Source organism: Rhodanobacter geophilus, assembly GCF_040812275.1.
GTDB classification, from domain to species: domain Bacteria; phylum Pseudomonadota; class Gammaproteobacteria; order Xanthomonadales; family Rhodanobacteraceae; genus Rhodanobacter_A; species Rhodanobacter_A geophilus.
In genome coordinates, this window is record NZ_JBFOHL010000018.1 from 1 (window position 1) to 56,421 (window position 56,421).

At 70.1% G+C, this 56,421-nt stretch carries 46 protein-coding genes, 1 pseudogene and 1 riboswitch; of the genes and pseudogenes, 21 read left to right on the forward strand and 26 right to left on the reverse strand.

Translation table 11 applies throughout. The features are described from left to right. Nucleotides 1-134 precede the first annotated feature (134 nt). Nucleotides 135-380: pseudogene (locus ABQJ56_RS15795) on the forward strand (HepT-like ribonuclease domain-containing protein); the annotation flags it as partial. Between the two features lie 10 nt (nucleotides 381-390). On the opposite strand, the gene ABQJ56_RS15800 reads toward ABQJ56_RS15795, so the two are convergent. The 6 genes from ABQJ56_RS15800 to ppc form a co-directional block, all read right to left on the reverse strand. After that, nucleotides 391-2,799, reverse strand: coding sequence for an ADOP family duplicated permease (locus ABQJ56_RS15800; protein ID WP_367845980.1), 2,409 nt, complete (start codon nucleotides 2,797-2,799; stop codon nucleotides 391-393). A gap of 2 nt (nucleotides 2,800-2,801) precedes the next feature. After that, a complete protein-coding gene (locus tag ABQJ56_RS15805) occupies nucleotides 2,802-5,249 on the reverse strand; it encodes an ADOP family duplicated permease (RefSeq protein WP_367845981.1) in 2,448 nt (815 codons plus the stop codon). A gap of 24 nt (nucleotides 5,250-5,273) precedes the next feature. Next, a complete protein-coding gene (locus ABQJ56_RS15810) occupies nucleotides 5,274-7,745 on the reverse strand; it encodes an ABC transporter permease (protein WP_367845982.1) in 2,472 nt (823 codons plus the stop codon). After that, entirely contained in the window at nucleotides 7,742-8,506 is a 765-nt protein-coding gene (locus ABQJ56_RS15815; protein ID WP_367845983.1) for an ABC transporter ATP-binding protein, read from the reverse strand. The genes ABQJ56_RS15810 and ABQJ56_RS15815 overlap by 4 nt, the downstream gene beginning before the upstream one ends. Nucleotides 8,507-8,664: 158 nt before the next feature. Next, nucleotides 8,665-9,918 carry an efflux RND transporter periplasmic adaptor subunit gene (locus ABQJ56_RS15820; RefSeq protein WP_367845984.1) on the reverse strand — a complete coding sequence of 418 codons (1,254 nt, stop codon included), beginning with the start codon at nucleotides 9,916-9,918 and terminating at the stop codon, nucleotides 8,665-8,667. A 166-nt stretch (nucleotides 9,919-10,084) separates the two neighbouring features. Then, nucleotides 10,085-12,910, reverse strand: a complete 2,826-nt coding sequence (gene ppc, locus ABQJ56_RS15825; RefSeq protein ID WP_367845985.1) for a phosphoenolpyruvate carboxylase — start codon at nucleotides 12,908-12,910, stop codon at nucleotides 10,085-10,087. Between the two features lie 146 nt (nucleotides 12,911-13,056). Then, a riboswitch (S-adenosyl-L-homocysteine riboswitch) is annotated at nucleotides 13,057-13,134 on the forward strand. An 80-nt stretch (nucleotides 13,135-13,214) separates the two neighbouring features. On the opposite strand from ppc, the gene ahcY reads away from it, so the two are divergent. Beyond that, nucleotides 13,215-14,654 (forward strand): adenosylhomocysteinase, encoded by a 1,440-nt coding sequence (ahcY, locus tag ABQJ56_RS15830; protein WP_367845986.1) that lies wholly within the window; start codon nucleotides 13,215-13,217, stop codon nucleotides 14,652-14,654. 58 nt (nucleotides 14,655-14,712) lie between these two features. Here ahcY and ABQJ56_RS15835 read toward each other — a convergent pair whose 3' ends face one another. The 3 genes from ABQJ56_RS15835 to ABQJ56_RS15845 all read right to left on the reverse strand — a co-directional run bounded on the left by ABQJ56_RS15835 (nucleotide 14,713) and on the right by ABQJ56_RS15845 (nucleotide 15,982). Further along, nucleotides 14,713-15,102: a type II toxin-antitoxin system PemK/MazF family toxin gene (locus tag ABQJ56_RS15835; protein ID WP_367845987.1), complete on the reverse strand. Its 390-nt coding sequence runs from the start codon at nucleotides 15,100-15,102 to the stop codon at nucleotides 14,713-14,715. Further along, complete coding sequence (locus ABQJ56_RS15840; RefSeq protein ID WP_367845988.1) at nucleotides 15,099-15,353, reverse strand: AbrB/MazE/SpoVT family DNA-binding domain-containing protein; 255 nt, start codon at nucleotides 15,351-15,353, stop codon at nucleotides 15,099-15,101. The genes ABQJ56_RS15835 and ABQJ56_RS15840 overlap by 4 nt, the downstream gene beginning before the upstream one ends. 71 nt (nucleotides 15,354-15,424) lie before the next feature. Beyond that, nucleotides 15,425-15,982, reverse strand: a complete 558-nt coding sequence (locus ABQJ56_RS15845; protein ID WP_367845989.1) for a DUF3228 family protein — start codon at nucleotides 15,980-15,982, stop codon at nucleotides 15,425-15,427. A gap of 241 nt (nucleotides 15,983-16,223) precedes the next feature. Between ABQJ56_RS15845 and metF the strand changes: the two genes are divergently transcribed. From metF to ABQJ56_RS15870, 5 genes are all read left to right on the forward strand, one after another. Beyond that, on the forward strand, nucleotides 16,224-17,048 hold the full coding sequence (gene metF / locus ABQJ56_RS15850; protein ID WP_367845990.1) for a methylenetetrahydrofolate reductase [NAD(P)H]: 825 nt from the start codon (nucleotides 16,224-16,226) through the stop codon (nucleotides 17,046-17,048). 239 nt (nucleotides 17,049-17,287) lie between these two features. After that, entirely contained in the window at nucleotides 17,288-17,818 is a 531-nt protein-coding gene (locus ABQJ56_RS15855; RefSeq protein WP_367845991.1) for a DUF4124 domain-containing protein, read from the forward strand. Nucleotides 17,819-17,902: 84 nt separating this feature from the next. Next, nucleotides 17,903-18,820, forward strand: a complete 918-nt coding sequence (locus tag ABQJ56_RS15860; protein ID WP_367845992.1) for a branched-chain amino acid transaminase — start codon at nucleotides 17,903-17,905, stop codon at nucleotides 18,818-18,820. Nucleotides 18,821-18,878: 58 nt separating this feature from the next. Continuing rightward, on the forward strand, nucleotides 18,879-20,054 hold the full coding sequence (locus tag ABQJ56_RS15865) for a class I SAM-dependent rRNA methyltransferase (protein WP_367845993.1): 1,176 nt from the start codon (nucleotides 18,879-18,881) through the stop codon (nucleotides 20,052-20,054). A gap of 83 nt (nucleotides 20,055-20,137) precedes the next feature. Further along, nucleotides 20,138-21,199 (forward strand): DNA topoisomerase IB, encoded by a 1,062-nt coding sequence (locus ABQJ56_RS15870; RefSeq protein WP_437343445.1) that lies wholly within the window; start codon nucleotides 20,138-20,140, stop codon nucleotides 21,197-21,199. An 83-nt stretch (nucleotides 21,200-21,282) separates the two neighbouring features. Here ABQJ56_RS15870 and ABQJ56_RS15875 read toward each other — a convergent pair whose 3' ends face one another. Next, the gene (locus tag ABQJ56_RS15875; RefSeq protein ID WP_367845995.1) at nucleotides 21,283-22,476 is read right to left on the reverse strand and encodes an NAD(P)/FAD-dependent oxidoreductase; all 1,194 of its coding nucleotides are present in this window, start codon (nucleotides 22,474-22,476) and stop codon (nucleotides 21,283-21,285) included. Between the two features lie 133 nt (nucleotides 22,477-22,609). On the opposite strand from ABQJ56_RS15875, the gene ABQJ56_RS15880 reads away from it, so the two are divergent. The 7 genes from ABQJ56_RS15880 to ABQJ56_RS15910 all read left to right on the forward strand — a co-directional run bounded on the left by ABQJ56_RS15880 (nucleotide 22,610) and on the right by ABQJ56_RS15910 (nucleotide 30,522). Next, nucleotides 22,610-24,046 (forward strand): DNA recombination protein RmuC, encoded by a 1,437-nt coding sequence (locus ABQJ56_RS15880; RefSeq protein ID WP_367845996.1) that lies wholly within the window; start codon nucleotides 22,610-22,612, stop codon nucleotides 24,044-24,046. Between the two features lie 99 nt (nucleotides 24,047-24,145). Then, nucleotides 24,146-24,745, forward strand: a complete 600-nt coding sequence (gene folE / locus ABQJ56_RS15885) for a GTP cyclohydrolase I FolE (RefSeq protein WP_367845997.1) — start codon at nucleotides 24,146-24,148, stop codon at nucleotides 24,743-24,745. 83 nt (nucleotides 24,746-24,828) lie between these two features. Continuing rightward, nucleotides 24,829-26,055: a GGDEF domain-containing protein gene (locus ABQJ56_RS15890; protein ID WP_367845998.1), complete on the forward strand. Its 1,227-nt coding sequence runs from the start codon at nucleotides 24,829-24,831 to the stop codon at nucleotides 26,053-26,055. A gap of 138 nt (nucleotides 26,056-26,193) precedes the next feature. After that, nucleotides 26,194-26,547 (forward strand): EF-hand domain-containing protein, encoded by a 354-nt coding sequence (locus tag ABQJ56_RS15895; RefSeq protein WP_367845999.1) that lies wholly within the window; start codon nucleotides 26,194-26,196, stop codon nucleotides 26,545-26,547. Nucleotides 26,548-26,580: 33 nt separating this feature from the next. Continuing rightward, the gene (locus tag ABQJ56_RS15900; protein WP_367846000.1) at nucleotides 26,581-27,906 is read left to right on the forward strand and encodes a TCR/Tet family MFS transporter; all 1,326 of its coding nucleotides are present in this window, start codon (nucleotides 26,581-26,583) and stop codon (nucleotides 27,904-27,906) included. Then, nucleotides 27,903-28,409: a DUF1993 domain-containing protein gene (locus ABQJ56_RS15905; RefSeq protein ID WP_367846001.1), complete on the forward strand. Its 507-nt coding sequence runs from the start codon at nucleotides 27,903-27,905 to the stop codon at nucleotides 28,407-28,409. Before ABQJ56_RS15900 ends, ABQJ56_RS15905 begins: the two co-directional genes overlap by 4 nt. A gap of 475 nt (nucleotides 28,410-28,884) precedes the next feature. Next, on the forward strand, nucleotides 28,885-30,522 hold the full coding sequence (locus tag ABQJ56_RS15910; protein ID WP_367846002.1) for an NAD(P)/FAD-dependent oxidoreductase: 1,638 nt from the start codon (nucleotides 28,885-28,887) through the stop codon (nucleotides 30,520-30,522). 49 nt (nucleotides 30,523-30,571) lie between these two features. Here ABQJ56_RS15910 and ABQJ56_RS15915 read toward each other — a convergent pair whose 3' ends face one another. The 10 genes from ABQJ56_RS15915 to ABQJ56_RS15960 all read right to left on the reverse strand — a co-directional run bounded on the left by ABQJ56_RS15915 (nucleotide 30,572) and on the right by ABQJ56_RS15960 (nucleotide 41,281). Further along, nucleotides 30,572-31,255 carry an HAD family hydrolase gene (locus ABQJ56_RS15915; protein ID WP_367846003.1) on the reverse strand — a complete coding sequence of 228 codons (684 nt, stop codon included), beginning with the start codon at nucleotides 31,253-31,255 and terminating at the stop codon, nucleotides 30,572-30,574. A gap of 20 nt (nucleotides 31,256-31,275) precedes the next feature. Continuing rightward, nucleotides 31,276-32,070, reverse strand: coding sequence for an indole-3-glycerol phosphate synthase TrpC (gene trpC / locus ABQJ56_RS15920; RefSeq protein WP_367846004.1), 795 nt, complete (start codon nucleotides 32,068-32,070; stop codon nucleotides 31,276-31,278). Nucleotides 32,071-32,134: 64 nt separating this feature from the next. Next, the gene (gene trpD, locus ABQJ56_RS15925; RefSeq protein WP_367846005.1) at nucleotides 32,135-33,184 is read right to left on the reverse strand and encodes an anthranilate phosphoribosyltransferase; all 1,050 of its coding nucleotides are present in this window, start codon (nucleotides 33,182-33,184) and stop codon (nucleotides 32,135-32,137) included. Continuing rightward, the gene (locus tag ABQJ56_RS15930; RefSeq protein ID WP_367846006.1) at nucleotides 33,181-33,780 is read right to left on the reverse strand and encodes an anthranilate synthase component II; all 600 of its coding nucleotides are present in this window, start codon (nucleotides 33,778-33,780) and stop codon (nucleotides 33,181-33,183) included. Before ABQJ56_RS15930 ends, trpD begins: the two co-directional genes overlap by 4 nt. A gap of 93 nt (nucleotides 33,781-33,873) precedes the next feature. After that, complete coding sequence (locus tag ABQJ56_RS15935) at nucleotides 33,874-35,010, reverse strand: NAD(P)/FAD-dependent oxidoreductase (RefSeq protein WP_367846007.1); 1,137 nt, start codon at nucleotides 35,008-35,010, stop codon at nucleotides 33,874-33,876. A 2-nt stretch (nucleotides 35,011-35,012) separates the two neighbouring features. Continuing rightward, nucleotides 35,013-36,290 (reverse strand): dicarboxylate/amino acid:cation symporter, encoded by a 1,278-nt coding sequence (locus ABQJ56_RS15940; protein WP_367846008.1) that lies wholly within the window; start codon nucleotides 36,288-36,290, stop codon nucleotides 35,013-35,015. Then, on the reverse strand, nucleotides 36,287-37,057 hold the full coding sequence (locus ABQJ56_RS15945; RefSeq protein ID WP_367846009.1) for a L,D-transpeptidase family protein: 771 nt from the start codon (nucleotides 37,055-37,057) through the stop codon (nucleotides 36,287-36,289). Before ABQJ56_RS15945 ends, ABQJ56_RS15940 begins: the two co-directional genes overlap by 4 nt. A gap of 74 nt (nucleotides 37,058-37,131) precedes the next feature. Beyond that, nucleotides 37,132-37,989 (reverse strand): MurR/RpiR family transcriptional regulator, encoded by an 858-nt coding sequence (locus ABQJ56_RS15950; RefSeq protein WP_367846010.1) that lies wholly within the window; start codon nucleotides 37,987-37,989, stop codon nucleotides 37,132-37,134. Nucleotide 37,990: 1 nt separating this feature from the next. After that, entirely contained in the window at nucleotides 37,991-39,091 is a 1,101-nt protein-coding gene (locus tag ABQJ56_RS15955; protein WP_367846011.1) for a dipeptide epimerase, read from the reverse strand. Between the two features lie 780 nt (nucleotides 39,092-39,871). After that, the gene (locus tag ABQJ56_RS15960; protein ID WP_367846012.1) at nucleotides 39,872-41,281 is read right to left on the reverse strand and encodes a C40 family peptidase; all 1,410 of its coding nucleotides are present in this window, start codon (nucleotides 41,279-41,281) and stop codon (nucleotides 39,872-39,874) included. Between the two features lie 243 nt (nucleotides 41,282-41,524). Here ABQJ56_RS15960 and ABQJ56_RS15965 point away from each other — a divergent pair, with 243 nt between their 5' ends. From ABQJ56_RS15965 to ABQJ56_RS15990, 6 genes are all read left to right on the forward strand, one after another. Continuing rightward, nucleotides 41,525-42,925 carry a transglutaminase-like domain-containing protein gene (locus ABQJ56_RS15965; RefSeq protein WP_367846022.1) on the forward strand — a complete coding sequence of 467 codons (1,401 nt, stop codon included), beginning with the start codon at nucleotides 41,525-41,527 and terminating at the stop codon, nucleotides 42,923-42,925. 18 nt (nucleotides 42,926-42,943) lie between these two features. Then, a complete protein-coding gene (gene lysA, locus ABQJ56_RS15970; protein ID WP_367846013.1) occupies nucleotides 42,944-44,212 on the forward strand; it encodes a diaminopimelate decarboxylase in 1,269 nt (422 codons plus the stop codon). Between the two features lie 116 nt (nucleotides 44,213-44,328). Next, a complete protein-coding gene (locus ABQJ56_RS15975; protein WP_367846014.1) occupies nucleotides 44,329-45,870 on the forward strand; it encodes a serine hydrolase in 1,542 nt (513 codons plus the stop codon). Between the two features lie 20 nt (nucleotides 45,871-45,890). Next, nucleotides 45,891-46,580 carry a M15 family metallopeptidase gene (locus ABQJ56_RS15980; RefSeq protein ID WP_367846023.1) on the forward strand — a complete coding sequence of 230 codons (690 nt, stop codon included), beginning with the start codon at nucleotides 45,891-45,893 and terminating at the stop codon, nucleotides 46,578-46,580. Nucleotides 46,581-46,869: 289 nt separating this feature from the next. Further along, nucleotides 46,870-47,925, forward strand: a complete 1,056-nt coding sequence (locus ABQJ56_RS15985; RefSeq protein WP_367846015.1) for a serine hydrolase domain-containing protein — start codon at nucleotides 46,870-46,872, stop codon at nucleotides 47,923-47,925. Between the two features lie 207 nt (nucleotides 47,926-48,132). Further along, on the forward strand, nucleotides 48,133-48,936 hold the full coding sequence (locus ABQJ56_RS15990; protein ID WP_367846024.1) for an N-acetylmuramoyl-L-alanine amidase: 804 nt from the start codon (nucleotides 48,133-48,135) through the stop codon (nucleotides 48,934-48,936). Nucleotides 48,937-49,187: 251 nt separating this feature from the next. Here ABQJ56_RS15990 and ABQJ56_RS15995 read toward each other — a convergent pair whose 3' ends face one another. The 5 genes from ABQJ56_RS15995 to pdsR all read right to left on the reverse strand — a co-directional run bounded on the left by ABQJ56_RS15995 (nucleotide 49,188) and on the right by pdsR (nucleotide 54,694). Beyond that, nucleotides 49,188-49,820, reverse strand: a complete 633-nt coding sequence (locus ABQJ56_RS15995; protein WP_367846016.1) for a hypothetical protein — start codon at nucleotides 49,818-49,820, stop codon at nucleotides 49,188-49,190. 20 nt (nucleotides 49,821-49,840) lie between these two features. Continuing rightward, nucleotides 49,841-51,316 (reverse strand): anthranilate synthase component I, encoded by a 1,476-nt coding sequence (trpE, locus tag ABQJ56_RS16000; protein ID WP_367846017.1) that lies wholly within the window; start codon nucleotides 51,314-51,316, stop codon nucleotides 49,841-49,843. 81 nt (nucleotides 51,317-51,397) lie between these two features. Then, nucleotides 51,398-53,410, reverse strand: coding sequence for an ATP-binding protein (locus ABQJ56_RS16005; protein ID WP_367846018.1), 2,013 nt, complete (start codon nucleotides 53,408-53,410; stop codon nucleotides 51,398-51,400). A 7-nt stretch (nucleotides 53,411-53,417) separates the two neighbouring features. Next, nucleotides 53,418-54,002, reverse strand: a complete 585-nt coding sequence (locus tag ABQJ56_RS16010) for a hypothetical protein (RefSeq protein ID WP_437343446.1) — start codon at nucleotides 54,000-54,002, stop codon at nucleotides 53,418-53,420. 2 nt (nucleotides 54,003-54,004) lie between these two features. After that, entirely contained in the window at nucleotides 54,005-54,694 is a 690-nt protein-coding gene (gene pdsR / locus ABQJ56_RS16015; RefSeq protein ID WP_367846019.1) for a proteobacterial dedicated sortase system response regulator, read from the reverse strand. 482 nt (nucleotides 54,695-55,176) lie between these two features. Between pdsR and ABQJ56_RS16020 the strand changes: the two genes are divergently transcribed. Next, entirely contained in the window at nucleotides 55,177-55,347 is a 171-nt protein-coding gene (locus tag ABQJ56_RS16020) for a hypothetical protein (protein ID WP_367846020.1), read from the forward strand. Between the two features lie 242 nt (nucleotides 55,348-55,589). Here ABQJ56_RS16020 and rpe read toward each other — a convergent pair whose 3' ends face one another. Next, entirely contained in the window at nucleotides 55,590-56,258 is a 669-nt protein-coding gene (rpe, locus tag ABQJ56_RS16025; protein ID WP_367846021.1) for a ribulose-phosphate 3-epimerase, read from the reverse strand. Nucleotides 56,259-56,421 lie beyond the last annotated feature (163 nt).

Below are 56,421 nucleotides of genomic sequence, written 5' to 3' on the forward strand. Positions count from 1 at the left end.
TCGGGATGCTCCGTTTCGTGTGCTTGGCGGCTCACGTTCGGAGTTTCCCCGATGGACTCCTGCATACGTCAAACTTCTACAGCCTCCCCGGCAGAGCCGGGGGGACTCCCTTGCTGGTCTAGCGCACGCAGCAAGCCGTCATCCTCAACCTTATCGTCATGGGCGAAGCCGCCACGCGTTTGCTGCAAAACCACGCAGCGTTCGTCGAACGCCACCCGCACATTCCCTGGCGCAGCATGAAGGGCATGCGCAACCGCATCGCCCACGGCTACTTCGACATCAATCTCGACGTGGTCTGGGAAACGGTGCAAACGGAGCTGCCGGAACTGCGGGGGCACCTCCCAGCCATCAAAAGGGATGCCGCCGAAGGCGACGAATGAACTCCGGCGCCTACTCATAACGCAGCGCCACCGCCGGGTCGACGCGCAGCGCGCGCAACAGCGGCACCAGCGCGGCGAACGCGGAGACGCCGATCACCAGCAGCAGCACCGGCACGAAGACCATCGGGTCGTGCGCGCGGGTGCGCAGGTTCGGGTCGGCCAGCAGCTTCGACCACGGCATGGCCAGCACGAGACCCGCCAGCAAGCCGATGCCGAGCTGCCATGCCAGCTGCCGCGCCACCGTGCGCACGATGGCGCCGTGGCCCGCGCCGATCGCGCGGCGTATACCCAGTTCGCGCGTGCGCTGCGCCACGGCAAAGGACAGCACGCCGTACAGGCCGGCCGCCGCCAGCAGCAGCGCCACCAGGCCCAGCGCGCTGAACACGTCCGTCATTATCACGAATCCCGCGCGCACCATCGCCATGCTCCGGGCCTGGCTGCGCACCGCATACACGGCAGCCTGCGGATCGACGCCATGCACCGCATCGTTCAGCCGCGGCGTGAACGTCGCGGCATCGGCAGGCGTGCGCACGACCAGCCGCACCGCATGCAGCGGCACCATGGTGGCCGCCTGGTCGAGCGGCATCAGCAGGCCCGGCCGCGCACGTTCCAGCATGCTGTCCATCTGCAGCGTCTCGACCACACCCACCACTGTCGCCGTGCGTGCCCAGGCCTTGCCGGGATAGAGCACCAACGGGCGGTTCAGGGCGTCGGCGTGCGGCCACATCGCGGCGGCCATCTTGGCGTCGACCACCACCACCGGCGCGCTGTCCGCGGTATCGCGCGCGTCGAAGAAGCGGCCTTCCAGCAGCTTCACGCCGAACGTCGCCGGGAAGTGCGCATCGACGATGCCCATCTGCGCCCGCGGCCAGCCGTCCGCGGGTTGCGGCTGCCCCGGCAGGGAAAAGTCCTCGTGGCTGCCCAGCACCGCGCCGGGCACGGTGTTCGAGGCGCCGGCGTCGATCACGCCCGGCTGCTGCCGCAGGCGTTCCGCCACGCTGTCGAAGAAGCGGATGCGCTTCGCGTCGTCCGCGTACAGCTGCGCCGGCAAGGCCACTTGGGCGGTGAGCACCTGGGCGGCATGGCCGGCCCCCGCCACCGGCCGTGCCAGCAAGGCATCCAGCGCACGCACGAAGGTGCCAGCGCCCACCAGCAGCACCACGGTGAGCGCCACCTCGGCCACCACCAGCCACTTCGCCACGCGGGCGAAGCCGCTGCCGGACCCCTTGCTGCCGTCGCGCAAGGCGTCCTGCAGGTCGGGACGCGACGCACGCCAGGCGGGAATGCCGCCGGTGAGCAGGGTGCCAAGCACCGCCACCACCACGCCGAAGCCCACCACCCATGCATCGATGCCATGCGCGAACGGCACCGTGCCCGGGTGGCTGTCGATCCAGACCTGGTGCATCCAGCGGTCGCAGGCATGGGCGATCAGCAGGCCCAGTGCCAGCGCCACCGCCGCCAGCATCAGGCTCTCCACCAGCGCCCCGAACACCAGTCGCGCGCGGCTGCCGCCCAGCGCGCTGCGCAGCGCCAGCTCGTGCCGCCGCTGCAGGGTCTGCACCAGTTGCAGGTTGGCCACGTTGATGCCGGCCAGCAGCAGCACCAGCACGCCGGCACCGAACATCAGCCATACCCACTGGCGCAGGTCCAGCGGCGCATAGCTCACCGACATCGGGTAGATGGTCAGCCGCTCCATGCGCTGGTCCGGCGGCATCACGCGCTGCATGCGCCCCGCCCATGCATCCAGTTCCGCGCGCGCCTGTTCCAGGCGCACGCCGGGCGCCAGCCGCGCGGTCACATCCACGTCGCCATGCTCGCCGGGAGCGAGGCGCAGCGGCAGCCAGGCTTCCGTACCGCCGTCCGGGAAGCGGAAGCTCGATGGCAGCACGCCGGCCACGCTGGCCCACTCGCCGTTCACCCGCACGGCGCGACCGACGATGTGCGGATCGGCGGCGAACACATGCCGCCACATCGCCGCGGACAACACGATCACGCGCGGCGCGCCGGGCACGTCGTCGGCCGGCTGCAGGCCGCGGCCCAGCAGCGGCTTCGCGTCCAGCATGCGCATCATCGAAGCGGTCAGCTGGCAGCTGGCATGGAACGTCGCCCCGCCGCCGCCATCGAAGGTGATGCCCGCGTTCGTCCACGCGCCCATCGCATCCGCGCTGCGCAGCTTGTCGTGCAGCTCCAGATACTGCGCGCCGTCCATGCCGCCGATGCCGTTGCTCGTCGGCTCGCCTACCGCCACCAGCCGGTCGGCATGCGCAAACGGCAGCGGCTGCAGGATCACCGTGTTGACCAGCGTGAACAGGAACAGCGCCACGCCCAGCCCCACGCCCAGCACCGCCACCGACAGCAGCGCATAACCGGGCCGCCGCACCAGCCGTCGCCATGCCTCGCGGCATTCGCGCACGATCATCGTCACTCTCCCTTCAAGGCGCGCATCGGCGCCACGCGCGATGCGCGAAACGCAGGCAACAGGCAGGCCAGCAGGCCGGCTGCGGCAAGCAGCACGCAGACGCCAAGCACCACGGCCGGATCGAAGGCGTTGCCGCGCCCTAGCAGTGTCATCAACATCACGGCCATCGCGTGCGAGATGGCGAGTGCGATGGCCACGCCGATGGCCAGGCCTGCCACGATCTGGATCAGGCCGCCGCGCAGCACCAGGCCCAGCAAACGCCGCGGCGCGGCGCCAAGCGCCATGCGCACGCCGAACTCGCGCTCGCGCGCGGCCACCGCCACCGCCATCACCGCATACAGGCCTGCCGCCGCCAGCAGCAGCGCCAGCGCGCCGAACAGGCCGATCAGCCACAGGCTGAGTCGGGCGTTCTGCGTGGTCGCGCGCACGATGCTGTCCATCGGGCGCAGGTTGGCGATGGGCTGCTCGGGCGCGACTTCCGCCAAGGCTGCGCGCATGCCGGCCTGCCAAGCCATCGGGTTGCCGTGTCCGCGCAGTGCGAAGCGCAGCGGCTCCATATCTCGGATGACCTTCATCGTCGCATCCGGCACCTGCGACATCGGTATGTAGATCACTGGCTGCGATGGTTGCAGCGGCCCGTACTGATAGGTGGAACCCACCACACCGACGATGTGCAGCTTCCACATGCCGTTATCCACACGCGGCACATCGATCGCCTGGCCCAGAGCGTGACCGCCGTAGTACGTGTCCGCCAAGTCCTGACTGACGATGGCCACCCGTTCGCTGCCTGCCGTGTCATCGCGCGTGAAGTCGCGCCCTTCGCGCAGCGGTATGTCGAACAGCGCGAAGAAGCCGGGGCCGACGCCGTGGTACTGCGATCCGAACTCCTTGCCATCCTGTGTGCGTGGAGAAGTCTGGAGTTGGCCAAACATGCCGCTGCTCGCGGGAAGGTTGGTAGTCACCGCGGCATCCGTCACGCCCGGTATCGCCTGCATCCGCCGCACCAGTCGCTGCGACAGATTCCACACCGAGGCCATGTCCGGGTAATCGGCCCGCACGGGTGCCAGATCGAACGTGAGCATGTTGCCGTCGGCAAAGCCGAGCCGCAATTGCGATGCGTCGTAGAGCGCGTGCATGAACACGCCAGCCGCGCACAACAGCATCGTCGCCAAGGCCACCTGCGCCACCACCAGCACGCGGCCCAGGCGACCGCTGCGCGAGCCGATGCCGCTGCGGCCACCTTCGCGCAATTCGTCCACCGTAGCCGCGCTGCGGCTGCGCCATAGTGCCAGCGTTGCCGAGAGCAAGGCTCCCAGCAAGCCAGCGACCAAGGCCAATGCCCATGACGATGCGCCGATGCTCAAGCTGCCGCCCCACAGCCATTCGGCGGGGATGAAACCTTGCAGCAAAGCCAAGCCCACGGCGGCAAACGCCATCCCCAGCAAGGCACCGATGCCGCCCACCAGCACGCCTTCGGCCAATGCCGGCAGCATCAGGCGCGGCGTTGATGCGCCCAGCGCGCTGCGCACCGCGGCGTCGTGGCTGCGCGACAACGCGCGCAACAACATCAGGTTGGTTAGGTTGACCAGTGCGATCAGCAGCACCAGCAACGCGCTGGCGAGAAACAGCAGCAATAGCGGTCGCGCACCCTGCTGCATGGCCGTGGTGAAGTTTACGGCACCGAAACGCGGCTTCTTCCAGTTGCCGCCCATCGCCATGTCGCGGTACATCGCCCGCTCGCGCGCATCGACCTGGGCGGATACCGCGGCGATATCGGTGCCGGGTGCCAATCGCGCGACTGCGAAGGTGCCGTTGTTGCTGAAGTCGCGGCTCGCCCGCGGCAATGCGACCGGCAACATCACGTCGCCCGGCCCCAGCACGGTGTTGAAGGCCGCCGGCAGCACGCCCACGATGGTGTGCGGCACGCCTTCCACGCGCAGGCTGCGGCCAATCACATGCGTGTCGCCGCCGAAGCGGCGCAGCCAGAAGCCGTGACCGAGGATGACCACGGGCGGGCCGTTCGGGCGATCTTCCCGTGCATCGAAGTTGCGCCCCAACACGGGCTGCAGGCCTAGCGTGGGCAGCATGTTGCGGTCGAGGTAGTTCACCGGCACCTGCGCCGGTGCGCCCTCGCCGGAAATGTTCACCATCGAGCCGGGGCGTTCCAGCCCCAGCGACGTCACACCGTCGAGCTTGTCCAGAAACTGGTATTCGTGTGGCGAGATGCTGCCGAGGACGCCGTTGAAATTGACGTGCAGCTTGCCCAGCATGGCCAATCGTTCCGGCTGCGGCACCGGCAACGGCCGCCACAAGGTGTTCTGGATCAGCGTGGCCACCGCCACGCTGGCGCCGATGCCCAGCGCCAGCACGCTGCTCGCCAGCAGCAGGAAGCCGGGGCGGCGCAGGCTGGCGCGCCATGCGCGCCAGATTTCGGTGAGCCAGGTGTTCATGCACGAATTCCCCTTTCCATGGCTTCATTCCCCGCGCAAGGCATGCATCGGCGCCGTGCGCCCGGCACGCAGGGCCGGCGCCAGGCAAGCCAGCACCCCGGAACACGCCAGCACCGCGCAGGCGACGAGGATGGCCCACGGGTCGAATACGCTGCGCCCCAGTTGCGCCACCACGGCACGCAGCACGCTCGACCCCGCCGCGCCCAGCACCACGCCTGCCGCGAGGCCGAACACGATCTGCAACAGGCCGCCGCGCAGCACCAGCAGCAACAGGCGGCGCGGCGATGCGCCCAGCGCCGCGCGCACGCCGAACTCGCGTTCGCGCGCAGCGACCGCCACCGCCATCACCGCGTACATGCCTACGCCAGCCAGCAGCAGGGCCAGGCCACCGAGCAGGCCGACCAGCATGAGGTTGAATTCCGTGTCGGTGGTGGTGTCGTGCACCACCCAAGCCATGCTGCGCACGTGGCTGATCGGCTGGTCGGGCGCCACTTCGGCCACCGCCTGCTTCACTCCGTTGCGATAGCCGTCGGGATCACCCTGCACCTTGATGGCAAAGCGCAGCGGTTCATAGTTACGGAACATGCGCAGGCTGTCGTCGTCCACCTGCGCCAGCGGCAGGTAGAGGATGGGCAGCACCGAATCCGGGTCTTCCGGCCCGAACTGGTAGGTGTCGGCCACCACGCCGACGATGCGCGCCGAGAGCATGCCCGCACCCGAGCCCTGCTGGATGATCTGCCCCAGAGCATGGCCGCCGTAGTACGTGTCCGCGAACTTCCGGTTGACGATGGCCACCGCTTCGCCGCCGCGCACGTCGCTATCGGCGAACAGGCGCCCCTGGCGCAGGCGTATGCCGAACACCTCGAAGAAGGCCGGGGAAACGCCACGGAACTGCGCATTGAATGCTTCACCGCCCGGCACGTGCAGGTCACCCTCGTTCCACTGGCCGCTGGAGTCGCCCGCCGGCAGGTTGGTGCCTGCCTCGGCCTGGCGCACGCCGGGAATCCGGCGCAGGCGCTCGACCAGCCGCTGCGACAGGGCCTGCACGGAGGCCGCATCGGGATAGGTGGCCTTGACCGGCGCCAGCTCGAAGGTGAGCACGCCGCGTGCATCGAAGCCGAGATCGACCTTCGCGTTGTCGAGCAGGGTGCGCAGGAACACGCCCGCCGTGCACAACAGCAGCGAGGCCAGCGCCACCTGCGCGATCACCAGCACGCGGCCCAGCAGGCCGCTGCGCCGGCTGAAGCCGCTACGACCGCCTTCGCGCAGGCTGTCCATCGACAGCGCGGTGCGGCCACGCCACAAACCCAGAACGGTGGCAACCAAGGCACCGAACAAGCCGACCGCGATGGCCAGCGCCCATGCGGACCAGCCGAGGCTCAGGCCGCCGGGGCGCGTCCACTCCACCGCCATCCAGTCGACCGGCATCCATGTGCGCAAGGCCAGCAGACCCGCCGCAGCCAAGGCCTGCCCGAGCAACACGCCGAAAAGACCGACCAGCACGCCTTCCGCCATCGAAGGCAAGGCCACGCGCCACGACGACGCGCCGAGCGCGCCGCGCACGGAAGCCTCGTGGCTGCGTCCCATCGCGCGCAGCATCATCAGGTTGGTGAGGTTGACCAGCGCGATCAGCAACAGCAACGCGGCGCAGGCCAGCCACATCAGCGCGGTCGCGCGCTGATCCTGGTGCTGCTTCGCGCCGAAATCCTGCACGCCGAAATGCGAGCGGCGCCAGTAGTCGCTGCTGTAGGCGGCGTTGCCTTCTGCGACATAGAAAGCATGCAGCCGCGTGTCCACCTGCGCGCCCAGTGCCTCGCGCGTGGCGCCCTGCGCCAGCCGCGCCACCGCGGTGTAGTTGGTGCCGTCGTCGCGCGAGTGGGCGGGGAACGTCGTGGGCAGCGCAATCGAGGCTTGCCCGAGGTCGAAGCCTTCCGGCAACACGCCGACGATGGTGTGCGCCACGCCTTCCACTTCCATGGTCTGGCCGACCGCCGCGGGATTGCCGCCGAAGCGACGCAGCCAGAAGCCGTGGTAGAGCAGCACCACCGGCGGCCCGTGCGGCCGGTCTTCCTGTGCGGTGAAGTTGCGCCCCAGCGCGGGCTGCACGCGCAGCGTGGGCAACAGGCCGTGGTCGATTTCCAGCGCCGGCACCTGCACCGGCTCGCCGTCGCCGGCGATGTTCGCGGCGACGGGATCGCCCTTGAAGATGCCCAGCGATTCCACGCCCGGCAGACCGGCCAGCTGCTGGTATTGCTGTGGCGACACGGCCGTCACGTTGCCCTGTTCGAGACGCCCAAGCGCCACCAGTCGCTGCGGCTGCGGATAAGGCAGGGGTCGCAGCAGCACGCCGTCGATCAGGGTGAACACGGCACTGGCCGAACCCACGCCCAGCGCCAGCACGACCGCCGCCAGCAGCAGGAACCCCGGCCGGCGCAGGCTGGCGCGCCAGGCCTGCCAGACCTCGGCGAGCCAGACTCTCAGCAGCGCGATGTTCACTCGCCCACCTCGATGCGCTGGCCGATCAGCGCGTCGAGGCGCGATTCGTCCTCGCGGCGCAGGCGGTCGTAGGTTTCCTCGTCCACCACTCGCCCGTCGAACAGGCGCACCTTGCGCTGGGCGAGTTCCGCGTAGCGCGCGTCGTGGGTGACCATGCAGATGGTGGCGCCGCCCTTGTGCAGTTCGTCGAGCAGGGCCATCACCGCCTCGCCGTTGCGCGAGTCGAGGTTGCCGGTGGGCTCGTCGGCGAGCAGGATCGCGGGCCGGCCGACCAGGGCGCGCGCCACCGCGACGCGCTGCTGCTGGCCGCCGGAAAGCTGCGCAGGATAGTGGCGCATGCGGTGCGCCATGCCCACGCGTTCCAGCGCCTCCTGCACGCGTGCGCGGCGCTCGGCGGCGTCGATGCCGCCGCGGTAGGTGAGCGGCAGCTCCACGTTCTCCTGCACGGTGAGGTCGCCGATCAGGTTGAAGGCCTGGAAGATGAAGCCGATCTCGGCGTTGCGGATGCGCGCGCGCTGCGCGGCGTTGAGCGCGGCGACGTCGTGGCCGTTCAGCACGTAGCTGCCGGCGCTGGCGGTGTCGAGCAGGCCGAGGATCGACAGCAGGGTGGTCTTGCCGCAGCCGGACGGGCCGGAGATGGAGACGTACTCGCCGCGCTCGATGCTGAGGTGCACCTCGCTGAGCGCGTGGGTTTCCACCTCGTCGGTCTGGAACACCTTGCGCAGGTCCTTGAGGGCGATGACGTTGGCGGATTGGGTCATGGGTCTGTCCACTCTTGAGGCTTTGGTTTCCCTTCTCCCCTCGGGAGAAGGTGGCCCGGAGGGCCGGATGAGGGTTCGGGCAAGGTGCGGCGTTCGTCTTCGCCTGAACCCTCACCCCTGCCCCTCTCCCGGAGGGAGAGGGGTTCCGTTTGTCTCGCTCATTTCAACTTGATGCGATCGTATTTGTCCCACTGGCTGGTGTCGGAGAGGATCACCCGGTCACCCGCCTTCAACCCGCGCAGCACCTGCACGCGATCGACCGAGGCGGCGCCGATGCGCACCGGCACGCGGGTGGCGGTGTCGCCGCCGGGGTCGAGGCGGAACAGGCTGAGGTCGGCATCGGCCTGGGCCAGCGCGGGGCGTCCCACCGAGAGCACGTCGTGCAGCTGGGCGACCAGGATGCGGCCGTCGACGGAAAGGTCGGGCCGCGCGCCGGGCGGCAGCTTGCCGGCGAGGGAGACGTCCACCTGCACGCTGCCGTTGCGCACGGCCGGGTCGATGCGCTCGACCTTGCCGTCGACCACGCCGTTGTGGGTGTCCACGCTCACCGGCATGCCCAGCGCCACGTCCTTGGCCTGCACCTCGGGCACCTGCAGGCGCGCGATCAGCACGTCGGGCCGGGCCACGCGCGCGAGGTTGGCGCCGGCGGCGACCTGGGCGCCTTCCTGCACCGCCACTTCCTGCAGCACGCCGGCGATGCCGGCCTTCACCTGCAGCGCGTCGGCCTGGCGCTGGCGCAATTGCAGGTTGCTCTGCTGCTGCGCCAGCGCGGCCTGCACCGCGTCGACCTGCGCCTTCATGCTGGCGGCGAACGCGGCCACGCGCTGCCGCTCGATTTCGCTGCGCTCCTTGAGCTGGGCCAGCGCGATCTGGCCCTGCTCGAACTGCACGCGCGGGATCAGGTGGTCCTTCGCCGCGATGGTGTCGGCGTCGGCCTTGACCTTGGCCGAGGCGTAGTCCGACTGCGCCTGCGCCTGCGCGGAACGCTGGTCGAGCAACTGCGACGCCAGCTCGGCGCGCTTGGCGGCGACTTCGGCCTGCGCCGCGGCCACCTGCGCCCTGGCGTTGCGCAGCGCGTCCTCCACGGTGGGATCGGCCAGTCGCATCAGCACGGTGTCCGGCTGCACCGGCGTGCCCGGCCACACCAGGATCTGTTCCACCTGCGCCGGCGTGGCGGCGGCCAGCCAGCGGATCTCGCGCGGCACCAGGGTGCCGGTGGCGCGCACTTCGCGCAGCATGTCGCCCTGCTGCACGGCGTCGATCCACAGGCTGCCGCGGTCGGCCACCGGCAACGCCGGCCCCAGCCGCCACACCAGCGCCGCCAGCGCGGCCACGGCCAGCGCCGCGCCGCCCACCATCAGTTTCAGCCGGCGGCGCTTGCGGATGCCATAGATCGGGTTCGCGATATCCATGCGCCATGCATGGCAAGCCGCGTGCCAAGCGACACCGACGAAAAAAGAGCTTGCGGATCAAGGCCCGGCCATAGCGACACGCAGCGACCGGGACGGCGCGCCGTCCGCATCCGGATGCCATGTCCGCAAACGGACGCCGCGCCGCGGACGGAATGCGCGGCCCGCCTCAACCGGTGTTCTGCAGCCCCTGCGCCACGCCGTTGACGCAGGCCACCAGCGCCTGCAGCAGGGCGTCGTCCTGGCGATCATCCGCGCGCCAGCGCTTGAGCAGGTCCACCTGCAGCAGGCTCATCGGGTCGATGTAGGGATTGCGCAGGCGGATCGAGGCGGCAAGGCGCTGATCGCCCTGCAGCAGTTCATCCGCGCCCTTGAGCCGGAGCACCCAGGTGCGGCTGCGCTCGAACTCGGCGCGGACCAGCGCGAAGAACGGCTCGTGCAACTCGCCGGCCAGCCGCGAGAACGCCTCGGCGATGGCGAGGTCGCACTTGGCCAGCAGCATCTCCACGTCGTCCAGCGCGTTGGCGAAGAACGGCCAGTCGCGCGCCATCCCGGCCAGCGCCTGCTCGCCGTATTCGGCCACGCCCCATTCCAGCGCGCTGCCCAGGCCGTACCAGCCGGTGATGATGGAGCGGCACTGCGTCCAGGCGAATACCCAGGGAATCGCGCGCAGGTCTTCCACGCCGCGCATGCTGCGCCGGCGCGAGGGGCGCGAGCCCAGCGCCATGCGCTCGATCACGTCGATCGGCGTGGCGCTGCGGAAGTAATCCACGAAACCCTCGCGCTCGACCAGCGCGCGATAGGCCTTGCGGCTGCGCGCGGACAGCGCGTGCATGCGCTCGCGCCACTGCGTTTCTCGCCGGTCCTCGTCGCGCGGACGCAGGCTGGCGCGCAGCACCGCGCCCACGGTCTGCTCCAGGTTGCGCAGCGCCAGCGCGCGGATGCCGTACTTGCGGTGGATCACCTCGCCCTGCTCGGTGACGCGCAGGGTGCCCGCCACCGACCCTCGCGGCGAGGACAGCAGCGCGGGCGTGATGCGCGCGCCGCCGCGGCTGGCCGAACCCCCGCGGCCGTGGAAGAAGGCCAGCGCGATGCCGTGTTCGCGCGCCACTTCCAGCAGTTCCACCTGGGCGCGCTGCAGGCCCCAGCGCGAGGCCAGCGTGCCGCCGTCCTTGCCGCTGTCGGAATAGCCCAGCATCACCCACTGGCGGTCGCCGCGCGCGGCGAGATGGGCGCGGTAGAGCGGGTCGGCCAGCAGGGCGCGCAGCGTGGCCGGCGCGTTCTTGAGGTCGGCGATGGTCTCGAACAGCGGGGCGATGTCGAGGGGGACAGGGCTCCTTGCGTTCGCCTCCCAGCGCTTATCAGACAACGCGCTCCTTGCCATCGCCTCCTCTCCCCCCCGGGGAGAGGGAGTAGAAGCAGCTTCGTCCCGGCGGGAAGAGGGAGATGATCCTGCAGGCTCGACCAGGCCACCGTGCCTTGCCAGCGCCAGCACCGCCAGCACGTCGGCGGCAGAGCGCGCCATGCTGATGATGTAGAGGCCGGTGGCCTCGGTGCCGTAACGGCGGCGCGCATCGTGCAGGGTGGCGAACACGGCGCGCAGCGAGGACGCCACGCTGTCCTCGCTGGCGACGAAGTCGCGCTCGCCACGCAAGCAGGCATGCAGTGCGGCCACGCGCTCGTCCACGTCGCGCTTCGCCCAGTCCGGATCGCCGAGCAGGGCGGCCAGCGCGTCGTCGTGCACGCGCGAATCCTGGCGCACGTCGAGCCGGGCGAGGTGGAAGCCGAAGCTGCGCACGCGCCAGATCAGCCGCTGCACCGCGTAGGCGCCCGCGTGCAGGCCGCGATGGTCGACCAGGCTGGCGGCGACCAGTTCGAGGTCGTCGCGCAGTTCGTCGACGGACGCATAGGCCTCCGGATGCTTGTCGCCGTGGGTGGCTTCGAGCCGCGCGCCGATCATGGTGAGCAGGCAGCGGTACGGCATGTCGGCGTAGCGCGGCCGGATGCGCGCAGCGGCCTGCGGGAAGCGCGCGCGGTAGTCGTCCAGCCGCTGGCGCAGGCGCGGGTCGACCTGCACCCGGCCGTCGGTCTGGCTGAGCAGGCGCGCCAGCGCGGCGACGTCGGCGATGTAGCGCTCCAGCACCTGCGCGCGCTGGCTGGCGAGGCTGGCGGCGATGGTGTCGGCGCCCACGTTGGGGTTGCCGTCCATGTCGCCGCCCACCCAGGTGGCGAAGGAGAGCAGCCGCGGCAGGGGCACCGCCACGCCGTAGACCGCCTGCAACGCGTCGGCCAGCGATTCGTAGAGCGCCGGCACGATGCGGTAGATCGGATCGGCGAGATAGAAGTCCACGTGGTCGCGTTCGTCCTGCACGCTGGGCCGCACCGGCGAGGCCTCGGCGGTCTGCCAGCCGGCGGTGAGCGCCATGTGGATGCGCTCCTCGTCCTCGCCGCGCTCCTGCGGCGTGCGGCCGCCGTCGAAGCCGTCGACCAGGGCGCGCACGATCGCCTGCTCCTTCTCCAGCAACGAGGCACGCACCGCCTCGGTGGGGTGCGCGGTGAACACCGGCTCCACTTCCAGTCGCAGCAGCCATTCCAGCAGTTCGTCCGCGGTCACGCCCTGCGCCTTCAGCCGCTCCAGCACGTCGCGCAGCGACTCCGGCTGCGGTGCACCACCCTCGCGCTGGTAGTCGCGGCGGCGGCGGATGCGATGCACGCGCTCGGCGATGTTCACCGCGTTGAAATAGGTGGCGAAGGCACGCGCCAGCGCTTCCGCATGCGCCACGTCGAGCCCGCCCAGCGGATCGGCCAGCCCGGCCAGCGGCGCGCCCTCCTGCCGGCGCGCGATGGCGGCGACGCGTACGCGCTCCACCTCGTCGAGGAAGGCCGGCGCCACCTGCTCGGCCAGCATGCGGCCGACCAGGGCGCCGAGCCGGCGCACGTCGTCGCGCAGCGGCGCATCGGGCAAGGCGGGCTCGGGACTGCGGGTGGCGTTCATCACGACGGCATCGGCTCGCAGGGGGCGGAAGACCAAGCCTAGCGCAAGCGTGACACTTTTGCTGCAATGCCGCAAAACCCTTCGATCGGCCTGTGCGCAGCCTCGTCGAAGGCATGGTGGTGTCCGCGCCGCTATAATCATCCATTCCCGTCGAGGGGCGCTGCGACCGTGACATGTTCACGGCCAGGCTCGATGGTTTCTTTCTGCAACGGCGCCCGGTTTGTCGCGATGTCTCCGCTCCCGCGGATGCGTCCGCGATACCGGCCACACCCGGCCGGCCTCCCCACCAGAACCGGAGCTGCACATGAACGCCGCACTCAAAGAAAACACCCACGACTACAAGATCCGCGACATCGGCCTCTCCGATTTCGGTCGCAAGGAACTGGACATCGCCGAGCACGAGATGCCGGGCCTGATGGCTATCCGCCGCAAGTACGCCGCCTCCACGCCGCTGAAGGGCGTGCGCGTCACCGGCTCGCTGCACATGACCATCCAGACCGCGGTGCTGATCGAGACGCTGAAGGACATCGGCGCCGACGTGCGCTGGGCCTCGTGCAACATCTTCAGCACGCAGGACCACGCCGCCGCCGCCATCGCCAGGACCGGCACGCCGGTGTTCGCGTGGAAGGGCGAGACGCTGGAGGAATACTGGGACTGCACGCTGGACGCGCTGTCCTTCCCCGACGGCAAGGGCGGCTTCCTCGGCCCGCAGCTGGTCGTCGACGACGGCGGCGACGTGACCCTGCTGATCCACAAGGGCTACGAGCTGGAAAAGGGCGACGAGAGCTGGGTCAACAGCGCCTCGGGCAGCCACGAGGAGCAGGTCATCAAGAACCTGCTGAAGCGCGTCGCCAGGGAGCGCCCGGGCTACTGGACCCGCGTCGTCGCCGACTGGAAGGGCGTCTCCGAGGAAACCACCACCGGCGTGCACCGCCTGTACCAGCTCGCCGAGGCGAAGAAGCTGCTGGTGCCCGCGATCAACGTCAACGACTCGGTGACCAAGAGCAAGTTCGACAACCTGTACGGCTGCCGCGAATCGCTGGCCGATGGCCTGAAGCGCGCGATGGACGTGATGCTGGCCGGCAAGCTGGCCGTGGTCTGCGGCTACGGCGACGTGGGCAAGGGCTGCGCGCACAGCCTGCGTGCCTACGGCGCCCGCGTGGTGGTCACCGAGATCGACCCGATCAACGCGCTGCAGGCGGCGATGGAAGGCTTCGAGGTCAACACCGTCGAGAGCACGCTGGGCCGCGGCGACATCTACGTCACCACCACCGGCAACAAGGACGTGCTGACCCTGGCCCACATGCAGGCGATGAAGGACCAGGCCATCGTCTGCAACATCGGCCACTTCGACAACGAGATCCAGGTCGACGCGCTGAACGCCTCCGGCGCCGAACGCCTCAACATCAAGCCGCAGGTGGACAAGTACACGTTCAAGAACGGCAGCAGCATCTTCCTGCTCGCCGAAGGCCGGCTGGTGAACCTGGGCTGCGCCACCGGCCATCCCAGCTTCGTGATGTCGAACTCGTTCTCCAACCAGACCCTGGCGCAGATCGACCTGTGGGCGCACAAGGACAGCTACGAAGCCAAGGTCTACATCCTGCCGAAGAAGCTGGACGAGGAAGTCGCGCGCCTGCACCTGGAGAAGATCGGCGTGAAGCTCACCACGCTCAGCGCCGAGCAGGCCGCATACCTTGGCGTGCCGGTGGAAGGCCCGTACAAGCCGGACCACTACCGCTACTGACTGAGCGTGTTTCGGCTACGTGCAAAACACAACGGGCGCCGCGAGGCGCCCGTTCCGCCTATGCCAACTGCACGATCTGGTTCAGCACCAGCAACGCCTCCGCAAACGGCTTGTCGCCCACCCTGCGCATGGGGTGTGGCTTGCTGCCGCGCAATCGCCAGTCGAATGACTTGGGCTGGTGACACAGCACGTAGCTGGTTGCCCCCGACCTGCGCCCACTCGCCACGCCGGCGGCGACGGCGAACGGATTGGTTGCGTTGTATGAAGCCGTCGTCATGGGCAGCCCCACTACCAGCGACGTGCGCTGGTTGAACGTCTTGGGCGACAGCACCAGAAACGGATGCACGTCGCGCATTTCCCGTCCAGCCTGTGGATTGCAGTCGATCCAGATCACATCCTGTCGATCCGGCACCCATTCGCGTCGGGATTTTCCGGCCGACTTGCTCACCACCGCTCGGCCCCCACGCGCTTACCCGCAGCCATGGCCTCGCCGCCATGCTGCCCTGGATCGAACCGGGCCAGGCGCTGCTTGAGCGTGAGAGGGGCATCCTCCACCGGAGTGACGACGACCCGGCCATCCTCGACGGCAACGCTCACGCGCTGGTCCGCGCGCAGGTGCGCCGCCTTGGCGATGGCCGCCGGCAAGCGCACGCCAAGGTTGTTGCCCCAATGCTTGATGTCCAGCACAACGACCGTCATGGCTCACTCCACCCAGTAGGTTTATACGAAGTTTAAACCCGACAGGTTGCGGGAGCAATCCCAGACATCGCTCAAGGCCGCCAGTTCGCGTTGCACTCCCAGAACGCCACTGAGCGGTGGTAGGCCTCGCGATCCAGCGGCACGCCGGAACCGCCCTCCTCCACGCCCAGCGCGTTGCGCATCATGGTGATCGGCGCCATCGGGATTTCCTCCGGCTCCATCGTGTAGAGGCAGCCGACGATGCCCCAGTCGGCATCGATAGGTCCGCCTTCCTTCGCCAGCTGCTCGCGGCTGTAGAGGATGACCACCAGCCAGTTCGCCACCGGCGGCGCCACGCCCTCGAACCAGCGCACCAGCACCGGCAGCTCGGCCTTGCTGCGCGCCTCGTAGGCGGAACGCAGCAGGTGGCGGTTGGCCTCGGTGATCGGCGCGGTGAGGCAGCGCGTGGACGTCCAGTTGCGATGCACGTGCAACTTGCAGAACGGCGCGTAGCCGTCGAGCACCTTGTACGGCGCCTCGTCGTTGAGGCGCCGCTGGAACTCTTCCGGCGTGCAGTCCTGGATGGTGTTCCCGCGCGGCTCGCGCGGGAACAGGCGGGCACGCGCGAAGGGGGTGAGGACGATGGACATGGCTTGGTCGATGGCAAAACGACAGCGTAACGCACGAAGTAATTCCTCCTCCCCCTGCTTGTTGCAGGGGGAGGTGCCTTTGAGGTTTCCAGCAAGCAGAGGCACCCCGCCCCAGCCCTCCCCTCCATGCTGGGGAGGGATTGCCGGCGACGCCGCGCTTCGCCTGTCCGGCGTTTAGACATCTATCTTTTCATCGCGATGAACGTATAAAATCCCTGGAATACCTCCGCCGGTGACCGCCATGCCCGCCATCAGCCTCGAATTCTTCCCGCCCAAGACCGACGAGCAGCGTGCCCAGCTGGACCAGGCCGCAGAGGTGCTGAAGGCCTGGCAACCGGAGTACGCCTCGGTGACCTTCGGCGCCGGCGGATCCACGCTGAGCTATACCGGCGACACCGTGGCGCACCTGCACCAGGCGCACGGCTACGCGGTGGCGCCGCACCTGTCCTGCATGGGCGGCACGCGCGCGGAGATCCGCGCCCTGCTCGACGGTTACCGGGCCGCGGGCTATCGGCGCATCGTGGCGCTGCGCGGCGACCTGCCTTCCGGCATGGCCAGTGCGGGCGACTTCCGCTACGCCGCCGAACTGGTGAGCTTCATCCGCGAGCACTCCGGCGACCACTTCCACGTCGAGGTGGCGGCCTATCCGGAAACCCATCCCCAGGCCGACGATGCGCTGGCCGACCTGCGCCACTTCAAGGCCAAGGTGGACGCCGGCGCGAACGGCGCGATCACCCAGTACTTCTTCAACCCGGACGCGTATTTCCGCTTCGTCGACGACGCCCACAGGCTCGGCGTGCGCGTGCCGATCGTGCCGGGCATCATGCCGATCGCGAACTTCACCCAGCTGAAGCGCTTCTCCGACGGCTGCGGCGCGGAGATCCCGCGCTGGATCGCCAAGCGCATGCAGGCGCACGGGGACGACGCCGCATCGGTGCGCGCGCTGGGCGCGGAAGTGGTGGCGCAGTTGTGCCGCCGCCTGCTGGACGGCGGCGCCCCGGCGCTGCACTTCTACACGCTCAACCGCGCCCGCGCCACGCGTGCGGTGCTCGAGCAACTGGATTGAGGAAATTCCGGTGTGACCCGCGTCGTGGCGGCGCAGGCCGCACCAGCGTGCAACGCGCCGAACGCGCGAGGGGCAGCCTCGACGCAGCGGGCCATCCGGCACCTGCAGGCCATGGTCAGCGAAGACACCGGACTCCTGCCTTCGCGGCAGCGACGCGCAGGAAGCCGATGGCTCGGAGCCGCTCCGAATCACCCGGCTGATTCACGGTTGCCGCGCGAGCGCATCGCTATGCTGGCGCGATGCGCCCATCCGCCCTGCTCCTGCTGCTTCCGTTGTGCCTGCTCGCCCGGCCGGCGCATGCACAGGACCCGATCCACCATTGCGTGGACACGCACGGCAACCCGTTGTTCACCGACCAGCCCTGCGCCAGCCAGCAAGCCAGCCCGGTGCAGGCGCCTGCACCTGTCGCGAGCGTCGCCACGCCCGGCCTGCCGACGCCGCTGCAGCGTTGCGCCAGTACCGCGGCGGAACTGCGCCAGCGCGTGATCGATGCCTTCGCCGCACGCGACCCGAACGAGCTGGCCGGGCTGATGCTGTGGCATGGCTACGGCCACGTGTCGGCCGTCGACGACATCCGCGCGCTGGCCCGGCTGGTGCGGCAACCGTTGCTGGAGATCCACTTCGGCGGCGACCCTGGCGACGATCCCGCTTCCGCCGACGGCGGCGCAGCCGCGGTCGCCGACGAATTGCAGCTGCGCACGGGCGACGACGGTGCGCGCTTCGCGATCACCCGCCAGGCCGGCTGCCTGTGGCTGCGCTACGGCGGCTGAGCCTTCCCGCCGTTCTTGCTGCGCTGCAAACCCTGGCGTGCGGGGCGCGGGTTTATCATGGGCGGTCCCCAACGGAGATTTGCCATGGCGCAGCAGTACCCCGAATGGATCTGGCAGAACGGCGCGGTCAAGCCGTGGGCCGAGGCCACCACCCACGTGATGTCGCACGCGCTGCACTACGGCTCCTCGGTGTTCGAGGGCATCCGCAGCTACGCCACGCCGGACGGCGCGGCGATCTTCCGCCTCACCGACCACCTCACCCGCCTGTTCCATTCGGCGAAGATCTACGACATGGCGCTGCCGTACACGCGCGACCAGATCGCCGCGGCCTGCCGCGAGGTGGTGAAGAAGAACGGCCTCGCCGCCGCCTACCTGCGCCCGGTGGCGTGGCGCGGCCTGGGCGGCTTCGGCCTCTCCGCCGAAACGCCGATCGACGTGGCCGTGGCCGCGTGGCCGATGGGCCCCTACCTCGGGCCGGAGGCGCTGGAACAGGGCATCACCGCCTGCGTGTCGAGCTGGCAGCGCTTCGCGCCCAACACCATCCCGGCCGGCGCCAAGGCCGGCGGCAACTATCTTTCCGGCCAGCTGATCGCGCGCGAGGCGCGCCGCCTGGGCTTCGGCGAGGGCATCGCGCTGGCCTCCACCGGCCTGCTCAGCGAAGGCGCGGGCGAGAACATCTTCCTGGTGTTCGACGGCGCGCTGCACACCACGCCGGCCAGCGCCTCCATCCTCACCGGCATCACCCGCCACTCGCTGATCACGCTGGCGCGCGAGGACGGCATCGAGGTGATCGAGCGCGACCTGCCGCGCGAATACCTCTACCTCGCCGACGAAGTGTTCATGTGCGGCACCGCCGCCGAGGTCACCCCGATCCGCGAAGTCGACGGCAAGCAGGTCGGCGCCGGCCATGCCGGCCCCGTCACGCGCCGCATCCAGGAACTGTACTTCGGCCTGTTCAACGGCAAGACCCACGACAAGTGGGGCTGGCTGGAGCCGGTCTGATCTGCCGTGGCCCCGGGCAGGCCCGGGGCCACGAGTGACAAGCCGCTATCATGCGCGGATGACCGATACCGCATCCGCCCTCCCCGCCATCCGCCTGAAAACCGACCGCGCGCCCGGCCACCCCTGGGTATGGTCGGCACAGGTGCACAAGCCCGGTGAACGCATCCCGCCGGGCAGCGTGGTGGCCGTGATGGACGCGAAGGATCGCTTCGTCGGCCGCGGCTTCTGGAACGGCCATGCGCGCATCGCGCTGCGCCTGCTCGCCGCCGATCCCGCCGAAACCATCGATGCCGACTGGATCGCCGCGCGCATCGCCCGCGCCGTGCGGCTGCGCCGCGAAGTGCTGGAGCTGGACACGGCCACCGACGCCTGGCGCGTGGTGCACAGCGAGGGCGACGGCCTCAGCGGCCTGATCGTGGACCGCTACGCCGACATCCTCGTCGTCGAATACTTCGCCGCCGGCATGTGGAAGTTCCGCGACGCGATCCGCGACGCGTTGCTGGCCCACTTCCCCGGCGCGCGCATCTACGGCTTCGCCGAAACGCACGTGCAGAAGCAGGAGTCCTTCGACTGCCGCGCCAGCGAGCCGCCCGCGCCGGTGGCGGTGCACGAGCACGGCCTCGCCTTCCACGCCGCGCCCGGCGCCGGCCACAAGACCGGCTTCTTCGCCGACCAGCGCGACAACCGCCGCCGCTTCGCGGAACTCGCGCGCGGCCGCCGCGTGCTCGACCTGTGCTGCAACGCCGGCGGCTTCGCGGTGCACGCGATGGCCGGCGGCGCGCGCGAAGCCGTGGGCGTGGACATGGATGCCGGCATCCTCGACATCGCCCGCGCCAACGCCGCGGCGAACAGCGTGGCGGTGGACTTCCAGCAGGCCGACATCTTCGACTGGCTGCGCGCCGCGGTGGCGCGCGGCGAAAAGTACGACGCGGTGATCCTCGACCCCGCCAAGCTCACCCGCGACCGCAACAAGGTGTTCGACGCGCTGAAGAAATACTTCGCGATGAACCGCCTCGCGCTGGACGTGGTCCCGCCCGGCGGCCTGCTGCTCACCTGCTCCTGCACCGGCCTGGTGAGCGAAGCGGACTTCCTGGAGATGCTGCGCCGCGTGGCGCTCAACGCCGGCCGCGAGATCCAGATCCTCGAAGTGCGCGGCGCCGGCGCCGACCACCCCGTGCGCGCCGACGTGCCGGAAAGCCGCTACCTGAAGGCGATGTTCTGCCGGGTCGAATGAATCTCCGGCTCGCGGCGCCTGCACGCGCGCTCGACCGGTCCTCATGACACACTCGGCGCGTGACGCGACGCCAGCCGAAAGAAATTCCCGACGTCGATCCCGCCCTGCGGCGCGAAGCGCGCGCGGCAGGGCTGGTCTATGTCAGCGATGAACTGCCTGGCATCGCCCGTCGCCGGCGCGGCAACGGTTTCAGCTACCACGACGCCGACGGGGCGCCGGTGCGGGACGTCGAGACGCTGGCGCGCATCCGCGCCCTGGCGATTCCGCCGGCCTATGTCGAGGTGTGGATCTGCGCCGACCCGCGTGGTCACCTGCAGGCCACCGGGCGCGATGCGCGGCGACGCAAGCAGTACCGCTACCACGCGGACTGGCGCGCCCTGCGCGATGCGGACAAGTTCTCCCGGCTGCTCGCCTTCGGTGCCGCGCTGCCACGGATTCGCCGGCGCGTGCGTACCGATCTGGCCCAGCCCGGCCTGCCGCGCGGGAAGGTGCTGGCCCTGCTGGTGCGGCTGCTGGACGAGACACTGATCCGGATCGGCAACGACCGCTACACCCGCGACAACCACAGCTTCGGCCTCACCACGCTGCGCTCGCGCCACGTGCGCGCCGAGCGCGGAAGGCTGCGCTTCGCCTTCCGCGGCAAGAGCGGCCAGGAGCGCGACATCGCCCTGGACGACCGGCGGCTGGCGCGCATCGTCCGCCGCCTCCAGCAGTTGCCGGGGCAGCGGCTGTTCCAGTACCTGGACGACGACGGGACGCGGCAGCCGGTCGACTCGGGCATGGTCAACGACTACCTGCGCGAGGCCAGCGGCGGCGAGTTCAGCGCCAAGGATTTTCGCACCTGGGGTGGCACCCTGCGCGCGATCGAGGCGATGGCCGCCGTCCCGCTGCCGGAGAGCGGCGGCGAGCGCGCGCTGGCCGACGCCATCGCCGCCGGGGTGAAGGACGTCGCCGCGACGCTGGGCAATACGCCGGCCGTGTGCCGGACGTCCTACATCCATCCGGCCGTGTTCGAGGGTTGGCGCGACGGCAGCCTGCACCGCGCGATCGCGCCCGGTACGCGGCCAGGGCCACGCCAGCTCGAACAGCGGGCCCTGCGCTGGCTGCGGCGCCGGCTGCGCAACGGAGACGCCGGCACGCGTTGAGGATGCCGCTGTCCCGCGTGCCGTCGCTCCCACCCAGCTCCCCGTTGCGCAGGGAGGAGCCGAAATCCGGTGTGCGCCGGGCACTACGCCTTGCGCGGCAACCGCCCGCGCAACGACGCCGCATCGAACGGTCCCGCCTCGGCGATCAGCGCACGCGCCGCGTCCACCTGGTCCCAGGTGTTCCACAGCAGCACACCGCGCACGCGGCCGCGCTCGAGGTAATACACCACGCCTTCGCGGTTGGGCTCGCGCCAGTCCTCGACCACATCGAGCCGCGTATCGAGCAGACCCACGGCCTCGTAGCCGAGATCGAACAGGTCGGAATAGAAGAACGGCAGCGTGTCGTAGCTGCCCGCGATACCGGCCATCGCGCGACCGGCGTGCCGCCCCATGCCGGTGGCTGCGTCCTCGTGTTCCACGCGCAGGCGCCGGTCCAGCGCGGGGTTGTAGAAATTCGCCACGTCGCCGGCGGCCCAGATGTCGGGGTCGCTGCTGCGCAGCTGCGCATCGACCACGATGCCGTTGTCCAGCTTGAGGCCCACCTGTTCGGCCAACACGGTGTTCGGCGTCACGCCGAGGCCGGCCACCGCGACTTCCACCCGCAGCAGGCTGCCGTCGGACAGGCTCAGTTCCACGCCACCGTCGGTGGGCCGGCTGCCGCCCACCCGCACGCCGCCGCGCACGTCCACGCCGTGCTGGCGGTAGTAGTCGTGGAGGCAACGTGCGAGGCCATCGGGGTAGCGGCCCGCGCCGAGGTGCGCGTCGGGAAACAGCAGGCATACCTTGCAGCCGACGCTGCACAGCGAGGCGGCCAGTTCGGCGCTGATGAAGCCGCCGCCGATCACCGCGATGATGGCGCCGGGCCGGGCGAAATGGCGAAGCCGCCGGTAATCGTCCAGCGTGCGGAAATGGATGATGCGGTCGCCACCCTCGAACGGCAGGCGGCGCGGCGTGGCGCCGGTGGCGAGCAGCAGGCGGCGGTAGCGGTAGCTGTCGCCCTGTGCGTCGCGCGCCACGTGCGCCGCGCAGTCCAGCGCCACGATGCGCCGCCCGGCATGCAGCTTCGCGCCGCTGGCCACGGTGCCGAGGTCGATGTCCGCCGGCGTCTTGTCGCCCTTCCACAGCGCCTTGGACAACGGCGGGCGCTGGTACGGCGGCGCGCTTTCCTCGCCGACCATGCCGACGTCCGCCGCGGCGTCGACTTCGCGGATCGCCTTCGCCGCCGCGTCGGCCGCCATGCCGGCGCCGACGATCAGGTAATCGTGCACATGCTCCATGACCATGCTCCCTCGCCGAACGGATTCGCCCATCTTGCGCGGCCGCGGCCAAGACCGCGTGAAACCCGGGTCGCAAGCCCTGCGACGACAGGACGTACACTGACGCGAACCGTCCCGCGCGAAACCCGCCCACATGCCCGTCGAAACCCTGCTCATCGTCCTCGTCGTGCTCGCGCTGGTGCTGCTGGCGCTGCAAGCCGCCCTGCTGCTGCGCGGCCGTGGCGACGCCGGCCTGGCCGCGAAGCTCGACGCGCTGAAGGACGACAACGAACGCCTGCAGCGCGCATTGCGCGAGGAGCAGCGCAACGGCCGCGAGGAATTGCAGCAGGGCTTCGAACGCTTCCGCGGCCACGTCAACGAACAGCTGGACGGCATGTCGCGCCAGCAGGCCGAGCGCATCGATGGCTTCGGCCAGCGCCTCGCCGCACTCACCGACCAGACCGGCCAGGGCCTGCAGGCGCTGGCGCAACGCCTCGCCGAAGACGCACGCAAGAGCCGCGAGGAGCTGACACTGGCGCTGAACCGTTTCGGCGAGCAGCAGCAGCAGCGCCTCACCGCATTGGGCGCACAGCACGAGCAGCGCATGGGCGAGGTGCGCGGCACGCTGGAAGGCCAGCTGAAGACACTGCGCGAGGACAACGCCGCGCAGCTGGAGAAGATGCGCGCCACCGTGGACGAGAAGCTGCAATCCACGCTGGAGACGCGGCTGGGCCAGTCGTTCCAGCTGGTCTCCGAACGGCTGGAGCAGGTGCAGCGCGGCCTGGGCGAGATGCAGAGCCTGGCCACCGGCGTGGGCGACCTGAAGCGCGTGCTGGGCAACGTGAAGACACGCGGCATCCTCGGCGAGGTGCAGCTGGGCGCCCTGCTCGACCAGCTGCTGACGCCCGAGCAGTACCGGTCGAACATCGCCACCATGCCGGGCAGCAACGAGCGCGTGGAATTCGCGCTGCGCATGCCGGGCGCCGACGCCGACCACCCGGTGTGGCTGCCGATCGACGCGAAGTTCCCGCGCGAGGACTACGAGCGCCTGCTCGACGCGCAGGAGCGCGCCGACGCCGACGCCGCCGGTGTTGCCGCCGCCGCGCTGGAACGCCGCGTGCGCGACGAGGCGAAGACCATCCGCGCCAAGTACGTGGCGCCGCCGCACACCACCGACTTCGCGATACTGTTCCTGCCCACCGAGGGGTTGTACGCCGAGGTACTGCGCCGGCCCGGCCTGTTCGAGGCGCTGCAGCGCGAGCACCGCGTCACCGTGGCCGGGCCGACCACGCTCACCGCCATCCTCAACGCGCTGCAGATGGGCTTCCGCACGCTGGCGATCGAGAAGCGCAGCAGCGAGGTGTGGCAGCTGCTCGGCGCGGTGAAGAGCGAGTTCGGCAAGTTCGGCGAGGTGCTGGACAAGGTGAAGAGGAAGCTCGACGAGGCCGGCAAGCACATCGAGGCCACCGGCGTGCGCACCCGCGCGATCACGCGCAGGCTGCGCGACGTGGAGTCGCTGCCGGGACAGGAGGCCGCCGGCCTGCTCGACAACGCCGCGGCCGAAGACGTCGAGCCGGACGACGAGGCATGAACCCCGCGCGCCGATCGCTCGGCGAACACCGCCGGCTCGCCGCCGTGATCCGCGTCCGGGCCATTACACTAGGGCGTGTCTGATTCCCCGGGACTTCCCATGAGCGACCCCATCTCCAACGACGTCACCCGCGAGCAGGCCGAGGAGGCCGTGCGCACCCTGCTGCGCTGGGCCGGCGAAGACCCCGCGCGCGAAGGCCTGCTGGACACGCCCAAGCGCGTGGTGAAGGCCTACCGCGACTGGTTCTCCGGCTACGGCGAGGATCCGGCCGAATACCTGCGCCGCACCTTCAAGGAAGTCGAGGGCTACGACGAGATGGTGGTGCTGCGCGACATCGAGTTCGAGAGCCACTGCGAGCACCACATGGCGCCGATCATCGGCCGCGCCCACGTCGGCTACCTGCCGACCTGCCGCGTGGTCGGCATCAGCAAGCTGGCGCGCGTGGTGGAAGGCTACGCGCGCCGCTTCCAGGTGCAGGAGAAGCTCACCGCGCAGATCGCCCACTGCATCCAGGAGAACCTGCAGCCGGCCGGCGTGGCGGTGGTGGTCGACGCCAGCCACGAGTGCATGACCACGCGCGGCGTGCACAAGCGCGGCGTATCGATGGTCACCAGCCAGATGCTGGGCGCGTTCCGCGACGACGCGCGCACCCGCGCCGAATTCCTGCAGTTCATCGGCATCCACGGCGGGGTACGCTGAGAGCCTGTTCAATGTCCCCGCGCCGCGGCCGATAACCGCTGCGTACCCGGAGCCGCCATCGCCGCTTCGCCATCCCGGACATCGTGCATATCGACCTGGCCACCATCGCCCTGTTCGGCGCCTTGCAGGCGCTGCTGCTGGCGCCCCTGCTGCTCGCCGCCACGCGGGCCTATGCCGGCGTCGCCCGCACCAGCCTGCGCATCTGGGGCACCGTGCTGCTGCTGCAGGTGGCGGGCTGGGTGCTGATGGGGCTGCGCGGCCAGGTCAGCGACTGGCTGTCGATCGTGCTCGCCAACGGCGTACTGATGGTGTCCTACGCCGAGACCACGCGTGCGCTGCGCCTGCTGCTGGGCGCACCGCAGCGCCGGGCCCTGCTGCTGGCGATCGGCGTGGCCGGCTGGCTCGGCATCGCCTGGTTCGGCGTGGCCGTGCCCGACTACCGCGTGCGCGTGTACATCGCTTCGCTGGCGCTGGGCTGCTACCTGCTGTTGCTGGCATGGCCGCTGCGCCACGCGCTGCGCCGCGGCGGCTCGACCGCGCAGCGGGTGATGCTGCTGGTGCTGCTGGGCGCCCTGGCAGGCTGGCTCGTCCGGCTGGGCGGCCTGGTCCTCCATCCCGCCAACGCGGCCGGGCTGCTCGCCTACTCGCCCGCCAATGCGGCGCAGATGATCTACAGCGCGGTGGAGCCGGTGCTGGCCAGCGTCGGCTTCCTGCTGATGTACAACGAGTCGGTGCAGACCGAACTGCACCGGCTGGCGCGCACCGATCCGCTCACCGGCACGCTGAACCGCCTCGCGCTGGACGAGGAATCCCTGCGGTTGTTCCGCGCGGCGGACCGCCCCAATACGCTGGCCGCGCTGGTCATCGACATCGACCACTTCAAGCGCATCAACGACGAATTCGGCCACGCCACCGGCGACCGCGTGCTGGCGACGCTGGCCGCCGGCATCCGCCGGCAGTTTCAGCCGCCCGCCGTGCTGGGCCGCATGGGCGGCGAGGAGTTCCTCGCCCTGCTGCCCGGCACCGGCCTGGCCGAGGCCATGGCGCTCGCCGAACGGCTGCGCGTGGCCGTCGCCGCCATGCCGCTCGTGCCCGACGCCGGCATTCCGGGCGTCACCATTTCCGTCGGCATCGCCGCGTACCGGCCGGAAGACACCGACGTGCACGCCCTGGTGCGCCGCGCGGATCGCGCGCTCTATGACGCCAAGCGCGCCGGGCGCGACCGCGTCGTTGCCACCGTCGACGACGCCTCGCCGGCCCTGCCTGGCCCTGCCGGCCGCCCGCCGCAGCGACCACGGCCCGCGGAGTAGCCCGAGGAGAGCCTGGCCTCGCGCGGCCGCGACACGCCAGCCGGATCCCGCGACGTGCCTTCGCCTTCCGCCGCGGGCGTTCGCGCGGCGTGCGTCCGTTCTCGACGCGACGGCGCGACGTGCCGCACACTGTCCCGCATGCCGAGCGCCCCGCACCTGCTCCACCCCGGCCTTGCCACCGCTGCCCTCGCATTGCTGCTGCCGCTGGTCGCGGCGGCGCAGGATTCGCGCGGCGCCTACTTGCGGCAATTCGACACGGACGGCAACGGCTGCGTGAGCGAAGCCGAATACGTGGCCTACATGAGCCACGGCTTCGAGCGCATGGACGCCAACCACGACGGCGTGCTGGAGCCGAGCGAACTGCCCGGCGGCCACGGCAAGCCGGTGACGCTGAAGGAGTGGCAGGACAACCTGCGCCACCAGTTCCACCGGCTTGACCGCCGCCGCACCGGCTGCCTCACTGCGCAGGAACTCACGGCGCCGCCGGGCTGACATTTCGCCGCCGGCCAGCCGCGCCACGGCGCAATGCGCTATCGTTCCGCGTCTGCCGCCGCCACCCGCGCCATGAACCCGCCTGCCGAACACGTCCCGCGCCGCCGCGCCGCCCTCGCCTTCATCTTCGTCACCGTGATGCTGGACATGCTGGCGTTCGGCATCATCATCCCGGTACTGCCGCACCTGATCGTCGACCTGATCGGCGGCAGCATCGCCAAGGCCGCCGTCTGGGTGGGCGCGTTCGGCGCGCTGTTCATGACGATGCAGTTCGTGTTCTCGCCGGTGCAGGGCGCCTTGTCGGACCGGTTCGGCCGGCGCACGGTGATCCTGATCTCCAGCTTCGGCCTCGGCGTGGACTTCATCGTGATGGCGCTGGCGCCGGTGCTGTGGCTGCTGTTCCTCGGCCGCGCGGTGTCGGGCGTCTGCGCGGCGAGCTTCTCCACCGCGAATGCCTACATCGCCGACATCGTGCCGAAGGAGAAGCGTGCCGCCGCGTTCGGCATGCTGGGCGCGGCGTTCGGCATCGGCTTCATCGTGGGCCCGGCGCTGGGCGGCTTCCTCGGCCACTGGCACCTGCGCCTGCCGTTCTGGGTGGCCGCCGGGCTGTCGCTGCTCAACTTCTGCTACGGCTGGTTCGTGCTGCCGGAGTCATTGCCGAAGGAGCGGCGCGCGGCGCGCTTCGACTGGCGCCACGCCAACCCGTTCGGCGCGGTGGTGCTGCTGCGCCGCTACCCGCAGGTGTTCGCGCTGGCCGCGGTGTTCTTCCTGATCAACCTCGCGCAGTTCTCGCTGAACTCCACCTACGTGCTGTTCACCGACTACCGCTTCGGCTGGGGCCCGCAGGCGGTGGGCTACACGCTGGGCCTGGTCGGCCTGTGCAGCGGCCTGGTGCAGGCGGTGCTGGTGCGCCGGCTGATGCCCAGGCTGGGCGAACGGCGGATGATCCTGGCCGGCCTGTCGTTGTGCGTGCTGGGCTACCTCGCGTTCGGCCTCGCGCCCAGCGCGTGGCTGTTCCTGCTGGCGATCCCGGTGTTCTGCCTGGGCGGCCTCGCCGGTCCGCCGGCGCAATCGATGATGACCCACCAGGTCGACCCGCACGAGCAGGGCCGCCTGCAGGGCGCGCTGACCAGCCTCGCCAGCCTCGCCGGCATCTTCGGCCCGGCGATGTTCGCGAACCTGTTCGCGCTGTTCATCAGCGACCACGCGCCTGTTCCGCACCTGCCCGGCGCGGCCTTCGTGCTGGCCGCCCTGCTGCTGGCCGCGGCGACGCTGGTGGCGATCCGCGCCACGCGCCACGCCGCGCCGGCGTTCGCGCCCGCCACCCCTTCCCCCGAACCACTGGAGCACATCCCATGAGCCTCTCCATGTACCAGGCCTCCGTCCCCGTCTTCGTCCGCGCGCTCACCAACCTGCGCCACGTGCTGCAGAAGGGCGAGGCGCACGCCAAGGCCAAGGGCGTCACCGACGCCGTGCTGCTGCAGACCCGCCTGATCCCCGACATGCTGCCGCTGGTGAAGCAGGTGCAGATCGCCTGCGACATGGCCTGCCGCGGCTCCGCCCGCCTCGCCGGCGAGGAACCGAAGAGCTTCGAGGACAACGAGGCCACGATGGCCGAGGCGTACGACCGCATCGACCGCGCCATCGCCTACGTGCAGTCCTTCAGGGCCGAGCAGATCGACGGCAGCGAAGACCGCGCGATCCGGCTCAAGATGCGCAACGGCGAAATGGAGCTGCAAGGCCAGTCCTACCTGCTGCAGTTCATCCTGCCCAACCTGTACTTCCACTGCACCACGGCCTACAACCTGTTCCGCGGCATGGGCGTGGAGATCGGCAAGGCCGATTTCACCGGCGCGATGTAAAGCTGCCCAAGGCTCGCCGCAGCCCCCTCTCCCCGGCGGGGAGAGGGCCGGGCTGAGGGCGGGCGCTCGCGGCAACCTTCCACTTCCGCAATCCGGCTCGCCTGCGGCGGGCTTTCGATCGTCTTCCGGCGCGACGCCTTGCCTGGCTTTGCCGTGCTCTTGCCGCTGCTTCTGCGCGCAGGAGCGCGCTGCACTTCGGGGCCCCGGTGCGGCGGCGAGGCGTGGACGATCAGGCCGCACAGCGGGCGTTGCCAGGGAGGGCAACGCCTTTTCGACCGGGCAGGAGCCCGGCCGAAAAGCCCGGCCCCCGGCAGGTGGGCGAAGCCGCTTTGTCGCTTGCGAAAGCCCACAAGCAAAAGCCCCTCTCCCGCAAGCGGGAGAGGGGAAATGCAGGCAGCCCCCGGGGGAAGCAGGAGCAATCCGCGCGAATCTGCGAAAATCCGCATCCCCGCCCCAGCGACACACCCCATCCCCGATGCTGCGCCTGACCGACATCAAGCTCCCGCTCGATCACGCGGATGACGCGCTGCCCGCCGCGATCTGCGCAAAGCTCGGCATCGGGCCCGGGGCGCTGCGCGGCTATACCGTGTTCCGCCGCGGCTACGACGCGCGCAAGCGCGGCGCGATCGCGCTGATCTACACGCTGGACGTGGAGCTGGCCGACGAGGCCGCGCTGCTGGCGCGCCACGCCGGCGACCGCCACGTGCAACCCACGCCGGACACCGGCTACCGCTTCGTGGCGCAGGCGCCGGCAAGGCTGGAACACCGGCCCATCGTGATCGGCTTCGGCCCCTGCGGCCTGTTCGCGGCGCTGATCCTCGCGCAGTCGGGCTTCCGTCCCATCGTGCTGGAGCGCGGCAAGGCGGTGCGCGAACGCACGAAGGACACCTGGGACCTGTGGCGCCAGCGCCACCTGCATCCCGACTCCAACGTGCAGTTCGGCGAGGGCGGCGCGGGCACGTTCTCCGACGGCAAGCTGCACAGCCAGATCCGCGATCCGCTGCACCACGGCCGCAAGGTACTGGCCGAGTTCGTCAAGGCCGGCGCGCCGGAGGAAATCCTCTACGTCAGCAAGCCGCACATCGGCACGTTCCGGCTGGTGACGATGGTGGAGAACATGCGGGGAACCATCGAGGCGCTGGGCGGCGAGATCCGCTTCGGCCAGCGCGTGGACGACCTGCTGGTGGAAACCGATGCGCGCGGCGAACGCCACGTGCGCGGCGTGCGCCTGGCCGGCGGCGGCGAGCTGCGCAGCGACCACGTGGTGCTGGCGCTGGGCCACAGCGCGCGCGACACCTTCGAGATGCTGCACGCGCGCGGCGTCTGCGTGGAAGCCAAGCCGTTCTCGATCGGCTTCCGCATCGAGCACCCGCAATCGCTGATCGACCAGGCGCGCTTCGGCCCGCAGGCCGGCCATCCCATCCTCGGCGCGGCGGACTACAAGCTGGTGCACCACGGCAAGGACGGCCGTTCCGTGTACAGCTTCTGCATGTGCCCCGGCGGCACCGTGGTGGCCGCCACCAGCGAACCGGGCCGCGTGGTCACCAACGGCATGAGCCAGTACTCGCGCAACGAGCGCAACGCGAACGCGGCGATCGTCTGCGACATCCGGCCCGCCGACTACGCGCCCTGGGGCGAAGGGCCGCTGGCCGGCATCGCGCTGCAGCGGCACTGGGAATCGCATGCCTACGCACTCGGCGGCGGCGACTACAGCGCGCCGGGCCAGCGCGTGGGCGACTTCCTCGCCGGGCGCGCCTCGACCGCCTTCGGCGACGTGCTGCCCTCGTACAAGCCGGGCGTGCACCTCACCGACCTCTCCACCGCGCTGCCCGACTACGCGGTGGCGGCGATCCGCGCCGCGATCCCCGCCTTCGACCGCCAGATCCGCGGCTACGCGCTGCCCGACGCCATGCTCACCGGCGTGGAAACGCGCACCTCCTCGCCCGTGCGCATCCGCCGCAACGACGATGACTTGCAGAGCCTGAACACGCGAGGGCTGTACCCGGCCGGCGAGGGCGCGGGCTATGCAGGCGGGATTCTTTCCGCGGCGGTCGACGGGATACGCGTGGCGGAAGCGGTGGCGCTTTCGGTCACCTCAAGACAAGCAGCATAGAAGCGGCTTCAGCCGCGATTTGCGGGTTCGGTCGCGGCTGAAGCGGCTCCTACCGCCACTCCGCGCGGCCGACCACGCGGCCCAGCGCAGCGTCCATCTTCTTGCACAGCTTCGGCGTGCCGTTGACCAGCACCGGCTCGGCGGCGGGCTTGAGCATGGGGACGTCCATCAGCGAGTCGCTGTAGGCGACCTGCCATGCGCGCACGCCGTGCCCGGCCAGCGCCTTGAGCTTGTTCGCGCCGATGTTGTGGAAGCCGGTGCGCATGCCCGTGGCCGTGGCGCGCAGCCGCGAGGCGAGAAGCTCCACGTCGCCCAGGCCCAGCTGTTCGAGGATGCCGCCCACCAGCGCCTGCTCGCAGCCGGTGACCACGATCACGCGCTCGCCTGCCTGCTGGTGGCGGCGCAGCTGGCGCAGCGCGTCGCGATTGAACAGGCGCGAGTGTTGCACCAGCTCGGTGGCGAACGCGCGCGCCTGCGCCTGGTAGCGCTGCTCGCCGGTGCCGAACAGTGCGGCATGCACCAGGGTGCGTGCCGCATGCCGGCGCGAGAACGGCAGCTGCAGCAGCAGCCAAGGCAGGCAGGGCAGCACCAGCAGCTTGCGCAGCCACGAGCGCGCATAGCGACTGCGGATGAAGAGGTAGAACGCGTCGCCGTGCAGCAGCACGCCGTCGAAGTCGAACAGCACCACGCGCGGTGCCGGCACGTCATCGCTCGCCGCTGCAGGCGGCGCCATGTCCCCTGGTTCCATGTGCATTACTTCGTGCCGAACAACCGCTTCAGTTCGCTGCCCGGGTCCTCGGCGCGCATGAATGCCTCGCCGACCAGGAAGGCGTTGATGCCGCCCTCGCGCAGGCGCGCCACGTCCTCGGGCGTGCGGATGCCGGACTCGGCGACCAGGATGCGGTCGTATTCCATCCGTTCCTGCAGCGCCAGCGAGGTTTCCAGCGAGGTCTCGAAATTGCGCAGGTTGCGGTTGTTGACGCCGATCAGCGGCACCGGCAGCGCCAGCGCGCGCTCCAGTTCGTCCTCGTCGTGCACCTCGCACAGCACGTCGAGGTCGAGCTCGGCCGCCTGCAGCGAGAGCTGCAGCAGCACGTCGTCGTCCAGCGCGGCCACGATCAGCAGCACGCAGTCGGCGCCGATCACACGCGCCTCGTGCACCTGGTACGGGTCGATGACGAAATCCTTGCGCAGCACCGGCAGCGCGCAGGCGTCGCGCGCCTGCTGCAGGAAGGCTTCGCTGCCCTGGAAGAAATCGCTGTCGGTAAGCACGGAGAGACAGGCGGCGCCGCCCTTCGCGTAGCTTTTGGCGATCGCCGCCGGATCGAAGTCGGCGCGGATCACGCCCTTGCTGGGGCTGGCCTTCTTCACCTCGGCGATCACCGCGGGCTTGCCGGCGTTGATCTTCGCCTCGATCGCCGCGGCGAAGCCGCGCGTCTCGGGCAGGTCGGGAATGCGCGCGGCGAGTTCGGCCAGCGGCAGCCGCGCCTGGCGCTCGGCTACTTCTTCCGCCTTGCGGGCGAGGATGCGGTTGAGGATGTCGGTCATGGGCTTGGGGAAGTCGGGGCCGGGGCATCGTGGCGGCGCAGGTGTCGCCGCGCCGTCAAGCCGATCATGCCTGAAGACGCCGCGTCGCCGCCACGAAGGCCCGCATTTTCGCATGGGCCGCGCCGCTGGCAATCGTGGCGCGCGCCAGCGCGATGCCCTCGCCGATGGAGGCAGCCACGTTCGCAGCGTACAACGCCGCGCCCGCGTTGAGGCAGACGATGTCGTGCGGCACGCCGGGCGCGCCGGCCAGCGCCTGTTCCAGCATCGCCTTCGATTCAGCCACGTCGGCCACGCGCAGGTTGCGGCTGGAGGCCATCGCCAGGCCGAAGTCCTCCGGCTCCACTTCGTACTCGCGCACCATGCCATCGCGCAGTTCGCCTACCAGGGTGGCCGCGCCCAGTGAAATCTCGTCCATGCCGTCGCGCCCCCACACCACCAGCGCGCGCCGCGCGCCCAGCTGCTGCAGCACGCGCACCTGGATGCCGACCAGGTCGGGATGGAACACGCCCATCAGGATGTTCGGCGCGCCGGCCGGGTTGGTCAGCGGCCCGAGGATGTTGAACAGTGTGCGCACGCCCATTTCCTTGCGCACCGGCGCCACCACCTTCATCGCCGGGTGGTGGTTGGGCGCGAACATGAAGCCGATGCCGGTCTCGGCCAGGCACGCGGCCACCTGTGCGGGCTTGAGGTCGATACGCGCACCCAGCGCCTCCAGCACGTCGGCGCTGCCGGACTTCGACGACACGCTGCGCCCGCCGTGCTTGGCGATGCGCGCGCCGGCCGCCGCCGCCACGAACATCGCGGCGGTGGAGATGTTGAAGCTGGAGGCGCCGTCGCCGCCGGTGCCCACGATGTCGAGCAGGTGCGCGTCGTCGCCCGCCACCGGCACTTTCTCCGCCAGCTCGCGCATCACCCGCGCCGCGCCGGTGATCTCGCCCACCGTCTCCTTCTTCACGCGCAGCCCGGTGACGATGGCCGCGGTCATCAGCGGGCTCACCTCGCCCGCCATGATCTGGCGCATCAGCGCGATCATCTCGTCGTGGAAGATCTCGCGGTGCTCGATCGTGCGCTGCAGCGCCTCCTGTGGGGTGATGGTGATCGCGCGCGCGCTCATGCCGCCAGCTTCCGCCGCGGCAGGCCGAGGAAGTTGGCGAGCATGTCGTGGCCGTGCTGGGTGAGGATGGATTCGGGATGGAACTGCACGCCCTCGACCGGCAGGGTCCGGTGGCGCAGGCCCATGATCTCGTCGATGCCGCCGTCCGCGTTCTCCGTCCACGCTGTGACCTCGAGGCAATCCGGCAGCGAACCCTGCTCCACCACCAGCGAGTGGTAGCGCGTGGCCTCGAACGGATCGGGCAGGCCGGCGAACACACCCTGCCCACGATGGCGCACCGGCGAGGTCTTGCCGTGCATGATCCGCTTGGCGCGCACCACCTTGCCGCCGAAGGCCTGGCCGATGGCCTGGTGGCCCAGGCACACGCCGAACACCGGGATCTCGCCCGGCAGCTCGCGCAGCACATCGAGCGACACGCCCGAGTCATCCGGCGTGCCCGGCCCCGGCGAGATCATGATGTGCGTGGGCCCGAGCGCGCGGATACCCGCCACGTCCAGCGCATCGTTGCGCACCACCTTCACCTCCTGCCCCAGCTCGCCCAGGTACTGCACGAGGTTGAAGGTGAAGCTGTCGTAGTTGTCGATCATCAGCAACATGGCGGACCTGCAGGCAGGATGGCGCGACGGCCGTCGGGGATTCCGCAGTATAGCCGGCCAAATCGCGCCCGTCGGCGCCGCCCCGCGGTGGCTTCAGCGGTGCCCGTTTCGCGGCGCCAGCAGCGCGGCGGTGATGCCCGCCTCGGCCAGGTGCGCCGGCAGCGCGCGGCCCAGCGCGAGGTGCGCGCAGGCCTCGCCCATCGCGGCACTGGTCTGGATGCCGTAGCCGCCTTGCGCGGCCACCCAGAAGAAGCCTTCCGCATCCGGCGCGAAGCCGCCCACCAGGTCGCCGGTTGCGCCGACGAAGCTGCGCAGGCCGGCCCAGCTGCGGGTGGGCCGGCTGATCGTCATCGTGGTGGCCTGCTCGATGCGGTCGATGCCCAGCGCGATGTCGAGATCCTCCGGCTGCACGTCGTGCGGAGGCACCGGGTCGGCGTTGGCGGGCGAGCCCAGCAGCAGGCCTGCATCGGGCTTGAAGTAGAAGCTCTCCTCGGCATCGATCACGAAGGGCCAGTGCGCCGTATCGAGGCCTTTCGGCGGCTCGAACAGGAAGGCGGTGCGCCGCTTCGGCTGCAGGCCCAGCGGCGCCACGCCGGCGAGGCGCGCCACCTCGTCCGCCCAGGCGCCCGCGGCATCGAGCAGCAGCGGAGCGCGGTACACCGTCTCGCCGCAATCGACGTTCCACTGCCCTTCTGCACGCTCTATGGCACGGATGGCCACGTCCACGCGCAGCGTGCCGCCACGCTGGCGCAGGCCGCGCAGGAAGCCCTGGTGCAGTTCGTTGACGTCGATGTCGGCGGCGCCGGGTTCGAGCATGCCGATCTGCGCGGCTTCCGGCTTCAGCACCGGCACCATCGCATGCACCTCGGCGGCGTCGAGCAGGCGCAGGCCGCGGACGTAGGGGCGATTCGCCTCGTACATCGCACGCACCGCATCCGCCTGCGCGGCGCTGCCGATCACCAGCGTGGGGCGCTGCGTCAGGATGGGATGCTCGGCAAAGCCCTCCGGCGGATGCTCGAGGAACGGCCTTGTGGCGCGCGACAGCGCCCGCACCTGCGCCGAGCCATAGGTCTCGCTGAACAGCGCCGCGGAACGCCCGGTGGAATGCATGCCCGGCCACGCCTCGCGCTCCAGCACCAGCACGCGCGCGTGCGGGGCCATGAACCACGCGACGGAGGCGCCGGCCATGCCGGCGCCGATGACGATGGCGTCGAAGTCGTTTGCCTGCATGTTCAATCCTGTTTCGTGTTGCCTTCCCCGTCTGCGGGGATAGCGTTGGAGGTGTCGTTGCGCGATTGCCGTGCCACCACGCTGGCCACGGTGAGGTCGGCGGTGACGTTGCCCAGCGTGGCGAACACGTCGGGCAACGTGTCCACCGCCAGCATCAGGCCCAGCGGCGCCAGCGGCACGCCCATCGCCTGCGCCACCGGCAGGTTGGTCGCCATGAAGGTGACCTGGCCGGGCAGACCCACCGAGCCCAGGCTGATCACCACCGCCAGCGCCGCACCCGCCGCGAGCTGCGCCGGCCCCAGGTGGATGCCGCTGGCCCAGGCGATGAAGCAGGCCGAGGCGATGTACTGCACCGGGCTGGTGAGCCGGCACAGCGACACCGCCATCGGCAGCGCCAGCGCGGTGACCTGGGTCGGATAGCCGAGTCGTCGTTCCGCGCTCTCCAGCATTGCCGGCAGCGAGGCCAGCGAGGACTGCGTGCTCGCCGCCACCGCCTGCGCCGGTGCCAGCGCGACGACGAAGCGGCGCAGCCGTTCACCGCCCCACAGCACCGCCACCGGCAGCATCAGCGCGGTCACCGCCAGGTAGAGCAGGATCTCGGTCAGCACGTACACGCCCAGCGCGCGCACCATGCCCAGGCCGGCGCGGGCACAGACGGCGAGGATCAGCGCGAACACGCCCAGCGGCGCCAGCCACAGCACCCAGCGCACGATCGCGATCATCGCGTCGGCGATGGCCTGGAAGAACTCCACCAGCAGGGCGCGCCGCGCCGGCTGCAGCTGCGTGAGCGCGAAGCCGAGGCACAGCGCGAACACCACCAGCGGCAGCATCGCGCTCTGCGCCGCCGCCATCAGTGCGTTGCTGGGCACGATGCCCTCGAACCAGGTGGCCCAGCCCGGCGCGGCGGCCACCGGCGCATTGGCGGCATGGCCGCTCAGCACGGCGCCCAATGCCGGATTGTGTGGGAACAGCGCCAGCAGCGGCGGCGCGAGCAGGGCGGCGACTGCCGCGCCGAGCGCAAGCACCACGATGATGGCGACGAGGGTGCGCCGTGCGATGCGCCCGGACGCCGCCGCGTCGCTGGCGGTGTTCACGCCCACCACCACCAGCGCCAGCACCAGCGGCACCACCGTCATCTGCAAGGCGTTCAACCACAGGTGGCCGATCGGCTGGGCGACATCCGCCGCCCCCGCGGCCCAGCCCGGAGCCCAGGTCGCAAGCGCCAGGCCGGCCAGCGCGCCGGCCGCGAGGCCCAGCAACACGCGGTTGGTGGCGCTCATCGGCTGCTCCGCACGGCCGGCAACTGCCAGGTTCTGCGCAGGCGCGCGTATTCGTCCCGCGGCAGCAGCACGAACACCGGGTGCGCCTGCGGTTTCAGCCACTCCAGCAGGCGTTGCATGGTGCCGGGCGTCATCGCGGTGCAGCCGGTGGTGCCCGTGGTCGGCGACGACCACAGGTGCGCGAAGATGCAGCTGCCGCCGTTCGGCACGCCATCCGGGTTGTGCCCGATCACGAAGCCGATGCGGTAGGCCTGGTCGCCGTGGAAGTGCAGGTCGCGCCGCATCGGTTCGCTGGCCCCCTTCAGCGCCGCCGCGCCCACCTTGGCTGTGTCGGCGATGCGGTTGTAGAGCGGCGTGCCGCTGACATCCATGCAGTAGTCGGTGGCGGTGAGCGCGCGGTAGGGCATCGCCGTGTCCGCGTGGGCGGCGTAGCCGAACGCGGTGCCAATGCGGAACACGCCGGCCGGGCTGCGGCCGTCGCCTTCGCGCTTCTGCGGGCCGCCGTGCCGCGCCGGGTTCAGGCCGATGCCCCAGGCCGAGCCGCTCCGGCCGATCACCACCGGCCACGCCTTGCCCACTTCGTGCCACGCGCTGCCGTGGTCGCGCTGATAGGTGCGCAGCGTGCCTTCGATGGTGTTCCAGTCGGGAACGGTGACCAGCACCATCTGGTCGGCGTTGGACCAGGCGCCAGTCGGGTCATTGGCGGCTGCGGCGTTGCCCGCGAAGACCAGGCCGGCGATCAGCAAGGGGATGAGGCGGTTGCGCATTACACGGAATCCTCCAACGAAGACCCCTCTCCCGGCGGGAGAAGGGCCCAGGCCTGCGTGGCGAATGGTCGCCTTCACGACTCCAGCACCTGCTGGATGCGCTCCAGATTGGCGACGAGCTGCGCATGGCGCGCGTCGTCGCCTTCACACAACTGCACGAACAGGATGTCCAGCAGGTGCTGCAACGCGGACTGGTAAAGCAGCGACTGGATGTACGGCCGCTCGTCGTGCGCGGACACCAGCAGGGCGGCGTCGGCCAGCGCGCGCAGCGGGTTGGCGCTGTGCCGGGTCACGCTGACCAGCATGCCGCGGCTTTCGCGGAAATGCCGGCCGATCTTGCACAGCGCCGGCTGGTTGCCAAACTCGGAGAACACCAGCAGCACGTCGTCGGCACCGGCGGCGGAGACGCTGGCGGTCATCCGCGCGAGGTCGAAGTTGTGCACCACGGGCAGGCCGAGCAGTGCGAGCTTGTAGGCGAAGCCGCGCGCATGGACGTCGTCCTCGCCGAGGCCGATGAGGAACAGCTTGCCGCTGCGGCCGGTCTTGGCCAGGGCCCTGGTCACCGCGGCCAGCGCCTGCGGCGGGTTGATGAGGCGCGTGGCCTCCTCCGCCTCGGACTTGCGCCGCCACAGGCCGGTGGCCGGCGATTCCGCGGCCTCGCCCCGGACCTGCGCGGCGGCTTCCACGTCGTCGCCGTTGTCGGCGCGGGCGATCGCCTCGCCCACCGAATACTTGAGGTCCGGGTAGCCCTTGAAGCCCAGCTTCTGGGTGAACTTCACCACGCTGGACTGGCTGATGCCCAGCGCGTTGGCGAGCTGCTGCGAGGAGTAGTCGCGCAGCAGCTGCGCGTTGTCCAGCACGAAGTCGGCGATGCGGCGCTCCACCGCCGACATCCGGTCGCGCTCGGAGCGGATCTTGACCAGGGGCGACATGTCAGGAGGCAATGCCGGTTTCCAGCCCGCGGATCTCGCGGATGCCCAGGCCCGGCGCGTCCGTCACCGAGATCTCGGACTCGTTGAAGATCACGCCGCCGTCCACCGGGTTGAACTGGCACAGCGAGGGACCGTCCAGATCCACCTTGGTGATCGCGTTGGACTTGGCCACCGCCACGTGCACCGCCGCCGCCACGCTGATCGAGGTTTCCAGCATGCAGCCGATCATGCACTCCACTCCATGCAGGGCGGCGATGTCGGCGATGCGGATGGCGTTGGAGATGCCGCCGGTCTTCATCAGCTTGATGTTGATGATGTCGGCGGCGCGCAGGCGGATCAGCTCGATCACTTCCATCGGCCCGAACACGCTCTCGTCGGCCATGATCGGCGTGTGCACGCGCTCGGTGACGTAGCGCATGCCTTCCAGGTCGCGCGCCTTCACCGGCTGCTCGACAAGTTCCAGCTTGATGCCGGCGTCTTCCAGCGTCTGCAGCGCATAGACCGCCTGCTTGGCGGTCCAGCCCTGGTTGGCGTCCAGCCTCAGCAGGGCGCGGCCCTCCACCGCGGCGTAGATCGCCTTGACGCGATCGATGTCCACGCCGATGTCCTTGCCCACCTTGATCTTCAGCGACTCGAAGCCGCGCTCCACCGCGGCGACGGAGTCGGCCACCATCTTGTCGATGTAGTCCACGCTGATGGTGATGTCGGTGGTGATGACGGGATCGCCGCCGCCCAGCAGCTTGTACAGCGGCGCGCCGTAGAGTTGCCCCCACAGGTCGTACAGCGCGATCTCCACCGCCGCCTTGGCGCTGGTGTTCTTCTCCATGGCCGACTGCACCAGGTGGGTCAGCCGGTTGAGCTCGGCCACGTCCTGGCCGAGCAGGCGTGGGGTGATGTAGTGGCGGATCGCGTCCATGATCGAGCCGTGGGTGTCGCCGGTGATCACCGCCGTGGCCGGCGCCTCGCCGTAGCCCACGTGGCCACTGTCGGTATGCACCATCACCACGATGTCCTCGACCTGGTTGACGGTGCGCAGCGCGGTCTTGAACGGCGTCTTCAGCGGCACCCGCAGCATGCCGAACTGGATGTCGGTGATCTTCATGAGGTGGCTTTCATCCTTGGTGATTGTGTTTTGTATTCGTGCGCGCGTGCCGCGTGGACAGAGCGGTTTCGAGCGCCTATCGGCGCCCGAGTCACTTTTCTCTGCGTGGCCAGAGAAAAGTAACCAAAAGAGAGGCCACCCCGATGGCGCGCCCTCCGGGCATCCTGCCCTGCGGGTGCGCGGACGGGTTGCGGGGTTTTCCGACGGCACATCCATGTGCCGTCGGTAAACTGGCCGGCTTCCGGCCGGCCATCCTGCGGACTTTTCCTCCACCCGCCCGCCGCGCCATAGGGGCCCCGGCTAGAGCAGCGCGCTCCAAGCGCGCACTTTTCAAAAGAGCCGAAGCGTCGCACGTTTGCGGTGCTTCGGCTTTTGCCTTTGCTGTTGCTTCTGGCGCGCACGATGCGCGCGTGCTTTTCACGGGGCCCCTCGGCGACGGTGAGACGGGGACGAAAAGGTCCCGCAGGGGGCGTTGCCATGGATGGCAACGCCATTTCGACCGGGCAGGAGCCCGGCCGAAAAGCCCGACCACGGCTCACGGACTTTCCGTCCATGGGCGGACGGAAAGCGTCGCCGCGGGGGGTCGTTTTCTCTTGGCTACTTCTCTTTTGGACAAGCAAAAGAGAAGTAGCTCGCGCCGCGGCAGCGGGGCGAAACCGCTCTGAAACTTGCGTAACGGAAAAAGCAAAAGCGCCCTCTCCCCCAACCCCTCTCCCGCAAGCGGGCGAGGGGGGAGGGCCTCGGGGCGGAATGGCGAACATGACTGGAATCGCAGGGGATTCATCGCCGGATGCGCACGATGCTGGTCATGTGGTCGATGAAGGTGGAGCCGTCCCTGCCGTAGAGCATCGGCAGCAACGGCGTCACCGACACCGCGTTGAGCTTGACGTGCGCGGTGGAGCCGTCGGCCTTGCGGTAACTCATGCCCAGCACGTCGTGGATCACCCATGGCTGCCCCTGCCACTGGCCCAGCACCATCATCACATGGCCGGGGATGTAGACCAGGTCGCCGAGCCGCAGCTGCATCGCCGCCTGCAGGCGCACCGCGTGGCTGTCGGCGGCGGTGAACAGGCGGTGTTCCAGCGCGGGGCTCCGGGCCTGGTCGCCGGTGTTGCGCGGCATCTGCACGCCGAGGCTGCGGTATACGTCGGAGACGAAGCCCGAGCAGTCGCGGCCGTCGTACGAATGGCCCCAGCCATAGCGCTCGCCGAGGAACTTGAACGCCTGGGTGATCAGGTTGCGCGGCGTCAGCGGCAGGTAGTCGGCGGCGGTGTCGGTGTTCTTCTGCAGCAGCGCAGGCACCAGGGCCACGCTGCCGTCGGCCTTGCGTATCGGCAGTTGCAGCGTGTACGCGGCATACGGCGTCTGGCCGTTCACCGGCTGGTCGGGCGGCAGCGTGGCGAGCAGCGGCACGCGCGTGCCCATGTCCAGCTGCAGTTGCGACACCGCCGGCTGCTCGGGCGTGAACACGGTGCGCACGCTGGCGCCGGTCACGACGCGATACGGCGTCCTGGCGGCGTAGGCCAGCACCACGTCCTTCGCGCCTTCCGCCACGTACTGCTTCTGCATCCACGCCGCGTAGCGCGGGCTCACCACGAACAGCCACTGGCCGTCGCGGCTCGCATGCACGATCGCCACCGGCGTGCCTGGGAACTCGGCGCTTTCCTGGAAGCGGTCGATGTCGTGGTCGTCGTCGCTGCTGAACACGCGCAGCGTGGTGGGGAAGGTGCGCAGCGCGGCGCGCTCCACCACCAGGCCATAGCGCACCGTGGTCTGCGCGGGGATCGCGTCCAGCGCCACGTCGTCCACCACCTTGTCCAGCGTGGCTGCCGGTACCGGCTGGCCATGCTCGTCGAACAGCGCATGCGCGGGCCGCTTCGACATGTGCCCGATCCATCCGGCCACCTGCGCACGCGGCAGCGTGGCGGGCAGCGCCGCGAGATCGTGCATGGTGGGGTCGAGCTTGAGCAGCTCCGCGTTCTCCGCGTCGATCTCCGCGCGGGTGAGGATGTCCTGGTCGGCATGCGCCTGCAGGCCGATCCAGAACGCCGGCGTGAGCTGCGCATCGCCCACGCCGAGCACGCCGCTGGGCGGAATCGGCAAGGCGCTCGCGGGCACGTCGCGCGCCAGCAAGGGCACGCTGGCCACCGCGAGGGCGAGAACCAAAGCTGCGAGAACCGGACGCTTCATCGTTTCACCCCTTCGCCCGCGCATCGCGGGTAGCGACGGCACGCCCACGCAACGACACCGAGGAATATTTGATTCCAGGAAATTTCGTTTCCAGCATAAATTATTGACCACCATTTGCAAGCGTGCTACACAACCCGTTGGGGAAGCATCGCGGGGTTCTTTCAGATGGCGAACGTGGCAACCGCTCCACGCCGGGCAACGCGCCTGCTGCTCGTGCTGGCCCTGCTGGCCGCGCCCTGCGCCATGGCCTGGGCCGCCGATACGCCAACCGGCATCGCCGCGCTGGTCGATGCCGGCCAGTTCCAGGCCGCCGACGCCGATATCACGCAGGCCTTGAACCGGCCCGGGCTCGACGCCGCCGCACGCGACGCGCTGCTGTTCCAGCGCGAACGCATGCGCCGCATCCGTTACGACTTCTCGCTCGACGCCGACGCGCTGAAGGCGCGCATCCGCAAGCAGGTGCCCGACCTGCGCGACGACGAGTTCCGCGACTGGGACGAGCACGGCCTGCTCGAACGCATGGCGATCGACGGCCGCGTGATGTACTTCAAGCGCGACGCCTCCAACATCTTCCGCCTCAGCGCCAAGGCCGCCGCGCGTCGCGCCCATCCCGCGCCGTTCGACGACGACCCGATGGGCGTGCTGAACGATTACCACCGCGAAGTGCGCGCGGCGGCGCTGCAGGAAAACCGCAGCAGCGTGCTGCCGCACCGCGTGCGCATCACCCAGACGCTCACCGTGGACGCCGACGCGGTGCCGGCCGGCAAGACCGTGCGCGCGTGGATTCCCTACCCGAAACCGCTGCCGGGCCAGCAGGACGACATCCGCTACGTCAGCAGCGATCCGTCGAGGCACGAGATCGCGCCGGGCGCCGCGCCGATGCGCACGGTGTATTTCGAGAAGACCGCGCAGGCCGGCAAGCCCACCACGTTCTCGGTCACCTACGAACTCACGCTCTCCGCGCAATACCACGTCATCGATCCGGCGAAGGTGGTGCCCGCGACGATCACGCCGGAACTCTCGCCCTACGTGGCCGAGCGGCCGCCGCACCTGGTGTTCACCGAACAGCTGCGGCTGTTCTCGCGGCAGGTGGTGGGCGACGAGAAGAACCCCTACCGCATCGCGCAGAAGCTGTTCGCCGCGGTGGACGAGATCCCGTGGGCGGGCGCGCGCGAGTACTCCACCATCCCCGACCTCAGCGACTACACGCTGCACGCCGGCCACGGCGACTGCGGCCAGCAGACCATGCTGCTGATCGCCCTGCTGCGCCTGAACGGCATTCCCGCGCGCTGGCAGTCCGGCGCGATCTTCGCCGACGGCGGCTACAACGACATCCACGACTGGGGCCAGCTCTACCTCGCACCCTACGGCTGGGTGCCGATGGACGTCACCTTCGGCCGCCTGCATCCGGGCGCACGGGCCAAACCTGGCGACGGCGCGCTGGAGTGGTTCTACCTCGGCGGGCTGGACGCCTGGCGCGTCGCCTTCAACAGCGATTACGGCCAGGGCTTCGTGCCGGCCAAGCACGCCTTCCGCTCCGACAACGTGGACTCGCAGCGCGGCGAAGTCGAATGGAGCGGCGGCAACCTCTACTACGACCAGTGGCACTACGGCTTCAGCTGGACGTCGGCCGCGCAGCACTAGTCCCCACAACGATCCTGCATGAACACACAAACCACGGCCGCCCCGCCTTCCACGCATTTCGACGGCGTGGACCTCGCCGCGCTCGCCAGGCGCTTCGGCACGCCGCTTTACGCCTATTCGGCCAATGCGATCCGCCAGCGCATCGGCGGCCTGCAGCAGGCGCTGCACGGCATGGACGCGACGATCTGCTACGCGGTCAAGGCCAACGGCAACCGCGCCATCCTGGAACTGATGGCGCAGGCCGGGCTGGGCGCGGACATCGTCTCCGCCGGCGAACTGCAGCGTGCGCTGCGCGCCGGCATCCCGCCCGCGCGCATCGTGTTCTCCGGCGTGGGCAAGAACGACGACGAGATCGCCGAGGCGCTGGCCGCGGGCATCCAGCGCTTCAACGTGGAATCGTTGGACGAACTGCACGCCATCGAGCGCATCGCCGGCGAGCGCGGCGCCACGGCGCGCGCGGCGGTGCGCATCAACCCCGACGTGGACGCGCTCACCCACGCCAAGATTTCCACCGGCAAGTCGGAGAACAAGTTCGGCGTGAGCATCGCCGAGGCGCGCCGCTGGTTCGATGCGCGCGCCACGCTGCGGCACGTGCGGCTGGACGGCCTGCACGTGCATATCGGCTCGCAGATCCTCTCGCTGGAGCCGTACCGCCTCGCCTTGCAGCGCGTGGCCGCGTTCTGGCGCGAGCTGCGCGACGCCGGCCATCCCGTCGCCAGCATCGACGTGGGCGGCGGCCTCGGCGTGCGCTACCGCGATGGCGACGTGCCGATCGCGCCGGCCGATTACGTGGCGGTCATCCGCGAGGCGCTCGCCGGCTTCGACGGCCGCCTGCTGCTGGAACCCGGCCGCTACCTCGTGGCCGAGGCCGGCGTGCTGCTGACGCGCGTGCTGCGCGTCAAGCACGGCGAGGCGCGCGACTTCCTGGTGCTGGACGCGGCGATGAACGACCTCGCCCGCCCCAGCCTGTACGACGCCTGGCACGACATCGTGCCGGTGTCGGACGAAGTGCGGCCGCAAGCCGTCTACGACGTGGTGGGCCCGGTCTGCGAAACCGGCGACACCTTCGCCCAGGCCCGCCCGATGCCCAGCTGCGCGGCGGGCGACCTGGTGATGATCCGCGCCACGGGCGCCTACGGCGCCTCGATGGCCTCGACCTACAACTCGCGGCCGCTGGCCGCCGAAGTGCTGCTCGACCACGGCCGCCACGCGCTGGTGCGCCGGCGTCAGACGCTGGATGAAATGCTCGCCGGCGAGCAGTCGGCCGGGCAGTGGGAGACGACATGAAACGCGCCACGCACATGAAGCCCCCTCACTCCTGCGGGGAGAGGGCTGGGGTGAGGGGCCAACCTCGCCGCCACCCCGCATCGCTGTGCAAGGTACTGCTCGGCCTTGCATTCAGCATGCCTTGCGTCACCGCTTTCGCCGCATCTGCTTCCACACCCACACCACCCGAATCCCGCACCTACGACCACATCCTCGACACCGTGGTCGCGCGCTACCACCTGCCCGGCATCGCGCTCGGCGTGATCGAGCACGGCAAGGTGATCTACGTCGCCACGCGCGGCGAGACCGTGGCCGGCTCGGGGCAGAAGATCACGCCGCGCACGCTGTTCGAGATCGCCTCCAACAGCAAGGCGATGACCACCGCCCTGCTCGGCCGCCTGGTGGACCAGGGCAAGCTGCGCTGGGACGATCCGGTGACGAAATACCTGCCCGACTTCCAGATGTACGACCCGTGGGTCACGCGGAACATGCGCGTGGCCGACCTGCTCACGCATTCCAGCGGCCTGCCCGAAGGCGGCGGCGACCTGATGCTGTGGCCGGAGCCGAACAGCTTCACCCGCGCCGACATCATCCACGGCCTGCGCTACATCAAGCCCGGCTACAGCTTCCGCTCGAAGTACGAGTACGACAACCTGCTCTACGTGGTGGCCGGCGAGGTCGCCGCCGCCGCGGGCGGCGCGCCCTACGAAACGCTGATGCATCGCGAGGTGTTCCAGCCGCTGGGGCTTTCGCGCTGCCAGGTGGGCGAGTGGAACCGCGACACGGTGGGCGACGTGGCCGCGCCGCACGCGCGCGAGGACGGCCGCAACATCCCGCGGCAATCGGGCAATCCGGTGATTGCGGCCATCACTTCCGCACCCGCCGGCGGCATCCGCTGCGACCTCGACGACATGCTGACCTGGGCGCGCAACTGGCTGGTGCCCACGCCGGCGCAACTGAAGTGGCTGTCGGCGAAACAGCGCCGCGTGCTGCAATCGCCGCACATGCTGATCCCCGTTTCCGAGCAGCGCCGCGACTGGGACGACAGCCACATCATGGCCTACGGCTACGGCTGGCGCATGACCGACGTGGACGGCACCTGGACGGTGTGGCACACCGGCACGCTGAGCGGCATGTACTCCGAACTGATGCTGCTGCCCGACCAGAAGGACGGCTTCGTGTTCCTCATCAACGGCGAGGCGGACGCCGCGCGCACCGTGCTCGGCGAAGCGCTGCTCAAGCACTTCACCAGGCCGGACGACACGCGCGACGTCACCTGGTACGCGGACGCCCAGCAACGCGCCGACGAGCAGGCCAGCAAGCGCGCCGCCGCACCCGACACATCGAAGGCCGTGCCCGTTGCGCCCGCCGCATTGGCGGCATGGACGGGACGCTACCGCGATCCGTGGCTGGGCGACCTTGCGCTGTGCCCCAGCGGCGACCGCGTGCATTTCGCCGTCGCGAAATCGCCGCGGCTCAACGGCGACGTGATGCGCCTCGGCAAGCGCGACCTGGTGCACTGGAGCAGGCACGGCATGGACCCCGACGCCTGGCTGGACTTCCATCCCGCGCAAGGCGGGCAACCCGCCACGCTGACCATGGCCAAGGTCGATCCGCTGGGCGACTTCAGTTCCGACTACGAAGACCTGCACTTCGTGCGCACCGGGGATTGCCCGTGAAGCCGCACCTGCCGCTCGCCATCCTGCTCGCGCTGCCGTTCGCGGTGCGGGCCGACGGCCCGCCGCCGCGACTCTCGCCCGCGAAAACCGCGGCGGAAGCGAACCTGGTGGACATCCGCAGCCTGGTGCCGGACATCGCCGAGGACATCAAGTACGCCGGCAGCGACAACTTCGTCGGTCGGCCGGTACACGGCTACCTCGCGCCCAAGTGCCTGCTGCTGCGCCCGGCCGCCGAGGCGCTGGCGCGCGTCGAACACGAGCTGCGCGCGCAGCACGAGCGGCTGGAGCTGTGGGACTGCTACCGTCCCGCCCGCGCCGTGGCGGACTTCGTGCATTGGGCGCACGACCTGTCCGACCAGCGCACCAAGCCGCGGCACTATCCGGACCTGGACAAGTCCAAGCTGCTGGGCGACTACATCGCCCCCGTCTCCGGCCACAGCCGCGGCGCCACCGTGGACCTCACCATGGAACGCTGCGACTCCCACGATACGCACTGCACGCCGCTGGACATGGGCACCGGCTTCGACTGGTTCGGCGTGCGCGCCCACACCGACGCGCCCGGCATCGGCGCCGCGCAGCTCGCCAACCGCCACCGCCTGCGCGCGGCGATGGAACGCGAAGGCTTCCGGAACTACACGCTGGAGTGGTGGCACTACACGCTCACGCCCGAGCCCACGCCGCATACCCTGTACGACGTGCCGGTGCAATGAACACCCCATCCTCGCCCCGTCCTGTCCGAAGCCTCCCATCTCCCTCCGGGAGAGGGTGCCGACCTGCAGGCGCTGAGGCGCCTGCGGAGCGGCGAAGCCGGCCCCGCAGGAGTGAGTGCCATGGATGGCGCGAATCCAGGCGGGTGAGGGTACGGGCGAAGCCAGACGTTGCGGCGGTGCCGAACCCTCACCCCAACCCCTCTCCCTCGCTCCTCAAAGCACGGCCATCCATGGCCGTTCCCCGCGTCCGAGGGAGAGGGGCTAGAGCACTAACGCCCGGAGGCTCACCATGCGTCTCGCCGCCCTCTTCGCCTTGTCGCTGCTGGCCGCCGGCACTGCAAGCGCTACCACCACCGCCGACGCCATCCGGCATGCCAACCGCCTGATGCAGAAATACACCGGCGACGTCCCCGGCGCCTCGCTGCTGGTGATCAAGGACGGCAAGCCGCTGCTCGACCGCGGCTACGGCATGGCCGACCTGGAACACCACGTCGCCGCCACTTCCGCCACCGACTACCGGCTCGCCTCGGTCACCAAGCAGTTCACCGCCGCGGCGATCCTGCTGCTGGCGCAGGACGGCAAGCTGAAGCTCGGCGATTCGATCCGCCACTGGCTGCCCTCGCTGCCGGCCTTCACCGACCGGGTGACGCTGGGCGAGCTGCTCTGCCACACCGGCGGCCTGCTCGACTACGAGGACCTGATCCCGCCCGGCACCACGAAGCAGCTCGACGACGGCGACGTGCTGCGCATGATCGCCGCCACCACGCACGGCTACTTCCCGCCCGGCAGCGCCTACCGCTACAGCAACACCGGCTTCGTGCTGCTCGGCTTGGTGGTGGAGAAGGCGTCCGGCCTGTCGCTGCAGGATTTCCTCGCCCGGCGCATCTTCCAGCCGCTGCACATGGACCACACCCTGCTCTACGTGCACGACGACAAGAGCGTGCCGAACCGCGCGTACGGCTACAGCGAGACCGGCGGCCGCTGGCAGCGCACCGACCAGGACCTGACCAGCGCCACCCGCGGCGACGGCGGCATCTATTCCAACATCGACGACCTCGCCAAGTGGGACGCCGCGCTCTACGACAGCCGCCTGCTCAGCGACGCCTCGCGCAGGCTCGCCTTCAGCCCGCACGCGAAGGTCGTGGGCGAGCCCTACCAGGCCGACTACGGCTACGGCTGGCGCATCACCGGCGACACGCTGTGGCATTCCGGCGAGAGCATCGGCTTCCGCAACGTGATCGTGCGCTGGCCGAAGCAGCACCTCACGGTGATCCTGCTCAGCAACCGCAACGACCCCGAGCCTTACCGCACCGTGCTGGCGATTGCCGAGCCGTTCCTGCATTGATGGTCACCGCCTTCACCCCCAGCCCCCTCATCGTCATTCCAGCGAAAGCTGGAATCCAGTCAGATGACTCGTGCGAAGCACGCTAAATCGGTTTCGTGTGCCGCGCACAAGTCGTTTGACTGGATGCCAGACCTTCGTCTGTTGAAAAGCGCCTCCGGCCTGCGCCGGAATGACGAGCAAAAGAACAAAACCGTGAAGCCCACCGCCATGCGCCAGACACTGTCCACGCCCCGCCTCCTGCGCACCGCCGCCCTGCTGCTCCTGCTCGCGCTGCTCGCCGCCTGCGCCCACGCGCCGCCGCGCAACCCGCTGGCGACCTGGGTGCCCTCGCCGAACCACGACACCCGCCGTCCGGTGCTGATCGTGCTGCACTTCACCGAGCAGCAGTCCGTCGCGCAGAGCCTGGACACCTTGCGCACGCGCAACAGCGGCGGCCCGGTCAGCGCGCATTACCTGATCGGCAGCGACGGCCACATCTACCAGCTGGTGCCCGACCAGTGGCGCGCCTGGCAGGCGGGACCGGGACGCTGGGGCACCATCACCGACCTCAATTCCGCCTCGATCGGCATCGAGCTGGACAACGACGGCCACACGCCGTTCGCCCAGGCGCAGATCGCCAGCCTGCTGCGCCTGCTCGCCGATCTCACCACGCGCCTGCACATTCCGCCCACGCAGATCATCGGCCACGAGGATCTCGCCCCCGGCCGCAAGGTCGACCCCGGCCCGCTGTTCCCGTGGCAGCAGCTCGCCGAGGCCGGCTTCGGCCGCTGGCCGCGCGGCCCGCTGTGCGACCCGCCGCCCGGCTTCGACCCGTGGATGGCGATGGCCGTGGTCGGCTACGCGCTGGACGACCGCGCCGCCGCCGTGCGTTCCTTCCACCATCATTTCCGCGGCATGCAAGGCGACACGCTGGACGCGCAGGACCTGCGCATCCTCTACAACCTCGCGCAGCAGATCGAACCGAGCGCCAACACCTGCACCGCGCCGTCGCCGCAGGCGACGACGGGTTGAGCCGGCGCCGGACAAGCCGTCATGCCCGCGCATGCGCGCTCTTGCCCGTCATCCCGGCGCAGGCCGGGATCCAGTAGCGACCACCCTTGTCCGAGCCGCACGGCTACTGGATGACCAGACCTTCGTCTGTTGAAAAGCGCCACCGGCCTGCGCCGGAATGACGACCCAGGTAAGTGGTCGCCACCGGCGGAAATGGAGCACCTCGCGCATGCGGCGTGGGCATGGTGCCACTCCACTTGCCCGGCACTGCCTCAAGGGCGGACCAGCACGCCCGCGGTATAGCTCTCCACCAGCAGGCTGAAAGGCCGGTTGTCCTGCGTGTACAGCAGGGCGCGGTGCTGCAACACGTGGGGCGGGATCGCCAGCGGGGTTGTGCTTGCCGGCGGCGGCGCCACGCCGCTGTCCCAGCCCGGCGGCAACGATGACCACAGCAGATCGGCGGAAAGCGTCTGGCGGCGGAAATGCAGCGGCCGCACCACCTTGCCGAACGGCACGTCGGTGGTGTCGAGCGTGTGGTTCATCGCCGCCGTCAGCCGCGACGGCACGTACCAGTTGTCGGCATCGGAAAGCACCGTGTTGCCGCAGGCCAGTTGCACGCGGCGGTAGCGCACCGGTTCGCGCGGCCCGATGCCGAGCAGGGCGCGTCCGTCAGGAGGCAGCGGCTTGTCCGCGCCCTGCACGCGATGCGCCACCACCTGCGCCGGTGCCGCCAGATGATGCGCGCCGCACCAGTGCTCCAGGGTCAGCGTGGCGCTGGGATGGCTCAGCAACTCGGCGTTGAGCGTCTGCAGCTCGGCCAGCGCCTGCGTGCGGGCGAGCGGCGTGTCCGGCCAGCCGCCTCGGGCGAAGGCAGCCGGCACCACCGCCATCGCGGCGCACGCCACGAAGCTCCACGAGCAGGCCCTCACAGCCCCTGCGCCGCCTGCGCCACCGCGCGGAACAGCGCACGGCCCTTGTTCATCGTCTCCTCCCACTCGGCGGCGGGGTCGGAGTCATAGACGATGCCGGCGCCGGCCTGCACGTGCAGGCGCCCGTCCTGGATCACCGCGGTGCGGATCGCGATGGCGGTGTCGGCGTCGCCCCACCAGCCGATCCAGCCGATCGCGCCGGCGTAGATGTTGCGCTTGTACGGCTCCAGCTCCTGGATGATCTCCAGCGCGCGGATCTTCGGCGCGCCGCTGAGCGTGCCGGCCGGGAAGGTGGCCTTGAGCACGTCCATGTAACTCGCGTCCGGCCGCACCCTGCCCTCGACCTGCGAGACGATGTGCATCACGTGCGAGTAGCGCTCGATCGCGAACGAGTCGCTCACCTCGACGCTGCCCGTCTCGCTGATGCGGCCGATGTCGTTGCGGCCCAGGTCGATCAGCATCACGTGCTCGGCGCGCTCCTTCGGATCGGCCAGCAGCTCGGCTTCCAGCGCCCTGTCCTCTTCCTCCGTGGCGCCGCGCTTGCGCGTGCCGGCCAGCGGGCGCACCACCACCTTGCCGTCCTTCAGCCGGGCGAGGATCTCCGGCGAGGAACCGACGATCTGGGTGTCGCCCAGGTCGACGAAGTACATGTACGGCGACGGGTTCAGCGCGCGCAATGCGCGGTACACGTCCACCGGCCGCGCGTTGAAGCGCACGCTGAGCCGCTGCGAGGGCACCACCTGGAAGATGTCGCCGGCGCGGATGTACTCCTTCGCCTTCTCCACCATCGCCTCGAACTCGGCCCTGGTGAAGGAGGACTTGAAATCGCCCTCGTCCAGCGCGACCGACTGGGTGAGCTGCGGATACGCCGCGCCGCCCTGGCGCAGGCGATGCACCAGCGCATCGAGCCGGCGCTGCGCGGCGGCGTAGGCCTGCGGCTGCGCCGGATCGGCGTGCACGATCAGGTACAGCCGGCCCTTGAGGTTGTCGAACACCGCCACTTCCTCGGCCAGCATCAGCAGCACGTCGGGCGTGCCCAGCTCGTCGGCGCGGTCCCACTGGGCCAGCCGGGGCTCGATGTAGCCAATGGTCTCGAAGCCGAAGTAGCCGACCAGGCCGCCGCTGAACGCGGGCAGCTGCGGCAGGCGCGGCACGTCGTATTGCTGGCGCAACTTCTCGATCTCGGCCAGCGGATCGCCGAGATGGCGGCGCTCGGTGACCTCGCCCGAATCCTCCACCTCCAGCTCGTGCCCGCGCAGCCGGTATACGCGCTTCGCCGGCAGGCCGATGATCGAATAGCGCCCCCAGGTGGCGCCGCCCTCGACCGACTCGAACAGGAAGGTGTACGGGCCGTCGGCCAGCTTCAGGTACACCGACAGCGGCGTGTCGAGGTCGGAGAACACCTCGCGCACCAGCGGGATGCGGGTGTGGCCTTGCGCGGCCAGCGCGTCGAAATCGCTACGGGAGATCACGGGGGAACGATCCAGCGGGGATGAATGGCAGACAATAGCAGGGCGACCCGGCCGGCGTATGGACGTCCGCAGGCGAAGCGGTCAGAGCCGTTGCCGCGGCATGCCGTGCAGGCGCAGGCTGAAAGCCACGCCGCTGCCGTCGTCGAGATTGCGTGCCACGGCGACGCCGCCGTGGCGCTCGGCCACCAGGCGCACCACGTACAGGCCCAGGCCCAGATGCGGCGCATCGCCGGGCGTGGCCTTTTCGCGCAGGCTCACCAGCGAATCGAACAGGCGGCCCTGCATCGCCGCGGGCAATGGCGGCCCCTGGTTGGCCAGCTCGATCTCGGCGCCGCCGTCGACGGCGTGCAGGCTCAGCCGCAGCCAGCCGTCGGGCGGGGTGAACGAGAGCGCGTTGTCGAACAGCTTGTCCAGCGCCTGCGCGATCGGTTCGGGCGCGCAGTGCAGGTGCAGCGGCGCATCGGGCAGTTCGCAGTCCAGCCGCCGCGCGCCGGCCAGCGGACGGTAGGCCTCGGCGCAGCCGCGCACCACCTCGCGCAGGTCCACGTCCTCCGGTTCGGCGGCGGCGATCGCGCGCTCCATGCGGCTGGCCTCGCTCATCGCGCGCACCAGGGCGCCCAGCCGCGCCACGCCGTCGCGGGCGCGGGCGAGGTAGGGCTGGGCGTCGGAAGGAAGCTCGGCATGTTCGAGGTTGTCCAGCGAGGACTTCACGATCGCCAGCGGCGTGTTGAGCTCGTGCGAGAGCTTGGAGGCCAGCGTGCGCAGGTAGTCGGTGTAGCCGCCCACCGCCTCGAACAGCCGCTCGAAGCTGCGCGCGAGGTCGCCGATCTCGTCCGGCGCGTCGGTCATCGGGAAGCGGCCGCGCTCGAACAGGCCGTCCAGGCGTCCATCGGACAGCTGCGCGCGCTCGGCCGCGTTGCGCAGCCGCCCCAGCCGCAGGCTGATCCGGGTGGCGAACAGCAGCAGGATCGCACCGGCCACCAGCAGCACGCCGAAGCTGGTGAGCAGCAGGCCGAACAGCGCGCGATTGGCCAGCAGCGGCACCGCGCGGCTGGCCTGTTCCAGCAGCAACACGCCGACCGGCTTGCCGTCCTGCTCGATCGGCACCGCCGCGGAAAGCACCACGCTGCCGCGCTCCTCGCCGCTGCGCCACACGCTCACCGGCTGGCCGGCGCGGGCACGCAGCACCTCGGGCGTGTCCAGCCGCGGCACGTCCTGCGCCCACAGGTTCGCGTCCTCCAGCCGGGTGGCCAGCAGCGAACGGTAGACCAGCGCGGCGAACCAGCCGGGCTGGCCGTGCGCGCCGGGCGCGCTGTCCAGCTTGCCGCTGCGCGCCAGCAGCCAGCCCTGCGGCGACAGCACGCGCGCCTGCACGCGGTCGGGCGCGAGGCTGGCCAGTTCGGTGGAGAGCGCGCTCGAATAGTCCAGCAGCGGCCGCATCTCCGCGGCCGTGCGGTCGCCGCCATCCACGGCCACGTAGGCGCCCACGCCGATCGTGGCGAGGCCTAGGCTGCGCGGCAGGCGCAGCTCGACGCGGAAACCGCTGCCGTCCTCCTGCCACTGCGCGGGGAATTCCGTGGGCAGGCCGGCCGCCGCCGGCCCCGACGCCCGCGCCGTGATCGCCCCGGGGGCGTCGCTTTCCAGCAGGTAACGCTGCGTGCCGGCCGCGTTGCCCAGCACCAGGTTGAGATGATCGGCGGCCAGCGCGTTCGCGCCATCCTGCGCGTCGGCGCGGGTGCGCCGGGTGTCGCGCACCTCGACGTACAGGTACAGCCCGCCCGCGTCCTCGGCCAGCAGCAGCTTGCCGCGTGCGCCGAACGGCTGGCTCCACGGCGTCAGCGGCGCCCAGTCGTCGCCGTAGCCGTCCACGGTGATCGGGTTGACCGCCTGCTGCACGTACCATGCCGCATCGCCCTGCGGCAGCGGCGCATGCGTCACCACCAGGCTGCGTGCCACCGCGCGCGCCGAGGCGAGCAGCGCCTGCGCCTGCCCCTCGCGCAGCAGCGCCTCCATCTGCCGCACGTACAGCCAGCCGGCCACCGGCAGCGCCAGCGTGCACAGCGCGACCAGCAGCAGCTTGCGGCGCAGGGTCATCGTGTCGTCAGGGCTTCTTGGCCGCGGGTGGCGCCACGTAGCGCTGGTAGCGCGCGTCCGTCGCCACCCGCATGAAGGCATCGAGCAAGGCGCGCTGCGTGGTGTCGGCCGCGGCGAAGCTCATCGACCAGCTGAGCCGGATGCCGCTGGCCGTGCCCGGGTCGCAGAACACCACCACGTCGTCGATGCGGTCGCTGCCCTCGTACATCACGCCCTGGCAGGGCATGTGCGGGTTGTGGATGCGGATGCCGGTGGCCTTGCCCGCCTCATCGCGCTGCAGGTACTGCTTGCGGTCGGCGGCCAGCTCGTCCGCCAGCGTGGCCAGCTTGCGCGGCCACACGTTGAGCACCATCACCCGCGCGGGCTTGCCGGTCCATTCACCCTGGTAGAGCACGGCGTCGACGCCGATCGCCCGTGCATAGGTGCAGCAGTCGCGCGTCCAGCCGGGCGGGCTGGCCACCGCGATCGCCCAGGCCGGCGCCGCGCCGTCGCGCACGCCGTGGGCCAGCACGTCGCCGCTGGTCGCGGCGCGTGCTGCGGCGAACGACAGGAACAGGGCCAGCGCCAACACACCTCGCGGCACCGCGCGCAGGCTCACGGCTTCCACCGGTAGCCCACGCCGTGCACGGTCTCGATCGCGTCGAACTCCGGCGCCACCGCGATGAACTTCTTGCGGATGCGCTTGATGTGCGAGGTGATGGTGGCGTCGTCCACCACCAGTTCCGCCTCGCGCATCAGCTGGTCGCGGTTCTTCACGTGGCCCGGAAAGCGGATCAGGGTGTGCACCATCCAGAACTCGGTGACGGTGAGCGGCACCTCCGCCCCGTTCCAGGTGATGCGCATGCGCTCCGACTCCATCTTCAGCGGACCGTGCTCGATCACCGTCTCGCTGGCCGCCGGCGCCTTCAGCGACTCGATGCGGCGGAACAGCGCGGCGATGCGCGCGGCGAGTTGGTGCAGGCTGGTGTCCTTGCTGAGGTAGTCGTCGGCGCCCAGGCGCAGGCCGGAAATCACGTCGAAATCCGAATCGCGCGCGGTGAGGAAGATGATCGGCAGCGTGGCGGATTTCGCGCGCAGCTCGCGGCACAGGTCGAAGCCGCCTTCCGGCTCGTCGCCGAGACCGATGTCGATGATCACCAGCTCGGGCAACCTGATCGCGAACGCGTTCGACGCCTCCTGCCGCGAGCGGTAGCCGCGGGTGTCGTAGCCGAAGCGGTTGAGCGCCTCGACGTAGTTGGCGCGGATCAGCGGTTCGTCCTCGACGATGGCGATGCTGCGGCCCATGACCTGCTCCTCATTGCAATGGCGCGCAGCGTGCTATGTGCGCGCCGATGGCGCAAGCCGCGCATCCGCGCTGCCCGCGTTTTGCCACAAACCGGCGGCAAGCGGCCCCAGCCCCGCCGCCCGGGCGGCCGCGCCGGGACGTGAGATGCATCCAACGCCCACCGGAATGCCGCCATGACCCGCAACGATGCCGCCGACCGCGATCCCAACGCCGAACTGCGCAGCTTCGAGCCGCTGCGGGTGACGCTGGCGCTGGGCGCGCTGCTGCTGGGCCTGCTGCTGGGTCTGCACTGAACCGGCGCCCACACCATCAGCCGTGGAAAGCGTGATGCGGCCGGGGCACAGGGAAGTGTCCCTGCCGCGGGGCGCAACACGGCGAATCCAGGGCAACGGTGAGACTGAACCCATCCCATCCTCCACATGGTGGTTCCTTCATCCCCTCCGCGCGAGGGGATTTTTTTGCGATGCCTGTGCGTTCGTCCATGAACGCGAAGATCAAACTGGCGGCCATCCATGGCCGCACTCTTCAAAAAAAAGGTTCTTCACCCGAGGCCGCGAAAGGTCGCCCTTCGGGCCATCGCTGGCGCGATGTCATGTCGCCCCGGGCGATTTTTGCGGGAACCAATCGGGGGGAGCCCGGTCAGATTGAATGACCGGCGCCACATCCATTGCCGTGGATGGCACCGATACGGTTGCCGACCTCCCCTCCCTGGCCACCGTATCCGCGCCACGGTGCCGGTCGATGGTGTCTCCTCGCACGTCATGCAATGACGTTTGTCCCGGCGTGGCCATCGTCACGCCGGGACTTTTTGCACCGGCCATCCATGGCGGGCGCCCTTCGGGCCACCGCTGGCGCGATGTCAAGATCGCTCCAGGCGATTTTTGCCCCAGGGACTCAGCCGATCGCCGCACGCATCGCGGCGATTTCCGCGCGGTAGTCGCTGGCGTGGAAGATCGCCGAGCCGGCCACGAAGGTGTCGGCGCCCGCGGCCGCGATCGCGCCGATGTTCCCGGCGGTGACGCCACCGTCGATTTCGAGCCGCACCGCCAGACCGCGCTCGTCGATCATGCGGCGCACGCGGCGCAGCTTTTCCAGCGCCATCGGGATGAACTTCTGGCCGCCGAAACCGGGGTTCACCGACATGATCAGCACCAGGTCGAGCTTGTCCAGCACGTAATCGAGGCAATCCAGCGATGTGGCGGGGTTGAACACCAGGCCGGTCTGGCAGCCGGAATCCTTGATCAGCCCGAGGGTGCGGTCGATGTGCTCGCTGGCCTCGGGGTGGAAGCTGATCAGCGTGGCGCCGGCCTTGGCGAAGTCGGGCACGATGCGGTCCACCGGCTTCACCATCAGGTGCACGTCGATCGGCGCGCTGATGCCGTACTTGCGCAGCGCCTGCAGCACCATCGGGCCCATGGTGAGGTTGGGCACGTAATGGTTGTCCATCACGTCGAAATGCACCCAGTCGGCGCCTGCGGCCAGCGCCGCGGCGGTGTCCTCGCCCAGCCGGGCAAAGTCGGCGGCGAGGATGGAAGGGGCGATGATCGGGTTCTGCTTGCTCATGGCGATTCCGGTGTGTCGACAGGATGGTGCCTGGCGGATTGTAGGAGCAACTGTCTTCACCCCGGGTTGGGCACTCTCCATTCGGTGCGGTCACGGGCCATGGCGTTGAGGCGGGTGAGGAGGACGCGCATGCAGGCGGTGATGGCGACCTTGGCGCACTTGC

Excerpts from the sequence above, each read along its gene's own strand:
- lysA (WP_367846013.1), top strand. The coding sequence starts at position 42,944 with ATGAACACACAAACCACGGCCGCCCCGCCTTCCACGCATTTCGACGGC.
- ABQJ56_RS15965 (WP_367846022.1), top strand. The coding sequence starts at position 41,525 with ATGGCCTGGGCCGCCGATACGCCAACCGGCATCGCCGCGCTGGTCGAT.
- ABQJ56_RS15940 (WP_367846008.1), bottom strand. The coding sequence starts at position 36,290 with ATGAGCGCCACCAACCGCGTGTTGCTGGGCCTCGCGGCCGGCGCGCTG.
- rpe (WP_367846021.1), bottom strand. The coding sequence starts at position 56,258 with ATGAGCAAGCAGAACCCGATCATCGCCCCTTCCATCCTCGCCGCCGAC.
- metF (WP_367845990.1), top strand. The coding sequence starts at position 16,224 with ATGCCCGCCATCAGCCTCGAATTCTTCCCGCCCAAGACCGACGAGCAG.
- ABQJ56_RS15945 (WP_367846009.1), bottom strand. The coding sequence starts at position 37,057 with ATGCGCAACCGCCTCATCCCCTTGCTGATCGCCGGCCTGGTCTTCGCG.
- ABQJ56_RS15845 (WP_367845989.1), bottom strand. The coding sequence starts at position 15,982 with ATGTCCATCGTCCTCACCCCCTTCGCGCGTGCCCGCCTGTTCCCGCGC.
- ABQJ56_RS15930 (WP_367846006.1), bottom strand. The coding sequence starts at position 33,780 with ATGTTGCTGATGATCGACAACTACGACAGCTTCACCTTCAACCTCGTG.
- ABQJ56_RS15880 (WP_367845996.1), top strand. The coding sequence starts at position 22,610 with ATGCCCGTCGAAACCCTGCTCATCGTCCTCGTCGTGCTCGCGCTGGTG.
- ABQJ56_RS15905 (WP_367846001.1), top strand. The coding sequence starts at position 27,903 with ATGAGCCTCTCCATGTACCAGGCCTCCGTCCCCGTCTTCGTCCGCGCG.
- ABQJ56_RS15935 (WP_367846007.1), bottom strand. The coding sequence starts at position 35,010 with ATGCAGGCAAACGACTTCGACGCCATCGTCATCGGCGCCGGCATGGCC.
- ABQJ56_RS15915 (WP_367846003.1), bottom strand. The coding sequence starts at position 31,255 with ATGGCGCCGCCTGCAGCGGCGAGCGATGACGTGCCGGCACCGCGCGTG.
- ABQJ56_RS15895 (WP_367845999.1), top strand. The coding sequence starts at position 26,194 with ATGCCGAGCGCCCCGCACCTGCTCCACCCCGGCCTTGCCACCGCTGCC.
- ABQJ56_RS15860 (WP_367845992.1), top strand. The coding sequence starts at position 17,903 with ATGGCGCAGCAGTACCCCGAATGGATCTGGCAGAACGGCGCGGTCAAG.
- ABQJ56_RS15990 (WP_367846024.1), top strand. The coding sequence starts at position 48,133 with ATGCGCCAGACACTGTCCACGCCCCGCCTCCTGCGCACCGCCGCCCTG.
- ABQJ56_RS15960 (WP_367846012.1), bottom strand. The coding sequence starts at position 41,281 with ATGAAGCGTCCGGTTCTCGCAGCTTTGGTTCTCGCCCTCGCGGTGGCC.
- ABQJ56_RS15910 (WP_367846002.1), top strand. The coding sequence starts at position 28,885 with ATGCTGCGCCTGACCGACATCAAGCTCCCGCTCGATCACGCGGATGAC.
- ABQJ56_RS15820 (WP_367845984.1), bottom strand. The coding sequence starts at position 9,918 with ATGGATATCGCGAACCCGATCTATGGCATCCGCAAGCGCCGCCGGCTG.
- ABQJ56_RS15840 (WP_367845988.1), bottom strand. The coding sequence starts at position 15,353 with ATGACGGTCGTTGTGCTGGACATCAAGCATTGGGGCAACAACCTTGGC.
- ABQJ56_RS15975 (WP_367846014.1), top strand. The coding sequence starts at position 44,329 with ATGCCTTGCGTCACCGCTTTCGCCGCATCTGCTTCCACACCCACACCA.
- ABQJ56_RS15865 (WP_367845993.1), top strand. The coding sequence starts at position 18,879 with ATGACCGATACCGCATCCGCCCTCCCCGCCATCCGCCTGAAAACCGAC.
- ABQJ56_RS15985 (WP_367846015.1), top strand. The coding sequence starts at position 46,870 with ATGCGTCTCGCCGCCCTCTTCGCCTTGTCGCTGCTGGCCGCCGGCACT.
- ahcY (WP_367845986.1), top strand. The coding sequence starts at position 13,215 with ATGAACGCCGCACTCAAAGAAAACACCCACGACTACAAGATCCGCGAC.
- ABQJ56_RS16020 (WP_367846020.1), top strand. The coding sequence starts at position 55,177 with ATGAACGCGAAGATCAAACTGGCGGCCATCCATGGCCGCACTCTTCAA.
- trpD (WP_367846005.1), bottom strand. The coding sequence starts at position 33,184 with ATGAGCGCGCGCGCGATCACCATCACCCCACAGGAGGCGCTGCAGCGC.
- ABQJ56_RS15815 (WP_367845983.1), bottom strand. The coding sequence starts at position 8,506 with ATGACCCAATCCGCCAACGTCATCGCCCTCAAGGACCTGCGCAAGGTG.
- ABQJ56_RS15900 (WP_367846000.1), top strand. The coding sequence starts at position 26,581 with ATGCGCTATCGTTCCGCGTCTGCCGCCGCCACCCGCGCCATGAACCCG.
- trpC (WP_367846004.1), bottom strand. The coding sequence starts at position 32,070 with ATGACCGACATCCTCAACCGCATCCTCGCCCGCAAGGCGGAAGAAGTA.
- ppc (WP_367845985.1), bottom strand. The coding sequence starts at position 12,910 with ATGAACGCCACCCGCAGTCCCGAGCCCGCCTTGCCCGATGCGCCGCTG.
- ABQJ56_RS15950 (WP_367846010.1), bottom strand. The coding sequence starts at position 37,989 with ATGTCGCCCCTGGTCAAGATCCGCTCCGAGCGCGACCGGATGTCGGCG.
- pdsR (WP_367846019.1), bottom strand. The coding sequence starts at position 54,694 with ATGGGCCGCAGCATCGCCATCGTCGAGGACGAACCGCTGATCCGCGCC.
- ABQJ56_RS15855 (WP_367845991.1), top strand. The coding sequence starts at position 17,288 with ATGCGCCCATCCGCCCTGCTCCTGCTGCTTCCGTTGTGCCTGCTCGCC.
- ABQJ56_RS16005 (WP_367846018.1), bottom strand. The coding sequence starts at position 53,410 with ATGACCCTGCGCCGCAAGCTGCTGCTGGTCGCGCTGTGCACGCTGGCG.
- ABQJ56_RS15800 (WP_367845980.1), bottom strand. The coding sequence starts at position 2,799 with ATGATCGTGCGCGAATGCCGCGAGGCATGGCGACGGCTGGTGCGGCGG.
- ABQJ56_RS15955 (WP_367846011.1), bottom strand. The coding sequence starts at position 39,091 with ATGAAGATCACCGACATCCAGTTCGGCATGCTGCGGGTGCCGCTGAAG.
- ABQJ56_RS15875 (WP_367845995.1), bottom strand. The coding sequence starts at position 22,476 with ATGGAGCATGTGCACGATTACCTGATCGTCGGCGCCGGCATGGCGGCC.
- folE (WP_367845997.1), top strand. The coding sequence starts at position 24,146 with ATGAGCGACCCCATCTCCAACGACGTCACCCGCGAGCAGGCCGAGGAG.
- ABQJ56_RS15805 (WP_367845981.1), bottom strand. The coding sequence starts at position 5,249 with ATGAACACCTGGCTCACCGAAATCTGGCGCGCATGGCGCGCCAGCCTG.